Below are 57671 nucleotides of genomic sequence, written 5' to 3' on the forward strand. Positions count from 1 at the left end.
CCTTGCTCGCGCCGGCCATCGCGAGATCAATCGCCTCGCGGCGCAGTGCGTCCACGGCTTTGGTCTTTTCGGCTTCGATGTCGCGCTTGGCGCGCTCCATCATCTGTTCCTGCTGCACCCGCGTCTGTTCGAGCAAGTCAGCGCGCATCGACTCGGCGGTTTTGCGGCCGTCGGCAATGAGCTGCTGCGCTTCGCCGCGCGCCGATTCAATGGCGGCGCGATGCTCCGCGAGGAGTTTGGCGGCCTCTTCACGATCGGCCTTGGCCATCGCCGTCGCGTCTTCGAGCGCCTTCTCGCGCGCCGACACGGCGGCCACGATCGGGCCAAACGCGAACTTGGCGAGCACAAAGAAGACGACGAGGAAGATGACCAACGTCCAGAACATCAATCCGGTCGCTGGGCTAAGCAGATCCACCTTGGCGGCCTCGTGCTCCTGCGCGAGCAGGGGCGAGGCAATGGCGAGCAGCGCAGCAGCGCGGGAGAACATCGAACGCATGGGAAATCCTTTCGGAGAATAGAGTGTGGTGGGTGCGCACCCCGGGGCGCGCACCCACCGACGACTTAGAACTTGCCCTGAATGGCGAACGCGACGACGACGGCAAACAGCGCGGCGCCTTCGATGAACGCCGCAAAGATCAACGCGGCCGTCTGGATCTTGCCCGCGATTTCCGGCTGACGCGCCATGCCTTCGACGGCCTGGCCGCCCACGCGGCCGATGCCGAGACCGGCACCGATGATCGCCAGACCAGCGCCGATGCCGGCACCCATCATGGCCCACGCGCCCATGTAGCTCTTGTTGAACTCACCGGCGACCTGCAGAAGCGGATACATCGTCATGATCGAACTCCAATGGTGAAACGTAGAACTACCCTTGCCGCTACCGGCCATCGTACCGCGTGGCCGCGTTCCGTCAGCGAGCCCCCGGGGCTCAACGGAATTCGCCGAACACTCATTCGGCTACTGCGCGGTTCGGACAAGCGGATCCCGAGCCGCGACCTGCAATGTTTTCAGCCGTTGACGGTTGACCGTTAACCGAAAACCGAAAACCGTCAGCGACTGACAACGCCACACAACCCTAGTGGTGCGACTCCCGCACCAACCCAATGAACACACTCGACAGCAGCGTAAAAATGAACGCCTGCAAAAACGCCACCATCAACTCCAAAAACATGATCGCAACGGCCATCGCCAACGGCAGCGGCGCCACGACAAACGAATGGAACGTGAAGATCATCCCCACAAAGGCCAGCACCACGATGTGTCCCGCCGTCATGTTGGCGAACAAACGAATCGTGAGCGCGAACGGCTTGGTGAACTTCCCGAGCAGTTCCACGGGCGAGAGGATCATCGACATCGGCACGCGCATCATCAGTGGCATGTCGTGCGGCCAGAAGATGATGGTGTTGATGTAGCCCTTGCCCAACGCCTTCATGCCCGCAATCTCAATCACGAGGAAGGTGAGGATCGCGAGCGTCGCCGTCACGGCAATATTGCCCGTCGCCGTGCTCATATAGGGCACGAGCCCGAGCAGGTTGGCGAAGAGAATGAAAAAGAAGATCGTGAGCAAATACGGCACGAACCCTTCCCCGTGATGTCCCACGTTCGGAAGGATCACTTCGTTGCGGATGTACAGCACCATCGCTTCAATGGCGTTGGCATAGCCCTTCGGCGGCCGCCCCGTGCGCGCGCTGCGCGCCTGACTCCGCGCCGCGCCCACGAGAATCAGACAGGCCAACAACGCGGCCACGAGCAACATCACCACGTGCTTGGTCGGCGAGAGATCGACTTCCACCGAGCCGATATGCACCGGTGCCCACCGCGGCAGTTCGATTTCCTTGGTGAGGAACCCTTCTTCGAGGCTCGGCCACGGCACTTCAATGGCGTGCGCGTCGGTGATGTGCGGCGTGATGATGTCGACCTTGGCCGCAGCGGGCGCCTCGGCAGCCTTGGCCTGCGCCTCAGCGGCAACAGCCGGCGCGGCGGCACCCTGCGGCTCTTGCGCGCGCAGGACAGGCGCGGCGGCAACAAACGCAGAGGCGAGCAGCGCGAACAGAATGGAACGGGATTTCATGGCGTGAGCAGTATCGGTTCGACGAGCGTCGTGACGAAGAAGAATCCAGCCAGACTCAGTAACGCCGGGGCCAACGTGAGCCCCAGCACCCGCACTCCTACCAACGCGTACACGGCCAGCGATACGAACCGGAGCATCATCCCCATTCCCCAGCCCAGCATCACGTGCTCTTTGCGCAGCGACCAAGCAAACCCAAACCCGATCCCCTGCACCACGATCGCAATCCAAGCGCTCGTCCAGATCGCGCGCGCTGCCTCCGGGCCCGGCACGAGCCGCGTCAACAGCGCCGCTCCACCCACCGCCACCAAAAGCAGCGTCACCACGAAAATCAGAATCTTCTTCATTTGCGGCGCGCCGCCTCCTCATCCTGAATCCGGTTCTCCTCCACCATCGCCCGGTACAGGGAGTAGAAGCCCGCACCCGCCCCAACAAAGGTCCCCAACAGCATCATCCACGGAGCCGTCCCAAACTTCCGGTCCAGCCACGTTCCCAGGTACAGAAAGAGCAGAATCGCGACCACGAACTGGACTCCCAGCCCCATCAGTCGCTGCCCCCCGCCCCCCACACTCGGCGCCTCCCCTCGCGCCCGAGCCAGCAGCTCGTCGCGCCGCCGCGCCACGTCCTTTTCATCAAAGGATGCGCGATCGTCCTTCAGAGGCCCTTCGGTACCCGTCACAGCCACGAAAGTTAGAGGCTTGTGAAAAAAAGCGCAAGCAAACTCCCCCAATGAAAAACCGGTCCGCACGACGGTCTTCTGCACCCCAAATGGAGGCCAAAAAACGGCAGCGAAACACCCCCGAATCGCCAAACAACCCACAATTCGGCGGCTCTAAAGAAAGCCTCAATCCCCGCCATTCCGGCACCACCAAATCAGGCCAAAGGAAGCAAGCGACTACCCCCCTTACACTTAGCTGTTGCCTGGGGTTTGACGAATCGTCACTATGTTGATATGTTTCACTCGCTGACAAAGTTAGTGTGACATTTGTGATGTTTGGCTGACCCACCAGCCGTAGTAGTTCACCCTTCATCGTGCTCCCCACCTCGATGAACGGAAGATTGGTTTTTGCGTCGCTCTCATTCACTGCACTCGGTGTCGCATTCGCATGCGGCCCGCGGCCGCGCAACTCCGATGTACCGCGCGCATCGCACGCGCGCGCCAAGAGCGAAGCCAAACTCACGCCGACGCTCGACATCAACGTGAAAGACGGCGTGCAGTTCGCATTCCGCGTCACGAACACCGGCGACGCAAAAGTCGAGCTGAACTTCCCGAGCGGCCTCACGCACGATCTCGTCGTCGTCGACAGCGCGGGGCGCGAAGTGTGGCGCTGGAGTCAGGGGCGCTTCTTCACGCAGTCGCTCCAGAGTCGCGTGCTGCGCTCGAGCGATGCGCTGGATTACGACGCCCGCTGGGACTCCATCCCCCAAGGCCGCTATACCGCGATCGCGACGCTGGCGAGCGACAACTACCCCGTCGTCCAGCGCGCTGACTTCGTCGTCCGCTAGGCGCCGCACCTACACACGGCCCCACAAATCTCAGCGTTCTTCCCTGCGGCGCCGTTACCCAACGGCGCCGTTGTGCTATCTTTTCCTCCCGCGGCATTCCGCCGCGCGCACTCTGTGGAGATTCCTGCGTGGCCCAATCGCTAGCTGACGAACGCGACCTCGACCTCCTCGGCAAACTGGCCAAGGCCCGCACGGCGCTCAGTGACCAGATCGCCCGCCGTATTGTCGGTCAGGCCGATATCGTGGAGAACCTCACCGGCGCTATTCTCGCCGGCGGCCACGTCATCCTCATTGGCGTACCAGGTCTCGCCAAGACGCTCCTGATTCAAACACTCGCGCAGGCCCTCGATCTCAAGTTCTCGCGCGTGCAGTTTACCCCTGACTTGATGCCGAGCGACATCACCGGCACGGAACTGCTCGAAGAAGATCACGGCACGGGCAAGCGCAGCTTCAAGTTCCAGCCGGGCCCGATTTTCGGAAACATCGTCCTTGCTGACGAAATCAACCGAGCCCCACCGAAAACCCAGGCCGCGCTGCTCGAGGCGATGCAGGAACACCGCGTCACAGCGGCTGGCAAAACGTACCAGCTTCCGGAACCGTTCTTCGTGCTTGCCACGCAGAACCCCATTGAGCACGACGGCACCTATTCGCTGCCCGAAGCCCAGCTCGACCGTTTCATGTTCGAGTTGAAGGTGGGCTATCCGAGTCGCGAAGAAGAAGAGCGCATCGTCAACACGACGACCACCGACAAGAGCCTCACCGTCTCCCCGGTCCTCACGGGTCAGGAGATTCTCGACATGCAACAACTCGTACGCCGCATTCCCGCGCCGCCGAGTGTGGTGAGCTACGCGGTGAACCTCGCGCGCAGCACGCGCCCGAGCGAGCCGGGCGTCACGGCCGCCGTCAAGAAGTTCGTCGCATACGGCGCCGGACCGCGCGCGAGTCAGTACCTCACGCTCGGTGCGAAGGCGCGCGCCGCCATGAATGGACGGAGCGTGCCGGACATTGACGATGTGAAGGCCATCGCCAACATCGTGCTCGGCCATCGCGTGACGCTCAACTTTCAGGCCGAAGCCGAAAGCGTCACGGTCGCGGACTTGTTGCAGCTGTAGTCGCTATTGGTTGCGTGAGACGCCACCGAAACGCCGTGGAGCTATGCTCCGCGGCGTTTCGGTTTAATCAACGCGAGGGAATCCACCCAGTCGCGATAGCGCTGCGTCGCACCATCGAGGTCGAGCGCCACGTTCGCCTCGCGGCGACTCTCGCTCAGCCACGCATCGGCTGAGTCGGCATCGGGCGTGGCGGTCAGGCGATCGTATAGCAGACGACTCCGTTCGAACCGTACACTCGGTTCAATCGGATTGCGCACCAGCGCCTTCTCCATCGCGGCCGTCGCGCCGGCAATATCGCCGGCACCACGCTGCGCACGGCCGAGCGCGGCATGAAAGCGCCAGTCATCACCAACTAAAAGTGCCGCTTGTGCCGCTTCCGTGGCGGTCGCAAAGTCGCCGCGGGCCACCGCGTCGCGCGATTCCACCCAGGAGAGAAATCCACGCACCGCGCGGAGTCGCGGCTCCTCCGCCAGACGGGAGTCCGCTTGATCGGCGAGTTTGCCGAGCGCTTTCAGCGATCCGCCGGACTGCGGATCGAGCACCAGCGCATACAGGATGTAGCTCCGCAGACTGAGCGGTTGAATCATCAGCGCGCGCCGAAATGCCTCTGCGGCACCCACCGCATCACCACGCGCTTGCGCCATGGAGAGCAGGAGCCAGTAGCCGCCAATCGCCATCGGGTCGCTTCGCAGCGCCGACGCAATTTCGAGTTCGGCTCGGCGGAATTCACGCTTCATACCGTCGAGTTGCTGGCGCGTGGTGGTTTTGATCGGTTGATCGCCGCGCAACAACAGCCCAGACCGCACATACGCCGACGCACGCACTAGGTGCGCGAGGTGGCTCGCCGGACGCGCGGCAAGCCACGCGTCCATTTGCACTTCGGCGGCCGGCCCAGCATAGCCGAGTGCTTTGAGGGTGGTCCCCCACCGAATTTCGGAGCGCGGGTGCGTCAGCGCATCGCGTTCGAGGCGGCCCAGGACGAGTTCGAGGGAATCGAACTGCGATCGTTCGAGCGCGCCGCGCAACACCGCCAGCGTGTCCGCGTCTTGCGGCGCCACCGTCACGTCGCTTGCCGCGGCGGTGCGACCATTGTCGTCCTTGGGCAGCGGCAGACTCGTGATCAGATCCGCCATTGGACTGCTGACGACGCTGTTGAATAAGTGATTGAGGGTCTGATAGCCACCGATCGCCGTTCCACTGATCGCGACCACGGCCACAAGCCGTGCGATAGGTTGCTGCCAACCGCGCAGCAACAACAAGTTGATCACGCTCGCCATGATTCCCATGAGGACACCCGGAAGCGTCACCGTGAAGGCGAGCCCAACGGGCACGGCACCGAGCGCCCACTCCCACCATCGCATGGGCGGAACGAGTTCAATCGGCTGATCACGGAACTGTACGCGCGGCACGGGATCGAGGAAGATCTTCCGTACCAGAATTTTCTCCGTGGTACCGTCAGCCATCGGCACCACAAACGGCTCGCCGTCTTCGTAGGAGAGGCGCTCGAGATGCACGCCGCGCAATGCAATTGCGGTGCGACCGTCCCAGCCGCGCGAGAGCACGAGCACGGGTCCGCCGCTCAGAGGAACCTTGAAGGTCCAACTCGCCATCGTTGGTACTCGCTCACGGGGGGATAGGCGCCTTCCAACGGGATTATCCTGACAGTCGGATGTCCGCAGGCACCCCAAATGTGTGTCAGGAACCGCAAGAACGCGAATAGTGGTGCGTTCCTGGTCGACGGCCATCGTAGGGACTTGCCGAAACGGTTACGGTTTGGGATTCTAATGGCCGACCCTGCGCGAGTGACGCTGCGGTGACGGCACTCGCTTTCGTATGGAATGGCGGCATTCTGGTATTCACCATGGCGGAGGAGCCCGCTCATGCGCGTGCGTTTGTTACGGGCGATGACAATCCGCATCGGCCGTACCTCCATCAGGCCTTCGTCGCACGTGCAGTTCGCACTCGCCATGTATTTGGCGGCAACTGGCGGGCAATCCGTGAGCCGAGCACGGCTGCTGGAGCTGTTCTATCCAGATGCGTCGCTCACCGACGCACGTCATGCACTTCGACAAATGCTGTACCGCCTGCGACGTGCGGGGCTCGAGTTTGGCGAGTCGCACGAGTCGCTGCTGGTCGATCCGGCGATGATCGACGCGGATTTCCTGACCGCGCTCACGCCGGAATGGGCCCACAGCGCCAGTGTGGAGGAGCTCACGGCCGCCACGCGATTCTTGGCGGATGTCGCGATGCTCTCCACGCCCCATTTTGAGGAGTGGCTCGACGGCCTACGCGCGCAGGTTGCGGCGGCGGCACGCCGCGCGCTGCTGACGCGCTTGGCGGCCACGCGCCGCGAGGGACGTTGGGCGGAGTTGGATGCGCTGGCGCAGTTGTTGCTCACGATTGATCCGCTCAACGAGGAAGCGACACTCTCGCGCGCCGAGGCGTTGGCGATGGTGGGCGCGAAGGCGGAAGCGATTCGGATGCTCGACACGTTCGTGGAAGAGGTCGACGGGCGATCGCAGGATATTTCATTGCCCGCGAAAGTGTTACGGCGGCGCATCTCGGACGCCGTCGTGACGCATCCGCATGCGGGTATGGCCATTCGGCCGTTTATTGGTCGGCAGCAAGAGCTCGGGCAGCTGCAGGACGCGATGGATCGTGCGGCAGCGCGAGCCGGCACGCTGGTAGCGATGTCCGGAGCGTCGGGCATGGGGAAGTCGCGACTGGCCGCGCAGGCCAATGCGGTGGCCGGGCTCCGAGGCTTTCGTCGAGTGGAGGTTCGTCTGTCGCAGCAGGATGCGACGCGGAGCCTCGCACTGTTTTCTGAGTTGGTGCCGCTCATTGTGGCGTCGCCCGGTGGCGCCGCGTGCTCGCCGGATTCGATGAGTGTCCTGCTGGCCTTTACGCAGCCGGAGGACAGCGCGGCGGCCGCGCGGCGGGCCACCGAACGCGCGATGTCGCGGAGTTTGGTGCGGCGTTCGTTGATCGACGTGATTGAGGCCGTGACGGACGAGGCACCGCTCTTCGTGCTCGTGGACGATGCGCACCGCTTGGATCCGGCCAGCACGTCCCTGCTCGTGGATGTCGTGGGCGGCACGGCGCACTGTCGCGTCGTGTGGTTGCTGTGCGGCACCGACTGGGACGATGTGCGATGGCGCGACCTGCGAGCGCTGACCACGGTTCGGCTCCCACTGAGCGGCCTCTCGCGATGCGACTGCGATGCCTTTGCGACCAGTGTGCTCACCCACACGCTCGGCGCCGAGGAGAGCGCGCGATTGGACGAGTGTTATGTCGCCACGAACGGCAATCCATTGTTTGTCCGAGAGTGGATGCTGCACTACTCGGTTCCCGGGAATGCGGAGGCCGCACCCGGACGCATGCGTGATACGCTCTTGGCACGCGCCCGCACCCTATCGGATGCGGGATTGCATGTGCTGCGCGCCTGCGCGTTGCTGGGTGCACACGCGACGCCAGAATCGGTGCGCGCCGTCCTCGATCTTTCCACGCCGGTACTCCTGTCTGCGCTTGAGGAGATCGGGAAGGCCGATCTTCTGTCGGTGGACACGTCCACGGCGCTCACGATGCATGACGTGCCCGCGGGGATCGTCACCGAGGATTTGAGCCCGGCCGTCCGTGCGCTACTGCATTATCGGATTGCGGAGTATTTGGAGACTCGCGCGGCCGGCGTGTGGATTCCTCGACTGGCGTGGGACGCGGCCCGGCACTTTCAAGATGCGGGCGACCCGAAGCGGGCGCGAGTCCTCCTCATAAGCTACGGACGCCACCTCATGACGCTTGGCGCACCGGCCGAGGCGGCGGAGACGTTCGCGCTCGCGGTGCCGCTATCGGTGACGACGGAGGACCGGCTTCGCGTCACCGTGGACTATGCGCACGCGCTGTACTGTGCGGGGAGCAGTCGACAGGTGACGGTGGTGGTGTCCGAGGCGCTGGGGCAGTATCGGCGGGAGGAAGCGCTAGAGGAGGCGGCGTGTGAGTTGGAGTTGATCGGGATTGAGGCGGCGTGGGGGGTTGGGGAGGATGCGCATTCGAATCTCGACAGGACAGAACGCCTCCTTCGTCGCCCAGGAATTAGTGAGCGCGTCCTCGGCAAAGCTGCGACGCTCGCCTCGGGCCTTGCCGCCGAACTCTGGGACACAGAAACGCTCAATCGCATTGACAACCTCGTTTCCGCGCGCACCTCAGGGACTGACTCCACAGTCAGCTCCATTCACACCGCTCAAGGCATTTCCCTCTTTCAGCGCGGCGCGTTCGATGACGCAGCTTCTGCCTTCTTGCGCGCCATCGACATTGACAGCCAGTCAACTGACAGTATTTCGCTAATCACCGCACTACATGGGCACGCGAACGTGCTACGCCAGGTTGACCGAATCGATGAAGGCATGAGACAACTTCGGCGGGCCTTCGAAGTTTCCTCAAAGCTTGGACTAAGCGTCTTTGCGTCTAGGATAGCGGACCGAATGAGCGCCCTTCACTTCGATCGATATGAAGTAGAAGAAGCTCACAGCTGGCTTGGCGTCGCCGAACGGTGGGTTCGCCGGTCTGAGCACCTGACTGCACAGAACAGCATCGCTCATCAGCGGCAAATGCTTGCGGTGCACTTTGGCTCACTGCCCCTCAGCGGCGCAGAGGCATCCCAACCGTTACCGATTCTGATCGACGACAGAGTATCATCAAGACGCCTCGCCAATTTGGCACTGGCATGCCATACGGCGGCGCTCGAGGAGAACGGCGACATCCTCGCACTCACGGTCCCTCATTTACTAAAAGCAGTGGGACAAGCCAGCCCAACGACATTATGCGACTATGCTCTTTCGGCGTTGCTCTCAGCCGCTCGCTTCACATTGGACCGATCGACTTGCATGGAGGCCGTGGAGAACCGCAGAACGCACCGCCTTCCCACAAACCGCGACGAAAAGTGGTACTTGGTAGCAGCGATCAACAAAGATTGGTCCACACTTTACGGGCGCCAGTAACACGAGCCCTCGAGCAGCTACGACGCCCGGCTATTGACTGGCGTGACTATAGTGCGACTGGCTGAGGTCGTTGTGTCGACTGGAGCTCAGGCACGACCTCATGTAGATGCTCTTCGACTTGCTCTGCGCCAGCGGAAACGTCACGTGGCACGGCGTTGCGCGCGATGGCCGTCTCCAAGGCGGGCCAGTGAGACGCATTCAACAGCTTTACACAAATCGCTGGATCAAACTGCCGACCGCTTTCCTTCATTATTTCTGAGCGGATGACTTCGTACGAGAGGGCGTCTCGATACGGGCGCGTTGTAGCCATTGCATCGATCGTATCGGCTATAGCAATGAAGCGCGACCACTGCGGTATCTTGTCCCCGACCAGTCCATCTGGATAACCGCTGCCGTCCCATGCTTCGTGATGACCCCGAATCGCGGAAACCAAATCGTGAAATTGCGACGACTTCCCTACCAGAACTGCACCCTTCGCGGAGTGAGTTTTCATGACAGCAAACTCTGCTTCAGTGAGTCGGCCTGGTTTCCGGAGAATCGGCGCAAACTCCTCGTGAATCTTGCCCACGTCGTGGAGTAGAGCGGCGGTCGCAAGGCGCTCAATGGCTCGAGTTCCGAGCCCCGCCGCCCGAGCAACGATTCTCACATACTCAGCGACACGTTGAGAGTGGCCGGAAGTGTACGGATCACGAGCTTCAATCGCAGCGACCATGATCTGGAGCAACTCTTCATTGAGTCGCTCTAGCTGCCAGTTTGTTTTATAGAAATGCCGAAGACCGAAAAGCGGAATCGCAAACACGACCGACCACGCCGGCCCCAGCTTTGCGTACAGGAACGCAAATCCGTACACCGCAGGCACCGCGATCACATCATAGATCAACGCGCTATGCGTGTTCTGCCAAAGCACGCCAGCCAGCCTCTGGTGCGTACTGATCGCAATCACCGCACTAACGCAGACCGTATTAACCAAGAAGAACGACGTGAACGCCGCTGCAAACGCGAGCTTCGAGTGAAGAGAGGCCGCGTCAATGGGACGCCCTCCTAGAGCTCGGAACACCAGGATCGCAACGCTCACGGAAAGTGCGTACTGTCCGAGATTGAACAAGCCCTTGAGTCGATCACGTCGCTGAAGGATTTCTGCGAGCGCCACCGCAAGCGTTACGGATATGACGACCGAAAGTCCTGGTGCCACCGCTACAGCGCTCATGAACGGAACAAACGAAATGTTTCCCATCGCTCCGCGTGGAATGCGATAGGCCATCACGTGCGCAAGAATACCCAAGAGAGCGAAGACCCCCGCGGCCTGCAGCGAGTCTTCATCGAATCCAAGTTGAGCACGAGCCACGAGCGCCGCGGCTATTAGGGCTGCCGCGACGACTGCTCCTACGAAATACTTTGTTTGGCGTTCAACCATGACCATGTGAGGAAAGAGAACCCCCGACCTCGACTCAACCCCAGCTCAACGTGTCACCGAGCACGAACGCGAAGAGACTCGCGATGATACCAGCCAGAGCTTGCATGTTGCGTCACCTCCCTTGGGTACTAGAGTCACGCCCACCATCAGACGTGCATACCAGGTTGGCTCCGCTCCTGTTGCTAGTCGGCCCGCTCAGCTTCTCTCAAAGCCGAAGTCGGGGGTTGTAGTCTCCTCTGTAAAGTGATTGCGCCAACAGGCACACGCCGCACCGCGCGCATCCGCCGCTACCGCATGCCGTCCACCCAACGATTCGTCGCGTTCAGCACCGCAAGCGCGCCGGCCGTCTCGCTGTTGTCTTTGACCTCGCAGCACCCGGTCAGCAACGTGCTGCTCCGCCCAGTTTTGGCGCGTAAGCCCACCACAACGAGCTCGCGATCAAAGGCCGAGACGATCTTCACCCCCTCGAGCGTCAGCGAGCGAGCGCCGCCATCGGCCAGGACCACCGCCTGCATCGCCGCGCGTGCACTCAACTCCACACGATTCCGATCGCCGGTCTCTACCCCCTCGGCCTCGCCCACAAACAGCTCGCGCCCACGACGTACCGTCACCTTGCACGTCACACCCTTGGCGCGCGAGCCGCGAAGTTCCACATCCTCGAAGTACAGCGCACGACCGGCATCGTCGACGGGGGCATGCTCCACCGCGCTCCCTTCTGCCACCGGCGCCGGCAACGTCAACGCCGCTGCCTTTGCCGACGAAACCGCGGCGCCGGGCGCCGAGAGCAACGACACCGCATCCGCTCGCGCCGTCGTCGTGGCCACACTCACCTTGCGATGGTCCACCCGCATCCCGAGCTGCGCCATCAGCGCGCTCTCAATGTTCCGCACCATCTGCTTCGCCGGCGTGTCACCCGTCACCAGAACGTGAATCGCCTCCACGTTCCCCGTCTCCGTCGACACAATGCGAACACTCACCACCCCGGCCAACGTCGCGATCAACTCTTCCGCGCGCTGCAATGGCAATACACTGCCAGCGATCGGCGACGAAACTCCCGGGTGCGGTTGTGTCACTTCTGCCTCTTCAATGGGTGCAAAACGTGAACGGAGGCACCGCCGAGTAACCGACAGGAATATATGCCCCACCTAACGCTCAAATGACGATTGAGCGACCTAATTAGGGACAAAATGTTCGCGAACTAGCCAGCAGGGCAATAATCGGACTAATTGTCCGATTCGTAGTCGCCCGTGGGAAGCCCATACTCCTTCAGCTTCCGGTACAGGGTGCGCTCCCCGATATCCAGGACCTCGGCGGCCTTCCGACGGTTCCCGCGCGACTCCCGCAGCGCTGCCTCGATGGCCGACCGCTCTATCTGCGCCATCGTCATGCCAGGCGTGATGGTCACAACATTCGACGATGAGGGCGAACTCGGGGGCTCCAGCCCCTCCGACACTGAACCGAGCAGTCCGCCCGAGCCGACCCCGCTGCCCACGAACCCGTGAGCCGCAATCGCGCTCAAGTGTGACCGGTCATCGTCCACCTTTCGCCGCAAATCCTCAACCTGAAGCTTCAACTCCAGGAGGCTGCGCACAATAAACTCGAGCTCCCGTCCCGCGGCCTGCTCGCCCTCGCGCATCATAGGCCCCACATGCACGGGCAACAGCCGCTCCATCCCACTGCCACCACGAAGCTGCGGGGGAATGTCGTCCACGCCGATCTCGCGACCGTGCGACAACACCACCATGCTCTCCACCAAGTTTCGCAACTCACGCACGTTGCCGGGCCACGCGTAACTCACCAACGCCTGCATGGCCTCTGGGGAAATCCCTCGGAACTCGCGATCGTGCTGCTGCGAAAACTCCTGCACGAACCGCCGTACCAGCATCACGATATCGTCGCGACGCTCGCGCAGTGGCGGTAAATACATCCGCAACACATTCAAGCGATAATACAAATCGCTCCGGAACGTGCCGCGCTCCACCCCTTCACGGAGCGGACGATTCGTCGCCGCCACCACGCGCACATCCACCGGAATCGTGTGCGTGCCACCAACGCGCGTGACCTCTCGCGCCTCCAGCACCCGCAGCAGCTTCACCTGCGTGCTGGGCGAGATGTCGCCAATCTCATCGAGAAAAATCGTCCCGCCGTGCGCGAGCTCGAACCGTCCAATCCGTCGCTCCGCCGCTCCCGTGAACGCGCCCTTCTCGTGCCCAAAGAGCTCACTCTCCAGCAACGTCTCCGGCAGCGCGCCCACATTCACCGCAATGAACGCCTTACCGCGGCGCGGGCTCAACTGGTGCACGGCACGCGCCACCAACTCCTTGCCGGTGCCGCTCTCGCCCTCAATGAGCACGGTGCTACTCACCGGCGCGATCTGCTCGATCTTCACTAGCAGCTCACGCACGGCTTCACTGTCGCCGTACAGCCCAGTCTCCAGCGCCAACGCCCGTCGATCGACCAAGTTCTTCACGCGCGAGAACAACTCCTCGCTCGACACGGGCTTGGCCAACACCTCATTGAAACCAACGCTCCGCAACCGCGACTCCAGCTGCGGATCCCCAACGTCGGCCAAACCCAGCACCGCCGCACCACTCCACAACTGCTGGCGCACGAGGTGCAGTGTCTGCTGGTCCAGCAGATTGCCGGTAATCACAATCACGTCGGGCCGCTCGCGGGTGACCGTGCTGCCGAGGTCGTCCATCGGCGAGACCATGGCCGTCTTGATCCCTGCCGCCTCGAGGGCGGCATTGAGACGGACAGCGGGCTCGACGTCAGTGAGCGTGATAAGAACTTTCATGAACCACGAAAGCGAGAGAACGAAAGACCGTTAACGGAGAACGGTAAACGACGAACAACACGAGCGATCGCCAACGCCACTAGCGATGCGATGCGCTCTTATAAAACGGCAACTCTACAATCGTCGCCTCGAGGCGCTTGCCACGAATCTCCACCTCAAACGTGTTGCCCGTCTGCGCGTGCGCGAACGGCACATACGCTGTCCCAATCGCAATGCCGCAGCTGGGGCTCGCCGTGCCGCTGCACACCGTGCCACTCGCCGCGCCATTCACGAACACGGGATACCCATGACGCGGGAAGCTCTTCTCGGCGATCGTAAAACCGACCAGTCGCTTCGGCACGCCAGCGGCCTTCTGCGCTTCGAGCGCGGCGCGACCAGTGAAATCGCCCTTCTTCATTTTCACGAGCCAGCCGAGGTTGGCTTCCCACGGCGTGACCGTGTCGTCGATGTCATTGCCGTAGAGCGCCATCCCCATCTCCAGGCGCAACGAGTCGCGGCAGCCGAGTCCGGTGGGCGTCACTTTGCCGGTCGCCATCAGCGCATTCCAGATGTGGACCGCGTCTTTCACGTCGTGATACAGCTCGAAACCGTCTTCACCGGTGTAGCCTGTGCGACTCACGACCATTGGCCCCACGCCGGCGACGTTGCCTTCGGTGAAGTGGTAGTACTTGATGTCGTCGAGCTTGATGTCCGTGAGCGTCTGCAGAATGGCCTGCGCTTCGGGCCCCTGCAGCGCGAGCAAGGCGATGCGATCAGAAATATCCTCGAGCTGCACATCAAACTTCGAAAGCTGCTGGCTGATGTGCGCGAAGTCTTTGTCCTTATTCGACGCATTCACCACCATCATCAGGTGGTCCTCGCCACGATACACGAGGCAGTCGTCTTCGAAGGTGCCGCGCTCGTTGAGTAGCCCGGAGTAGTGCACCTGCCCGATCGCGAGCGACGCCACGTTATTGGACGTCACGTAGTTCACGAACTCCACGCGCTGCGGCCCCGTGACCTTGAACTCACCCATGTGGCTCACGTCGAACAGCCCGCAGTGCTGGCGCACGGCGTTATGCTCGGCGGTGATGCCGGCGGGGTACTGAACGGGCATCTCGTAGCCGGCAAAGGGCACCATTTTGGCGCCAAGCGCGACGTGGAGTGCGTGGAACGGGGTTTTGAGCAAGTCAGCCATTTTGAACTACCTATGGGCGGTCGATGTTGATCGATAGACCGTTCACACAGCAGGGATTGCCGCGTGTGCCGGGATAGTCAATATGCCGAAGTGGCAGGGGTGAGGGTAGGCTCAGAACAGCTGACAGCCACTACCGGAACCTTGGCGGGCGAGATTCGTTAGTCTCACTACACCGTGCATACCCTCCGAATCCTCCTGGCCCTCGGGCCGCTCGTCGCCTCGTTCTTCCGAGACCGCAAACGCTGGCTCTGGTGGGGCGAGCGGATGCCGCGCACCCCCGAGTTCCACGCCCGCCGGGCCAAGTTACTGGTCAGTTCGATCGCCGGGTTGGGCCCCACCTTTGTAAAGCTTGCGCAGGTCTTTGCCTCGCGCGCCGACCTCATTCCGGAACCGTACATCGGCGAGCTGGGGACGCTCGTGGATGCGGTGCCCCCCTTCCCTGTTTCCGTCGTCGAACGACTCGTCTGCGCCGCCTATGAGGTGCAGCGAGTAGAAGAGGTGTTTGAGACGTTCAACCGCACGCCGGTGGCCGCCGCATCGCTTGGGCAGGTGCATCGCGCCACCTACCGCGGACGCGACGTGGCCGTAAAGGTCCTCCGCCCGGGGATTGAACGCATCATCGAACGCGACCTCGCCTCGGCGCGGCGCATCCTCGGCTGGGTGAACACGCGCTGGCCGCATCCGCACGTTGCGGGCTTAGTTGCGGTCGTGGACGAGTTCTCCGCGCGCATTCACGAGGAGCTCGATTTCCGACTCGAAGCCGAGTTCGCAGAGGAGATCGGACGAAACTTTGCCACGAACAAGCGGGTGATCATCCCCGGCGTCGTGCACGCGCTCACGCGGCAGCGCGTACTCGTGCTCGACTATATGGATGGCACTCGCATCGACAAGCTGAACGCCGGCACCGTGGACGTGAAGGGACTCGTGGCGACGCTGGTTGAAGTGTATGTGCAGATGATGCTGGTGGACGGTCTCTTTCACGCCGACCCACACCCCGGCAACCTGATGGTGGCGCCTGACGGCCGGTTGATCCTGCTCGACTTCGGCATGGTGGTGCGCGTAGATCAACCCACGCGCGCTAAGCTGACGCGCACCGTCCTCGCGGCCATTCGGCGCGACCCCAATGGTGTGGCCGATGGCTTCCGCGCGATGGGGCTGGTACTCCCTGGCACCGATGAAGAGACGGTGCACCGCCTCGCCGTGTTGCTCATCGTCAATGCGTTCGCCAAGACCACGACGCAACAGCGCATCGACGCGCTGCTCGCCGATCGCGTGATGAAGACGATCTTTGATTTTCCGATCATTCTGCCGCGCGACATGGTGTACTTCGCCCGCACCGCCGCGCTCATTGAAGGGGTGGGCACCAAGTACGATCCGTATTTTCAGGCGATCCCCATTGCGAGTCCGGTCGTGCTGCGGATGCGCACCCGCATCCTGCGCTCGGTGGGCGAGGCGGCCCAGCCAAACGCAGCCGAAATCGCGACCGTCGCCGGCTATGCGCTAGGCACGGCGGCCCGATGGGTCGTAGATTCTTTTGCTTCCGTACAAACCACGTTTACCACGAGGTCCGCTTCGATGCGTCGTCGCCCAGGCTCCCCCGCTGCGTTGCTCGCCCTGCTCGCGCTTCCGCTCGCACTTGCTTCACGTTCCGCGCAGGCACAGGCGCTTCCCACGGTCGATCAACAAGTGGCGGCGGCGTTGCTCCCGCTCCCAAAGGATTTGCAGGCGGGCGCCCTCGTGATGGGCTACAAGACCAAAGGGAAACTCGAGACGATTCGCGACGGCAAGAACGGTATGATCTGCCTGGCGCTCTATGTGGTGCGCGATAATTTTCACGTCGCCTGCTACCACAAGGGACTGGAGCCGTTCATGGCCCGCGGCCGCGACCTGCGCGCGAGTGGCGTGAAGGACCCTGAGGTGGACTCGGTGCGGTTCCGCGAAGTGCGCGCCGGCACGCTCAAGATGCCGACGGCAGGCTCGCTGTATTCGCTCACGACGACGAAAGAAAACTTCGACCAGGCCACCAACAAAGTGAAAGATGCGCGCCCGCTTGCCGTGGTGTACGTGCCCGGCGCGACGCCCGAAAGCCTCGGCCTCTCAGCGGCTCCGCTGCCGAATCAACCGTGGATCATGTTTCCGGGCACGCCCAAGGCGCACATCATGATCATTGGCTCGATGCAGCCGTAAGCAGCTTGAGCGCGGCCTGAACCTCGGCAGCATGGCCGTCGGGGTTCACCTTCTCAAAGAGTTGCTTCACTTTGCCGTCGGGGCCGATGATAACCGTGGTGCGCTGCACGCCCCAGTACTTGCGGCCGTAAAACAGCTTCTCGACCCAAATTCCAAACTGCTCGGCGAGCGCGTGGCCCTCATCGACGAGCAGCGTGAACGGAAGCTCGTACTTCTTCCGGAACTTGGCGTGTGACTTCGCCGAGTCCGGTGAGATGCCGAGGATCACGGCCTTCGCGCGTTTGAACCGAGGAAAGAGATCGCGAAACTCGCACGACTCCATGGTGCAGCCCGAGGTGTCGTCCTTGGGGTAGAAGTACAGCACGACCCACTGACCTCGCAGGCTTTTGAGCGCGACCCGCTCGCCGGTGTCGGTTTCGAGATCAAACGCGGGTGCCAACTTCCCAACTTTCACGCTCGTGGTCACATCATCCTCAGGGGTGTATGGCGAACTAGAACGCGAGCGACTTCACGTGCGCCCAGTTCTGTTTTGCGGCGGCGAGTTCGTCGGCGGGCCCTTCTTGCTCTACGAAACACGGCTTGTTGGCGATGTCCGTGACCTCGTGCAAAAACTTGCGCAGATCGAACACGCCGGCGCCGAGTTCGGTGTCGTGCGTCCGATCGGCCACCACATCCTTCAGGTGGAAGGTGGCGTAGCGCGTGCGATATTTGGCGAGATACGCAAAGGGATCAGCACCACCGACCGTCATATTGCCGGTGTCGAGCTGTAGCCGCACCGCAGCGGGATCGGTGCGCTGCACAAACAGATCGTACGGCACTTGGCCGTCGATCGGTTTGAAGTGGTCCGGCTCGTTATGAAAGGCGAGCCAGATGCCGGCTTTGCGCGCGGCGGCGCCCGCCGTATTGAAGTGATCGGCCCATTTTCGCCACGCTTCGAGTGAATGCTGCGTTTCGGCAGGAAGGCTGGGCACAATCAGATATTGCTGGCCGATCAGTTTGGCGTCGTCGAGCGCGCGATTCCAGTCGCCGAGCAACAGTTCGGGGGCGATGTGTGCGGACGGTGCGCGAAGCCCTTCGGCGCGCAGCGTGTCGCGCACCTGCTTGGGGCTACGGCCGAAGTTGTCGAAACTCCAGAGGAGTTCGACATCCGTGTAGCCAATGGCGCGTACGGCGGCGAGGGTGCGTTCCGGGTTTTGGCGCATCGCCGCGCGCACGGAATACAGTTCGAGGCCAATACGATCGAGCTGTGCCGTTGCCCGCGGACGGAGCGGCGCGAGGTGCGCTCCCACGACTGACGTTCCCACGGCATGGAGAAAAGTGCGGCGCTTCATGGCATTCCCAGGGGAAGGATGTCGCTGATGGACGGTCCCACGGACACGGTACGACGAATCCACGCACTCCCGCTATCAGCGACGCCGAGCTTTCTTGGCCGGCGTCTTGGCCGGCGTCTTGGCGGACTTCGCCGTCGGTTTCTTGGTCTGTTTCTTGGGCAACGCCTTTTTCTTTTTCGCGGGTGTCAGCGATTCCCCACCCATCAACACCGCCATCACGGCCTTTTGCGCATGCACACGATTTTCCGCCTCGTCCCACACGCGGCTCTGCGCGCCGTCCAACACGTCGGCAGTCACTTCCTCGCCCCGATGCGCCGGCAAGCAGTGCAAGAAGATCGCCGACTTGTGCGCACGATTCATCATGGCGGCATCCACGGTGTATCCCGCAAAGGCGCGCAGACGCGCCTCTTGCTCCTCCTCATGCCCCATCGAGGCCCAGACGTCGGTGTTCACCACATGCGCCCCGTCGATCGCCTCGGCGGGATCACGTGTGAGCGTCACTTTGGTGGCACGCGTGGCGCGCTCAAAGCACGCGGCGTCCGGCTCAAAGCCCTCGGGGCATGCGAGTGCGAGTTCAAAACCCAGCACCGCGGCCGCGTCAAGCCAGGTGTTGGCCATGTTATTGCCGTCGCCGATCCATGCGATCTTTTTTCCCTTATAACTCCCGAGAAACTGATTGACCGTGAGCAAGTCAGCGAGAATCTGACACGGATGCTGGAGATCGGTGAGCCCGTTGATCACGGGCACATCTGCGTGAAGCGCAAGCTCTTCGACTTCCGCGTGCGCATAGGTGCGCACCATGATGCCGTCCACCATGCGCGCGAGCACACGCGCGGTGTCGGCAATCGGTTCGCCGCGGCCGAGCTGAATGTCGCGCGGCGAGAGAAAGAGTGGATTGGCGCCCAACTGCCAGGCGCCCACTTCAAACGACACGCGCGTGCGCGTGGACGATTTGAAAAAGATCATCGCCAGCGACTTGCCCTCAAGCGGGCGGCGGCGGTACTGGCCCGTCCGCATACGCTCGGCGAGCGCAAAGAGCGCGTCGAGTTCCGGCTTCGAAAAGTCGGGAATCGCGAGGAAGTCGCGATGCGGGCAGTGCGGGCGGTCGGTCATGGCTCACGTGGTCCAGAGGTGAGCGACGAAATCTAGCAGGGTTCGGGCCAAAGTCCTACAGAATGTACTTCCGTAGATCCTCATCCTCGGCGATGGCCTTGAGGCGGTCGCGCACGACCCGCGCGTCGATCTTTACCGGCTCCGTCCCACGGTCTGGGAGGTCGTACAGCACATCCTCGAGGAGCGTCGTCATCACGGTGTGCAACCGTCGGGCCCCGATGTTCTCCATCCGCGAGTTCACCTGCGCCGCCGTCCGCGCGATTTCCGCGACGGCGTCGGTGGTGATCTCTAGCACCGTGTTCTCTGCCGCAATGAGCGCCGCATACTGCTTGGTGAGCGCGTTCTCCGGCTCCGTCATGATGCGCACGAAGTCGGCCTCGGTCAGCGGCAACAACTCAACGCGAATAGGAAAGCGGCCCTGCAACTCGGGAATCAAATCGCTCGGCTTGCTCACGTGAAAGGCGCCCGCGGCAATGAACAAGACGTGATCGGTCTTCACCATGCCGTGCTTCGTCTGCACGTTGCTGCCCTCAACAATCGGCAGGAGGTCGCGCTGCACCCCCTCGCGCGACACGTCGGGCCCGCCCATCTCACCGCGCTGGCCGGCGATCTTGTCGATTTCGTCGAGGAAGATGATGCCGAGGGTTTCTACGCGCTCCAGTGCGTCCGTGACCACATCGTCAAAGTTGATGAGCTTGTCGAACTCTTCGTCGAGGAGAAAACGGCGCGCGTCGGCCACCGCGACCAGTCGTTTCTTCTTCTTGTGCGGCAACAACTCCGCGAGCATTTCGCCGATGTTCCCGAGCCCTTCACCCATGCCGCCCGGCCCTTCGCCGCGCGCAACCTCGGGCATGGACGGCCCCGACGGCGTCACTTCAATTTCGACTTCGCGCTGCTCCAATTGCCCGTCGAGCAGCAGTTGCTTGAGCTTGTCGCGCGTGCGCTTGTGCCGCTCGCGCGAGGCTTCGAGTTCTTGGCTCACCGCGCCTTCCGCACTCGCCACAAACACCCGCTCAGCGTCGGTTCCCTTGGGAGCGGTCGGTTCAATGAATGGGGGCAACAAGAGATCGAGCAACCGGTCGTCTACTTTGTCGTTGGCGAGATCTTCCACTTCCGTCTCGCGTTCATTCCGCACCATGTCGACCGCGCTCTCGACGAGATCGCGCACCATCCCCTCAACGTCGCGCCCCACGTAGCCGACTTCCGTGAACTTTGACGCCTCGACTTTCACAAATGGCGCGCCAGCCAGCTTCGCGAGACGGCGTGCGATTTCCGTTTTCCCCACGCCCGTGGGGCCAATGAGGATGATGTTGTTGGGCGCGATCTCGTGACGAATCGGTTCCGGCGCGCGCTGCCGGCGCCAGCGATTTCGCAGGGCAATGGCCACCGCCTTCTTGGCGTTGTCCTGCCCCACGATGTAACGGTCGAGCTCGGCGACGATCTTGCGCGGCGTGAGATCGGCAAGTCGGGCGAGCGTCTGTTCGGTGCGCTTCGAAGTCATGGGCCGGTTAGCAGAGAGCGGACACAACCGTATCGAACATCATGATGCCGGTTCAATGACCGTGACGTGTTCGTTTGTATAGATGCAGATTTGCCCGGCAATAGACAGCGACTTCTGCACGATCTCGCGCGGGGTAAGCGACGTTTCCTGCAACAACGCGCGCGCCGCCGCCTGCGCGTAGGGACCGCCACTCCCGATAGCAAAGACGCCATCGTCAGGTTCGATAATTTCGCCCGTGCCACTCAGCACAAAACCCGTGTGCCGATCCACCACCACGAGTAACGCTTCGAGACGGCGCAACACGCGGTCGGAGCGCCACTCTTTGGCGAGCTCAACTGCCGCGCGCTGCAAGTTGTCGGGATGACGATCGAGCTTTTCTTCGAACTTTTCAAACAAGGTGAAGGCATCGGCGGCAGCACCGGCAAAACCCGCGAGCACCTTGCCGCCCTTGAGGGCGCGGACCTTGATAGCGTTGGCCTTCATGACCGTGTCACCGACGGTGACTTGGCCGTCGCCGCCGATAGCGACCTGATCGCCGCGGCGGACGGCGAGGATGGTCGTGGCGTGGATGGTTGGGAGGGGCATCTGACAAATCTATCCTAGGCCGTGATCGGTCGTTAACGGTTCACGGTTAACGGTTAACCGTTAACTGTTGTCACCAAACAACTTACGGCTCCGCCGGCATCCTTGTAAGCCTGCCATGTGACCAAAAGAGCATGACTGGGGTTTTAATCCACGTGACCCTCTCGGACTCCGACGCGATCAAGGCCGTACAGGCCGGCGACATTGAGGCATTTGCGGTACTGGTCAACCGGTACCAAGACCGCCTGATGCGCTATGCCGCGCATTTACTCGGCAATCGGCACGACGCCGAGGAGGCCGTGCAGGAAACGTTCGTGCGTGCGTACCGTGCGTTGCCGCGCTACGAACACCGCGAGCAGTGCAGCGCCTGGTTGCTACGCATTCTCATCAATCGGTGCCGCACCGCTGCGTCGCGCCGACGCGAGCACGAACCGCTCGAAGCGGCCGATTTCGAATTCACCACCGACGAAGATCCCGTGGAACGCCTCGCGGTGCGCGACGAACTGGCCCGCGCGATGGCGCAACTCACCGACGAACAGCGCGAGGCGATTGCATTGCGCTTTGGCGAAGACCTGAGTTTTGACGAGATGGCGGTGGTGACTGGCGCCGGCGTCTCCGCACTCAAAATGCGCGTTCAGCGGGCCTGTGCCCGTCTACGCGTCCTGATGGAGGGACACCGTGCAGCCGTTTGACGATTCACTTTCCGAGTCCCTGGCGCGCGAAATGCGCCGCGTCCCGCAGTTGGGTGATGTGGCTCGCGCCCGCACCATGGCCGCCGTGCGGCGTGAAGCACAGCGCCCACTTCGTCTGGGATGGCTCTCGCCGGTACTCGGCGCGGCATTGGCCGCCTCGCTCACCGTTGTTGTGGCGGGTGGCGCGTTGCTTGGTAGCAATCCCCTTCGTAACGCGTCGGTTCAAGCGGCTGCGCCAACCGTTAGCCTTGGCTCGTCGCTCCGCGATTCGCTCTTGCTCGTGCGCTTTGCCTTCTCGGCGCCCGCGGCCGCTCGCGTGGCGCTCGTGGGCGACTTCAACGACTGGGGCTCGCGGCGCACGGCGCTCGCTCGCTCCGCCAACGGCGTCTGGGTGGGCGAGGTCGCGATGGCGCGGGGCCGTCACCGCTACGCCTATGTGGTGGACGACACCGGCTGGGTCACGGACGCCGTGGCACTCGACACGCTCCCCAATGGTCGCCGCGCGGCGCGACTCGAGTTGGTGAATCAGGAGTAACGGTCCTCCCCTTCGTGCGGAGGGAGCGTAACTTTCGGAGATGACCACTCCGATCACGTTCGACGACGTTCTGCAGGCACAGCAACGCCTCTCCGCGCACCTCACGCCGACGCCGCTACGCCGTTACCCCCTGCTCGATGCCCTGGTAGGCCACGGCATTGAAGTGTGGGTCAAGCACGAGAACCACCAGCCCACGCAGAGCTTCAAGATCCGCAACGGGCTCAACAGCATTCTCGCACTCACGCCGGAGCAAACGGCCAAGGGCGTGATTGGCGCCAGCACCGGCAACCACGGCCAAGGCGTGGCGTATGCCGCGCAATTGCTCGGCGTGCCCGCGGCCATCTGCGTGCCGGTCGGCAACAATCCGGAGAAGAACGCGGCCATCCGCGCGATGGGCGCCGAATTAATCGAAGTGGGCGACCGCTACGACGAAACCATTCTCGCCTGTCAGCGCATCTGCGCCGAACGCGGCATGACCTTGGTGCACTCCACCAACAATCGTGACGTCATGGCCGGCGCTGGGACGATGACACTGGAAATGCTCGAGCAGCAGCCCGCGCTCGACGCCGTGCTCATTGCGCTTGGCGGTGGGTCACAGGCCGTGGGCGCCCTCACCGTGGCGGCGGAGAAGAAGCCGTCACTGCGTGTGTACGCTATTGGCTCTGAGGGCGCGCCAGCGCAGTACGAATCGTGGCGCCGCGGCGAACGGCTGACTGGAATGCCCGTGAACACGATGGCCGAGGGGATCGCCACCGGCGCAGCGTACGAAGCCACGTTCGACACACTCAAGGCTGGACTGGCCGGGTTCTTTCAGGTAAGCGAAGCGTCGCTCTACGAGGGGATTCGCGATCTCATTCGCATTACGCACAATCTCCCCGAAGGGGCAGGCGCGGCTGGTCTCGCCGCGCTACGCCAGCACGCCGCGGAGTTTGCGGGTCAGCGTGTGGCGATTGTCATGTGCGGTGGCAATCTCAGCGACGCCGCGCTGCGAAAAGCGATTGTCGGGTAACGACGCGGCGCTGCGAAAAGCGATTGTCGGGGAACGACGCGGCACCTCGGCAGGTAATCGCCCAGTCGCACCAAAGGCTCTATCGCGCACCCGCCCTGCATTACGCGCGAGGGTGCGCGTTCTTGTACACCTGTCGCAGCCGCTCCACACTCGTATGCGTGTAAATCTGCGTCGTGGAAATGGACGCATGCCCGAGTAGCTCCTGCACCGCGCGCAAATCCGCACCCGCGTCGAGCAAGTGTGTGGCGAACGTGTGCCGCAGCGAGTGCGTCGAGAGCCCCGCTCCCTCGTCCACCTCGCCCAGCCAGCGCGTGACGGAGTTCTGCACCGTCTTGGCGGACATGCGCGTGCCGCGCTGGCTCAAAAAGAATGCGGTGCGATCGGCGGCCAGCCCCATCTGCTTGCACAGGAGATCGCGCACCCGCTCATAGTTGCGCAACGCACGCTGCGCGTGATCGCCCACGGGTACAATCCGTTCCTTGCGCCCTTTGCCGCGCACCTTCACGAGCCCGGCAAGTAAATCGAGATCGGCGCGATTGATGCCGCGGAGCTCCGACAGACGAAGCCCCGCCGAATAAAACAGTTCGAGAATCGCGAGATCCCGCACGTCCGTGTACTTGCCTTCGCCCGCGCGCGTGGCGGCAGCGGCAAAAAGCGTCTCCACTTGCCGACGGTCGAGATGCCCCGGCAGATGCCGATCGAGCTTGGGCGACCCAACGCTCTTCGCGGGGTTCGACGCCACGAGATCGTTGCGGTGCAAAAAGGCGTAAAAGGTGCGCACGGCCGACAGCGCACGCGCCATAGACCGCTTGGCGAGCCCACGCTTAGTGAGCCGCGCCAAAAAACCGCGCATCGCGAGGCGATCCACCTTCTCCCACTCCCACTCGGCGGCGCCATAATACTCGCCGAGAAAGTCGCAGAACTCACCGAGGTCGCGGCGGTACGCCTTGACCGTGTTCGGCGACACATCACGCTCCTTTTGCAGGTGCGTGAGAAAGGCGGCAATGAGATCAGCGGGCGGCGGCGTCACCTGTGGAAGATACCGCGTCCGCGCCCGACTACCAGAAGATGCGCTTGATCCCCTGCTGATTGGGCCGGCGCATACGCCAGTACACAATGATGCCGCTGAGCGAGATGAGCGCGAGCGCGAACCCCCAGAACATCGCCACCACGAGACCGCCGTCGCCAAAGGCTTCGCCGCTGTGCAGGCGGACGAGGAACGGCTTGTCGGTGTAGTCTTCGTTGCTCAGCAGCGCGCCGGTGGTGGCGTCGAATACGAGTTTGCGATCTTCCCCGCCCTTTGGGTTGCCGGTAAAGATCGTGACGGTGGGCTGCTTTCCCTTGAACTGCACGTCGATTTTGTCGATCGGCCGTCCCGGTGCTGCGGTCGCGGCGGCAGCGACGGCGCGCGCCACGGGGTCTGTGGCGGCGGCTGGCGTGCCCGTTGTTTGGACTGGACTCACGAGGTCGCGCGTGGCTTCCCGAAGGGCCTCGTCCTCCCCCCAGAACTCATTGGCGGCCACCAGGACCCCCGTGGAGCCGCTCCAGAGGAGAAAGAGCGCAGCCCCCCACCCAATCCACCGGTGCCACTGGCGCCAAAACCGCGTATTGAATTCCATGAAAATCCGCTCGAAGTTGTCAGTCCGCCCAGACGGGGGAAAATGCGTCGCGGACCCTCCCGCCGCCATTCACCCACCCTCAGTACGCGCTAGATTTGTCATATGTTGCTCGGCGTCGCTGGCATGATCGGATCAGGGAAAACGACCCTCTCGAAGGCGCTCGCTGAGCGCTTCGGGATGCAGCTCGCGCTCGAGAGTGTGGACGGCGATAACCCGTACCTCGAACAGTTCTACTCCGGCCCCGAAGGGATGCGCGCCTACGGCATGCATCTGCAGCTGCACTTTCTGGCCACGCGCTTTGGCTCGATGCGGAAGATGCGCGGCATGGGCGGGAGCTGGGTGCTCGACCGTACCTGGTACGAAGACGCCGAAATTTTTGCGCGCGGATTATTCGAACAAGGCTACATGAGCGAGGACGACTGGACGCTCTACTCGCGCCTCTACGGCGAGTTGCTGCACGCGCCGGCCGCTCGCCCACCGCGGTTGCTCGTGTATCTCCACGGCCCGCTCGACACGATTCTCGAGCGCATCGCCACGCGCGGCCGCCCCAAAGAGCGCGATGCCGATCCCGAATACTTCGGCTCGCTCCACGCGCGCTATGAACGATGGATTGAGTCGTTCAAGAAATGCCCGGTGCTGCGGCTCGACGTGCGCGAATACGATATTGTGGCGGATCCCGAAGCGGGCGATCGCATTGCCGCGATCGTGCGGCGCGAACTCGAAGGGGAAATCCCGCAGACGGAACTCTGGCCAGCGGTGACGCGTCGCGCGCCGGGAACCCGCGGCACACGCTAGGCACGCGCTAGGCACACCCTCCGCAGCTGCCAGCAACCGCTAGGCGGCCGTGAGTCCGTTCGCCAGCATCCACGCGTTGAGATCTGCGAGCGCACGCGCTGCATACAGCTCGCGCTTTTTCATTTTGTCGCGCGGCGGATCGGCCAGCTCTTCGAGCAAACCGAAGTTCGCATTCATGGGCTGGAAGTGCTTGGGGTCGGCCTCGCGCAAATACCGATAGAGCGCGCCGAGCATCGTCGTGGGCGGCGGCACCACCGGCTCGAGGCCTCGCAGCAGGCGATCGAGATTCACGGCCGCGAGCAGTCCCGTCGCTGTGGATTCCGTATAGCCTTCCACGCCCGTGAGCTGGCCGGCGAAGAGCGTGGTTGGCGCATCCTTGAGTGCCAGGTGCGGCAGCAGCGACGCGGGCGCATTCACATACGAGTTGCGGTGAATGCTGCCAAAGCGAAGGAACTCCGCCTGCTCGAGCCCCGGAATCATTCGGAACACGCGCTGCTGTTCCGGAATGCGAAGCCGAGTCTGGAAGCCGACGAGATTCCACATCCGTCCCGCACGATCTTCGCGGCGAAGTTGCACCACGGCCCACGCACGTCGTCCTGTTTTCGGATCGGTAATTCCCACCGGCTTGAGCGGCCCAAAGCGGAGCGACTCGCGGCCACGGCGCACCATCTCCTCCACCGGCATACACCCTTCGAAGTACGGCACTTTGTCGAACTCGTGCGACGTATGCACATCTGCCGCGATCAAGGCATCGATAAATACTTCGTATTGTTCCTTGTTCATCGCGCAATTCAAGTACGCGCCTTCGTCGCCTTCGCCGGCCATCGTCTCTTTGCCGTAGCGAGACGCCTTGAATACCACGTCGTGATCGAGCGATTCCACTGAGAGAATCGGGGCAATGGCATCGTAGAAAGCGAGCGATGCAATGCCCAGCCGCGCGCTGATCTGTTGCGCCAGCGCATCGCTCGTGAGTGGACCGGTGGCAACAATCCCAGGGGCCGGGAGTGCTGCGACCTCACCGCGTTCCACGCGAATGTTCGAGTGCGCCAGAATGCGATCGTGGACGCCGGCAGAGAACACGTCGCGGTCCACCGCGAGCGCGCTGCCCGCCGGCACGCGTGCCTCGTCGGCAGCGCGCAAAATCATGGAACCGAGCACGCGCATCTCGGCCTTCAGCAATCCGTGCGCGTTGGTGACCTCGGTGCTCTTGAACGTGTTCGAACACACCAGTTCAGCGAGCTTGTCGGTTTTGTGCGCAGGGGTGCCGAGTACCGGCCGCATCTCGTGCAACACCACCTGATGCCCGCGCTCGGCCAGCTGAAACGCGGCTTCGCTGCCGGCGAGCCCGCCGCCTACAATGTGTAGTTCAGCCACTAAAAATAGACCTGCCACCGCGCTTGCACGTAGCGCTCAGCTCGGCGGTCACCAGTTTTGGCGCCGCCGGTGAAGGTGGTCTGCTCGTATGCAAGTTGCACTTTGGTGGAGCGCGTGTTGTACCAATTCGCGCCGACACCGATTTCCGTGGCGCGGCGTGCGGCGGTCGCTGGATCAGCGAACACTGGAAAAGCCTCGTCGCCGATACTCACGGCAGCGATGCGCATTCCCACCTGCAGCGCACCCCAGTGTTGCAACGAAGGATCGAATGCGGGCGACGGCGGAATCCCGTCGGCGCCCGAAGGTTCTCCCGTGACCGTGTACTGCGTGGAAATCAGCCAGCTCGTCAGCGGCACGGTCGCGACCGTCGTACCCTTGGCCACGACTTGTGTGTTGTGATTGAACTCGGCCGTGGTGCCCCATGGGCCTTCGTGCACATAGGCGAACGCGCCTGCACGAGTGCGTCGCCCAGCCGCGCGCACGCCCGCAGCGTCCTGATAGGAAAACCAGCCAAGTTGCGCCGGCGTCTTGAATAGCGCGAGTTGCGAACCCGCCGCGGTAGATCCCGTTTCGATACCGGTGGCGCCATAGGCGGCGATGCCGATGCCTTGGTCCACACCGCCTACCTTTTTGTGCACGGGCCGCCACCAGAGGCGATACGTATAGTCCTTGGCGTCATTGACGTCAGCGTCCTGTGTCGTACCACCGTCGGGCGCGCCATTGAACACACCAAACGACCACTCAAGCGTCCCCTGCCCGACGCCTCCGGTGAGCAATAACCCTTCATCGCGACTGGCGAGCAGATTCGACGACACGCTCCGCTCTGGCAGCAACTGCGCAGAAATGGAGGTATATCGCTCAAGGCCACCCGGCGTCTTCTGCTTGCCGGCACGTAGCCACCACTCGCCACCAAGCCCCACGTCAATGAACGCATCCTGCAACGGCGATGGCCCCGACGGAATGCCCACGTCGTACATCAACCGAAAAGCGAGCCACGGATTCAAGTTTGCATCAAAGAACACGCGCGACCGGCGAATCACAAAGCCGCTCGGCGCCGCGTCGTTCGTATCGCTCAACACAAAGCGCGTGTCGGCGGTGACGTAGCCGCGAATCTTGAGTTGTCGCTTGTGATCGGCCGAATGTAGACGCAAGCCGTCGTCGTCGTAGGCAACGAGCGAGCTGTCGGCGGTCATCGGCCCAAGTCGCGCCTGCGCGGAGATCGTGCGCGGTGTAGCGAGCAACAGTGCGAAGAACAAACCCAGGGCGCCAGTCATCGCGACGGACGTCACGAGGCAGGCGCCACGCGTGCCAACTACGAAAAACGCCCGCCAACCCGCGCGGGCGCTTCGTGAACACACCAATACCGCGTCAGGCACTCGCGGTCTCCGCCTCCGTCTCCGACACCTCGGCAATGCTCCACTCATTCGCGCACTTGAGGCATTTCCGATACGTGCCACGGGTTTTGCTCGACTTGGCCTCAGCGCCCACGTTGCCGCATTCGGCACAGGTCTCCGACACCGGTTTATCCCAGCACACAAAGTCGCAGGTCGGATAGTTCTCGCAGCCATAGAACGCCTTGCCGCGCTTCTTCGAGCGGCGTGCGGCAATATCCCCGCCGTCCTTGGGACACTTCACGCCCGTGGGCATAGAACGTGTTCCACGGCACTTTGGGAAGGTGCTGCATCCAAGGAACTCACCGCTCCGTCCACGCCGCACGACCATCATCTTGGCGCAGAGCGGGCACGGGTGTTCGGTTAACACGGGAGGCTGCTTTTCACCCTTGAGCGGCCGCGTGTACTTGCAGGTCTTGGGATGATTTTCGCAGGCCACGAACGGCCCGAAGAAGCCACCCTTGGCCACGAGTTTGCCGCCGCAGGTCGGGCATTTTTCGTCCGCGAGTCCGGCCAGATCGTGCGCCTCGTGAATCAACCCTTCGTAATCCACCGCCGAGAGCGCCTTTTCAAAGGGCGCGTAGAACTCCTTGAGCACGCGCTGCCACGGCATCTCCCCTTCTTCCACCTTGTCGAGTTCGCGCTCCATCGAACGCGTGAAGTCGACATTGAACTCGTTGGGGAACTGCTTCACCATCACCTTCTCCACGCTCTCACCGAGTGGCGTGGGGAAGAAGCGGCGCTGTTCGAGTTCGGCGTAATGCCGCTCGGTGAGCGTCGAGATGATGCTCGCGTAAGTTGACGGGCGCCCAATGCCGAGGCGTTCGAGTTCTTTGACGAGCGACGCTTCGGAAAAACGCGGCGGCGGCTCGGTAAAGTGCTGTGTCGGCTTGACCTCGCGCACGGGCACATGCTCGCCCGGCTCGATGGCCGGCAATGCTTGTTCGTCTTCGAGCGCCTTGGACTCCCCTTCTTCGCGCGATTCCTTATACAGCGAGAGAAAGCCCTGGAACTTGATCACCGAGCCCGTGGCGCGGAACAGATAGCGGAACACCTTGCCGGCAAAATCAAAATCCACCGTGGTCGTATCGAACACGGCCGGCGCCATCTGGCTGGCCATAAAGCGCTGCCAAATGAGTTGATAGAGCTTGAACTGTTCCGGCGACAGATATTTCTGCACCGAGTCCGGCGTGCGCGCCGGATCGGTCGGACGAATGCCTTCGTGCGCGTCCTGCGCATTGGTATCGCCGGCGGCGCCGTACAGCATGGGCACCTTGGCTAGGAAAGCCTCGGCGTAGTTGAGTCGCAGGAAATCACGCGCCTGCGCCACTGCGCTCTCCGCGACGCGCGTGGAGTCGGTACGCATGTATGTAATGAGACCGACCGAACCCTCAACCTTCCCGAGTTCGATGCCTTCGTACAGGTTCTGCGCCAACCGCATAGTGCGCTTGGAGCCAAAGCCAAGTTTCTTGGCGGCTTCCTGCTGCAGCGTGCTGGTCTTGAACGGCTCTGCCGGATTCTTGCGACGTTCGCGACGCTTGATATCCGTGACGTCAAAGAAGGTGCGCCCCGCGAGGTCGTCGAGAATCGCCTGTGCATGCGCACCGTCGGGAATCGTCGCCTTGAGACCGTCGAGATGGTGTAGCTTGGCCGTAAAGGGCTGGCCATCGTGCTCGAGCGCTGCGGCAATGGTCCAATACTCCGTCGGACGAAATGCGCGAATGTCGCGCTCACGCTCCACGAGCAAGCGGAGCGCCACGGTCTGCACGCGACCCGCCGAAAGGCCCTTCTTAACCGTCTTCCAGAGCACCGGACTCGCCTTGTAGCCCACGAGACGGTCGAGCACGCGGCGCGCCTGCTGCGCATCTACTTTGCGCTGGTCAATGTCGCCCGCGCGTTCGATCGCGCGGTTGACGGCTTCCTTAGTGATTTCGTGAAAGAGCACGCGCTTGATCGGGGGCGCGGAACGTCCCTTAATTTGGCTCTGCACATGCCACGCAATCGCCTCACCCTCGCGATCAGGGTCAGTGGCGATGAAGACAGCACGCGCGCTCTTAGCGGCAGACTTGAGTTCCGCGACCGTCTTTTCTTTTCCGGGGATGGTGACGTAGTCGGGCTCGAACCCCTGCTCCACGTCGATGCCGAGCGTCTTGGTGGGGAGGTCGCGAATGTGGCCGACCGTCGCCTTCACCGAGTAGCTGGATCCCAGATACTTCCCGATCGTCTTCGCCTTGGCCGGCGACTCGACGATCACGAGCGCCTTGCCAGAGAGATTGACGTGTTCGGTTTCGTCCACCTCTTCGGCAGCAATGGCCGCGCTCGTCTTGCGACGGACGGTGGCCTTCTTCTTGGCGACCGTCTTGGCGACGGCCGTTTTTTTGGCGGCCGTTTTCTTTGTGGCCGTTTTGGCGGCGGCTTTCTTCTTTGTTGCCATTATCCCTCTGACACTCGCGGCCGGAAACGCCTGAATGGTCGCCCCGGCCTGCAAGATAGGCTCTCTATAGTTGTGAATCCGTCCAACAACGGGCAATCCTAGTCCCTGTTCCCCGCCCCCGCAAGTTCAATTATCCTTACCGCCACGTCAGGTGGCACAAGCAAATCAGTGCTAAGTGTATGATTTGCTTGCAGATACAGTTGTTCCCGATCGGCCAATAACCACTGTAAGGCGGCCAAAGGTGCGGGGCCTGTCAATAACGGACGTGCAGCCGCCGCATCACCCATGCGGGACAGCGCCACCTCCGGCGAAACGCGCAGGTAGATGGTCGTGGCTGGCGGCCAAAGCAGCTCCAGATTGCCCGAGGACGTGATCCAACCACCCCCTGGGGCCAACACCATCGGCGGAGCGGCTTTCAGCTCCAGGGTGAGCACGCGCTCAAGCGCCCGAAAGTGCGCCTCTCCCTTCGCGGCGAAAATTTCCTGCACCGAGCTCCCTTCGCGGCGCTCGATCTCGGCGTCGAAGTCGAGAAAGGCGCAGCCAAGCGCGGCGGCCACCAACGGACCCACGGTGCTTTTGCCCGACCCAGGGAGCCCGACAAGAATCAGGTGCCCCTGCACCGCTCAGTTCCCGAGCCGCTTGGCGATGTGCGCGAGGTATGCGTCGAGATTGCGTCGCAGTTCGGCGAGCGAGTCACCGCCGAACTTCTCGAGCATCGCGTCGGCGAGCACGATGGCCGTCATGGCTTCGGCAATCACACCCATCGCGGGCACCGCGGTCACATCGCTGCGCTCCGCGGCGGCTTCCGCGGCGGCGCCAGTTTTTGTGTCGATGGTGCCAAGCGGACGCATCAATGTGCTTATGGGCTTCATGGCCACGCGCAGCACGAGCGGCTCCCCGGTTGTCATGCCGCCTTCGAGTCCGCCGGCGCGATTGGTGCGCCGACGCACATTGCCAGTGCGCGTCTGCCCGGGCGCCATCTCGATTTCGTCATGCACTTCAGCGCCGGTACGACGCGCGGCCTCAAAGCCCATCCCCATCTCCACCCCCTTCACGGCGGGGATAGACAGGATGGCAGCCCCTAGGCGCCCATCAAGCTTGCGATCCCAGCTCACGTGGCTCCCCAGCCCCACGGGGAGGCCATCCACAACCACCTCGCAGATGCCGCCGAGCGTGTTTCCTTCGCTCTTGGCAGCATCAATGCGGGCAATCATCTCGGCTTCGGCTTTTGGGTCGAGCGTCCGCAGCGGCGAGGCATCGGCCGCGGCGTTGATATCGGCGGGCATTTGAGCAGGGCGCACCGCGTCTACCCCACCGAGGTGTACAAGGTGCGACCCGATGCGCACGCCGAGTTCGGCGAGCAGGCCGCGCGCCACAGCACCAGCGGCGACGCGCGCCGTGGTCTCACGCGCTGAGGCGCGTTCGAGAATGTCGCGCGCGTCTTCGCGATCGTACTTGAGGACACCCGTGAGGTCGGCATGCCCCGGCCGCACACGGGTGACCTGTCGCTTGCGCCCCTCGGCGTGATCTTCTTCGCGCGGCGCGGGATCCATAATGGCTTCCCAGTTCTTCCAGTCGCGATTCCGAATGAGCATCGCAATGGGCGCGCCAATGGTTTCGCCGGCGCGCACGCCGGAGAGAAACTCAATCTGATCTTGTTCGATTTGCATGCGTCGACCGCGGCCATAGCCCTGCTGGCGGCGGGCGAGCTGGTGATTCACCTGCTCAGCGAGTAGCGGCAATCCAGCGGGTGCGCCCTCGACAATGGCGACGAGAGCGGGGCCGTGCGATTCACCGGCGGTCACAAAGCGGAACACGGCAGTTCGAGCGAGAGGGTGGGACAAACGCCAAGGGCTCGGCGGTTCGCCGAGCCCTTGGAAGCTAATCAATCATGCGCCGACTTAGTTCTGCGGCTTGCCCGGGCGCACCACTTCGCCGTCGTCGACGATGTGGGGCGTGATCAGAATGAGCAGATCCTGTTTGCGCTCCAGCTTATCGGTGGACGAGAACAGACGGCCGATGAGCGGCAGATCCATGAGAATCGGAATGCCGGTCTTGTTGAGCGTGACCTGCGTCTGCGTGAGTCCGCCGATGACGGCCGTTTCGCCGTCGCCGACCAACACCTGGTTGGTGCTGTTGCGCTTATTGGTGGACGGACCCGCCGATGTAATGGCGGAGATCGTTTCGTGGTTGGCGTACACGTCCAGTAGCACCTGCCGATTGGCGGTGACGTGCGGCGTGACCTTGAGTTCGATACCGATTTCGCGCGTCTGAATCTGCGGTGCCACCGAGGTGATCTGCCCAGCAGGCACGGGCGGCGTGAGGAGGAACGACAGGGTAGAACCCGCGAACAACCGCGCTTCCTTGTTGTCGACCGTCGTGGTGCTCGGCTCGGCCTGCACATCGCTCAGCTGCACAGAGCTCAGTGCGTCGAGGAACGAGGTGAGGTTGAATCCGCCGAGCGCCATGTTGTAAATGAGCGATGTCGAGGCCGTTCCCTTGTAGGGACGGCTCGCGTTCGCGACCGCCGCAAAAGCATCGCCGGCGAGGTTCACGCGATAGTCGCCGGCAACCGGCGCACCACTCGCGTCAAAGTGCTGCACCACGGAGTTGCTGAAGCCGTTGGCGCTGCCGAGGTCGTACGAGATGCCGAGCTGTTCGGTGCCCGTGCGATCGACGGCGATGATTTTTGCTTTGATAGAAACCTGTGGCGTGCGAACGTCGAGATCCTTGATGTAGCTCTCGATGTCCGCAAGGCGCTGCGCGGTTTCGGTGATGATAATGGTGTTGGTTTTTTCTTCGGAGGTCACGGCGCCACGCGTGGAGCAAGACGCCGAGGACCCACCGCCCGCGGCTGCACCCGCAGCAGCCTGCGCCGCCGCTGCCGCACCACCGGATCCGCCACCGCCGCATCCTGCGGTGAGCAGGCTACGAACTGTGGTGGCCATCGCGTCGGCCTTGGCGTAGTTCACCTGGATCACCTTGGTGAGCAACGGCTCCACTTTCTCGCGGTCAGCGAGATTGGTGTAGCTGTCCACGGTGATAATGCCCGTGGCGTCTTCGAGCGCGGCGAGCCCCTGCGACTGCAGGATCTGTCGCAGCGCGACATCCCACGGCTTGTCGATGATGTCGCCCGTAAAGATGCCGTCGACCTGCTTGCCGATGATGATCGTGCGATTACTGAACTTCGCGAACGCGGTGATCACGTCGCGAATGTTGGTTTCCTGATAGGAGACGGTGATGTGGGCTTCATCGCCCACTGCCGGCTCGGCTTTGTTTTGCGAGCGCGCTCCGACCTTCGTGGGGGCGGGACGCGGCTCTGCTTTGACGCGGACCGGTTCTGGATCCGGGTCCTGCACGACCGGCGCGGGAGCGAGTTCGACCCGCTTCGCCACGGGCGCAGGAGCGTCTGTTTTCTTGGCGACGGGCGCAGGAGCGTCTGCTTTCCTGGTGACCGGCGCGGGAGCAACCTTTGTTGCGGCCGGAGCGGCCACGACCGGCGCCGGCTCGGTCACAACGGCTGGTGCCGCTACCACCGGAGCTACGACCGCGGGTGCCGCGGCAATCCCCGTAACGGAGGCCAGCGGCGCCTTGGGCTGCACTTTCCCACCGACGTGCCAGGCCGCGAAGCTCGCCGGTCCTACCACATTGACGGTCACATCCTTTTCGCCGCGCACCACGGTGTACTCACGCGTGGCGTCGAGATCGAGCACCACGCGCACCACGTCGGGCGAGCGCTGTGCATACCGAATGTTCATGATGCCACCGCGCGCGACCTTGTCGTAGGTGCGCGCCGAAATACCGAGCGTCGCCCCCTTGAGGTCCAGCACAATCCGGCGCGGATTCTCGAGCGTGAAGTCATTGACCTCCACGCTGCCGGCTACCGAGATCACCACCTGCGCCGCACCCGTGCCGGGCACGATACTGAGCGAGGTGACTTGGTTTGGTGCCGGTCGAACGCGCGCCGCGGCGTACGCAGGGCGCGCACCGGGCACGAGCGAAAGCAAAGTAGCCGCGGCGACGGCGGCCCGACTCCAGCGTCGCATCATGGAATTCTCCTTCCCGGCGCTCCGCCGGCTTTCCGCGACGTTCGGTTGAGCAGGAGGGTCTCCTGCCGACTAAAACCGAACTCGTCGATGTTCAACGTGATGCTTTCCTGACCGATCTTCGCCACTTTCATTCGGCCCAGGATATTTCCGGCTTTTACGCGATACGTCTCTCCGGACGTCGCGTCGAGCAACGACGCCACCGAGTTGCGCCCGGCGAGATCGTAAATGACTCCAATCAGTACCAGATCCGCCAGCAGTGGCCGGATTTCACTCGTCGCCAACAATGACATGAACGGATCACGCCGTCCGTCGTCGCTGTACGCGTACTCTTCGCGATAAAACGTCATCGGTGCTTTGCCAGTCTTGGGAGCCTCAGCACCTTTTGCTGCTGCGGCTTGCCCTGACCCAGGCGCGACATCAACACGCGGCTTGGCCGCACTCGGCGCACCAGCGGCGGCAGGAGCGGCCTTTGATTGTGGCGCAGACTGCGCGGCCGCGGCCGGCTGTTGCCTCTGCTCCGCCTTATCCGCGTTTTCAACGGCGCGCGACTGCGCGTTGGTTGCCGCTGCCGCTTTTTTTGCGGCGTCAATCGGTTTCTTAATAATCGGCGGCAGCTGAGCGGCCGCGTTCGCGCCGTACGCCACCACGAGCAAAAGGAGCAGAAGCAGGCGACGCATCACTTGCCCTCCTCCTTCGCCACCGGACCCGCGGCATCGGGCTTGGGAGCTGGCTTCTTCTTCGGCGGCGCTGTGCGGACCACGTACGTTTGAATTTCAAATGCGGCGGTCAGCGGCTGTGTGCCAGCTGCGGCGCGCGGATTCGCCGCCGCCGAGAGATTGAGCGACAGGTTGATCGGCGCCACAATACGACTGAGCGATCCGACGTTGGTCAACACGTTGCCAATGTCGTGGAAGGTGCCGGTGATTCTCAGTTTGTAGCGGTACGTGTCGAACATCTCGCCTTCGATCAGCGGTTCCGGTTCGACCGCGGCAATATCGAGTTTCGCGCGACGCGCCGCCGTCGATACCTGCTCGAGAAGCGACGGCACTTCGTTCTGCACCGGCACGAGCGTGCGGATGAGATCGAGATTCTCTCGGTAGGCGGCCGCTTCGGCCTTGATCTGCGCGAGCGTACCCTTGGCGAGCTGGCTCTTGGCTTTCTGATTATTGAGGTCGAGCGTATCCACATGCGCGGCGAGCGTGTCGAGCTCGACCGATTTGGGATCGTACACGTAGTACCAGAACGCACCCGCTCCGGCAAACGCGATAATCGCCACGAGGACCATCAACTGGTCACGCTGGTTGGTCGGGAGCAAGGCCATGGTTACCTCACCGCCACAGACAACGGCACGCGACGAATGGCCGCGGAGTCCGGTCGCTGCAACTGCATATCGAGCGTGAACTCCGTCGCTTCTTTATTGAACGGCTGCGCCATCACGGCCTCCGTCTTGGCCAGCGTGACACGCTCAATCCACGGCGACGCTTCGAGCTGCTTCATGAAGCGGGTGAGGGCCTGAATATCTACCGTCTGCCCCACAATACGGAACGACAGACGCGAGTTGGCCACGGCAGCGGAATCCGCTTCCTTGGCCATCTTGGATTTCTTTGCACCACCCGACAGCTGCGCCTCGGCTTCGACTTCGGCGCTGACGTTCGACACGGCGCTGGTTTGCGAGAGCGACTTGAGCCACGTGTAGGGCGGCAATGCGCGGCTCACTTCGTCCATGATGTGCGGCCACACATAGCGGGCGCCGTCAATCGCCTTGATGACCGCAATCTGCCGGACGATGGAATCGCGTGAGGCCTCGGCGGATGCCCGCTGAGAAATGACCGCAGAATAGCGCGCCGAGTCCTGGGTCGCCACGGCTTCGCGTTCCGTCAGCAAACCGGAGCGTCGCCCTTGGTACGTCCACATCCCACCGACCGCGAGCACCGCGAGGACGACGCTGGCCACCGCCGAAATCAGGAATGGATCCCTGATGCGCGACGCGAGATCGCCAACAATCGCACGCATGTCCACGGAGGACGTGCGACTGCGCTTCGTCTTCCGCGCGCCGGGGAGAAGGTTGATTTCAATCATAGGCCGCGAGGGACCGGAGTTCCCACGAGTATATGCACGTTCATTGGGGCTGGCGCAGTGCCAGTCCGATCGAGAGCATCAGCAGGGGCGCCACTTCGTCGGTGACGAGCGACTCGAGCGCCCCTTCGCGCACGGCGAGATTCGCCAACGGATTGGCGTGCTCCACCGGTAGCCGGAGACGCACGCCCAACGCCTCGCCAAGCCCCGGAATGCGGGAACCGCCACCACAGATGTACACGCTGCGCAGGTTCCCGGCGGAACGCGAACTCGATGCCAAGAACGCCGCGGCGCGCTCGACGCCCACCGCGATTTCCTCGCCACGTCCGTCCAGCACCGCATCCAAATGCGGGGACCTGTCATAGCCTTGAATCAGCTGGGACGCTTCGTCGGGTGAGAGTCCGCGGTCGCGCTGCAGATCTTCGCGAAAGCGCCGCGTCCCCACCGTGATGTCTCGGGTGAGAATCGGAATGCCATCGTCGAGGATGTTGATGTTCGTGACTTCGTGTCCAATGTTCACGAGCGCGACCACACCCTGCATCGCTTCGGGGTAGTTCAGCTCAAAGGCGTTGTGCAGCGCAAAGGCGTCCACATCCACCGCGACGGGGGTGAGACCCGCCTCGCCGAGGACGCGGAGCTTGGACTCGATCAGTTCACGCTTGGCCGCCACGAGCAGGACGTTCATTTCCATGCCGCCGGCATCGGGGTCGAGAATCTGGAAATCCAGTTCCACCGACTCCATATCGAACGGCACGTGCTGCTCGGCTTCCCAACGCATAAGTTCGCGCGCCTGCTGTTCCTTGACGCGCTCAATTTGGATTTTTTTGATAATCACGTCGCGACCGCCCACGGCTGTCACAACGTCGCGCGTGGTGACGCCCGCCGACTGCAGCGCCGCCATGATGGCCTCCGACACGATGGCCGGATCCATGATTTCCCCTTCGACAATCGCGTCGGCGAGGAGCGGCGCGATGGCCACTCGCACAAGCTCGGGCGCTGGCCCCGAATGATCGATCACAGCCACTTTGATGAGGCCGGAACCGATATCGAGACCTACTGTGTTCTTCTTCCGACCGAAAAGCGCCATTAAAGAAGCCACCGCCGAGGGGGGCCAGCCCTGGTCGCGCGAGCGCGCCACCAGCACTAACCGACTGAAACAGACTGCGCCTACCGAGCCGACACGCCCCCCAAGGCCTAGAGCTAGGCGGTGGGAGAATCGGGCCGTCACACAAACACGAGCGGAGTCACTCGGAAGTAACAGTGGGCACCGGTAGTGATTTATGGTAGCGGGGACCACCACCAACCTGAAATGGGCCTGAGACGTCCCTGGCCAGAAGCCGCGGCGACGGTATCCGCCTCTAGGCGAAAGAAGGTCACAGCTCCCCCCCGGGCCCGAGCCTGCCCCTCGCGTGATCGGGCCTGTGCGCTCACGCGAAAGAGCGAGGTGACCTCCGACCCGCCAAGCGGGACGGGATGCTGAACCCAGCCGCTGTCCACCGTCGCGCCCAGCATTGCGGCCAAAACCGTCTCGACTGCCGCCTGAGCACGCATCGCGGCGGTGCGGCCGGCCGCCGTGCGTACTTCCTGGAGCGTGGCATCGAGCAGCAAAGCGGCGAACATCGAGACCGTTACGAGGACGATGAGCACGAGGGGGAGCGCGATCCCGCCACGGGGCGTACGCCGAATGTTAGGGCGCACGGTCGCCAGTTCTCAGCGCAACTACCGCCTCACGTGATGCTCCGGCGCCGTCGCGCCTGGGTGTCGCGATCCAGGCGCGCACCGTGCGCTTTGCAGCATCAATCGTAAAAACCAACCCGCGCTCGCCAGGCGAAGCCAGCGGCCCCGCGACGGGCTGGGCGCTGCCGCAGACCACCAATGCAGAACAGGCGCGCCAACTCAACCCCCATGACCCATCCGTACTTCGCGTCAGCGCGTACCGACCGCGCCGGAACAACCGGATCGGCGCCCCGGTGCGCGCGGAGAGTGTGTCGCGCAGTCGAAGTACGAGGACACGCCGACGCGCGAGACTGTCGGCCAGCGACCGAAACCCGCCCGATGTGGAGCAACCGGCTCCGTCCGTGCGCCACTGTGTGCTGTCTACCAGGGTGGTGTGCCACCCCGCGGCGCGATCAAAGATCGCCGCGACATCGCCTGCAGAGGGCGTACTCCGGAGAACCGTGAGCGGCGTGGTGGCGCTGGGGTCATCGGTGGGCAGTACCCACACGCCTGGCGCTCCCACGCAGAGCACCGACACGCCAACGCCAGCGAGCAGGTCCGCTGCGGTGTCGCCGCGCACGACGATGGAGTCTGGCATGGCCGCCCGCAGTTCTCCTTCGAGAACGGCGGCCGCTTCGCGCAGCACTCGTTGGTCGGTATCGCTCGCGTTGGTGCTCCGGACATAGCGTTCTATCGCCACAAGCGCCGCACCGCCGAGCGCTGCGAGCAGCGCCGAGAGCGCGAGCGCCACCACGAGTTCTGCTACGGTGGCGCCGCGCCGGTGCACCGCAGCGGCTATTCGCGGCATGCGATGTCCGCGGTAGCTCCCGTCACGCTCCGGCCGGAAGCATTGCGCACGGTGTCGGATAGGCTCCATCGCGATACACCGCGTACAGCGCGCCACTCCTCGCTCCCCCAGGCGCCTCGCTCAATCGCCGAGCTGTCGGCAGTCCCACACTGTGAGGACAGCTGCTCAAGACGATGCCATACACGGTCAGCGGCGGCATCGCGTTGTGCAGCAACCACCCGCAGCCGACGATCGGCTGCGATCCCGGCAGCGAGTGCGCCAACGGAAACCGCCAGCAGCAGAAACGCGACCAGAACCTCGACCAACGTAAAACCGGCACGGCGCATGGAGTTCATGCGCGCAGCTTAGGCGCTGCCGCCGACCCGTCCATCACCCATTAAATGCACAGCGGGCCGAGCGATTGCGCTCGGCCCGCTGTGAAGTTGTGCGACCGTCTTGAAACAGCCTACTGGCAGACCGGCTCGCCTTCGTTCGTGGCGCCACTGCCGAGCGTGATGGTGCAGACCTTGGCGGTCGAACCGTGCGTCGCCTGGGCAGCCCAGCCAGTCGCCGTCGGGGTGCCGGTGATCGCGACCGTCACGCCGGAGCTAGCGCGGTACGCGGTGCCGAGCGCCGTCGTGCTGGCGCCATAGGAGCTGTTGTTATCGGAGAAGTAGGCTTCCTGCGCGGTGACGAGATTGCGAAGGTCGGACTTCATCGAGGCGATGTAGGCCTTTTCCTTGGTGTTCGCGAACTTCGGAATCGCAATCGCGGCCAAAATGCCGATGATGACGACGACGATGAGCAGTTCGATCAGCGTGAAGCCCTTGCGGTTGGACGACATGTGGTTCTGCTCCTGATGAAATGAAATGGGGGGCAACTTTTCTACCGAAGTTCCAACGAATGCTCGATCCTGAGAGACGGCCCCCAGCCCGCAAACGTTAGGTATCGGCCGTCAAACGATCGTTATAAAGCTCAAGCAGTGGTCCCCAATGTCCGGCCACATCGGAGAACGATGTGACCGGATCTCGAGGTCAGCTTACTGACAGACCGGCTCGCCTTCGTTCGTGGCGCCGCTGCCGAGCGTGATGGTGCAGACCTTGGCGGTCGAACCGTGCGTCGCCTTGGCAGCCCAGCCAGTCGCCGTCGGGGTGCCGGTGATCGCGACCGTCACGCCGGAACTAGCGCGGTACGCGGTGCCGAGCGCCGTCGTGCTGGCGCCATAGGAGCTGTTGTTATCGGAGAAGTAGGCTTCCTGCGCGGTGACGAGATTGCGAAGGTCGGACTTCATCGAGGCGATGTAGGCCTTTTCTTTAGTATTCGCGAACTTCGGAATCGCAATCGCGGCCAAGATGCCGATGATGACGACAACGATCAGCAGTTCGATGAGGGTAAAGCCCTTCTTGTTGCTCAGCATGGAAAGACTCCGTCGCGGTGAGGGTATAGCAGGGTCGGGAATACCGGCGCCTACGCGCCCATTCCGAGCACTATTGTTGCAAGGCGCTTGCCACGAGGAATGTGACGACGGAAGACATTGAGCAGTAACAACTTGCGTCAATTCGGACATTTCGCCCGACCATCATTCCCCACGGTGCTTCGCTTGAGGCATTGCAGATTGCGCGGACTGGTGTCGGTTATCTGACCGGTACTAGACAGAAGGACCGAGCCCCGGTAACTGCACCGCAAGTCCTTACACAGCAACGATTAACGATTCTTGGCGCGCGCGCCGCCCTTCCATTTGTTGGTGGCGTCCATTGAATCACTCGCCGCCAACGCACTGTCTGCACGGACAATCATGAACTCGAACGCTTTGCGATAGTAGCCGTTGGCAATCCCCGTTCTGGCCGCTGCGCGGGCGTTGCGCCACTGCGCGAGTTCCAGATAGCAGGCCGCCAACCCCACACTCGCGAGCGGGATGTCGGGATCGTGCCCGAGCGCGACCTTGTACGCGGGGATGGCCGCCTGGCAGACGTGCGCCTCGCGGTACTTGTGCGCGAGGTCCACCCACACGCCGTCGTACGACGGATTCAGTGCGAGCGCCATTCGCCACTCACGCTCCGCTTCAAGTGGACGCTTCTCGTCGAACAGCTGCCCGCCCTGGGCGTAATGTGCCTTAAAGTTGAGGGGCGCTTCGCGGAGGAGCGTGATGAACACCGTCTCGCTGTCCTTCCAGGTGTACTGCCGTTCGGCACTGCGCGAGAACCCGAGCGTCAGCAGCACGGCAAACCCCGCCGTGATGGCGAGTCGCACGTCACGACGCCGCCAGAACGACTGCGCCTCAATCCACGGCACCATCGTCGCAATGGCAATCACCACCCCAACGCTCGGCAACAAGAACGTGCGTTCGGCAATCAGAATGCCGGTGGCAATGAGAATGTTCGCCACCGGCGCCATGCCGAGGGTGACCCACCAGAGTCCGAAGGCCGCGATGCGGGCGCGCTGGTGCGCCACGAAAAAGAGAATCGCTACGCATCCGATGAACAACAGCCCCGGCAGATGCTCGATGTGCCACGTGTCGTGGATATGCACCGCTTGCGGCGAGTAATCGGCGTAGAGATTGGCGGGCCAGAGAAAGAGCCGTCCGAACTCCGGCGCGAGGCCGATCATCACCTTGGTGCGACCCGCCATGTCGAGCGCGGCAATCGACGGATGCGGTGTGTCGCCACCAAAGGCGCCAAGGAGGGACACGCGCACGGCAAGAAAAATGGCCGCGAAGAGCCCCATCCACACGAGGAGCGTGAAGAGTCGATCGGCGCGTTCGCGCCACGGGGCATTGTCTCGTACCACCAAGCCTTCTGCGGCTATGAGCAACGCGGGCAGAATGATCGCGTTTTCCTTGACCATCATGCCCACGAAGTACAGGCCGACAATAACGAACGCCGACTCTCGATTGAGCGGCACGCCGTCGCGTCGTCCTCGGAGGTAGACGATGACCGCGCTGAGCACGATGAGCGAGGTCCAGAGCTCCGCCTGCCCGACCACATTGCCCACTGCCTCGACATGCACCGGGTGCACCGCAAAGAGCGCGGCCGCTACCCATGCGGCGCGGCGCGGCAGCATTTCGAGGGCGAGCAGCAGCACGAGCACCGACACCGCGGCATAGAGCACAATGCTCACCGCGTGATAGATCAGCGGTGAGCCGTGGCCCACCACCCATTGCGTGGCGTAGACGAGGAGGGTGAGCGGGCGATACAGCGCCGCACCGCGCACGTTGGGCCAGTACGTCTCGCCAAAGAATCGCCACGCCTCAACGAGGGTGTGGACGCGCTTGTTCTCAACGAGAATCCAGCGATCGTCGTACGCGAATCCGTTGCGGAGCGAGGTGACGGACGCGAGCAGGGCGAGCGCGACGATGGACCACGCGAGCCACGGCACGTCATGTGGGGCCTCGCTCGGAATGGCCGCGACGGTCGGTGCAGGTGCGCGAACGGGCTCGGCCGCCGCTGGCGGCACAACTTCGCTCACGAGAACAAGTTGAAGCGCGTAATGTGCCAGACGGCGGCGACGCCGTCCTTCCACCCGATTTTTTTGCCCTCGGCGTAGGTGCGGCCGGAGTACGAGATGGGCACTTCAAAAATCCGGACGCGCGCTTTGGCGAGGCGCGCCGTGATTTCGGGTTCAAAGCCAAAACGGTCGGTGGTGAGGTGCAGCGAGCGGGCGAGGTCGCCGCGCACGGCTTTGTAGCACGTCTCCATGTCCGTGAGATTGAGGTCGCTCAGCATGTTACTGAACAGCGTGAGCAACGCGTTGCCCACCGAATGCCAAAAGTAGAGCACGCGGTGCGGACCACCAAGAAAGCGCGAGCCAAAGACCGCGTCGGCACGCCCTTCGATAATCGGCTCCAGCAGCCCCGGCCAGTCGGCGGGATCGTATTCGAGGTCCGCGTCTTGCACGATGACCACGTTGCCGGTGCTCGCGGCGAGCGCCGTACGAATGGCCGCGCCTTTTCCGCGATTGATCTCGTGGAAAATCAGTTGCTGAATGAGCCCTTCAGCCTTGAGGCGCGTGAGAATATCACGCGTGCCGTCGGTGGAGCAATCGTCCACACAGATGATCTCCATGCGCACGGGCACGTGCCGCACCTGTTCCAGGATGACCTCAATGGTGTTGCGCTCGTTGTAGACCGGAATGAGCACGGAGAGCACCAGCGACTCCGGCGCCATGGGCGTGCGGCCGCGCATGCGCGGCAGGGCATCGATGGCGTTTGCGGAAAGCGATCGCGATGGCTGAGTCATGGACGGTGGGGCTAGAGCGAAAGGGCGCCGTGCGGCGCTCCGTGGAATAATCGCGCAATCATCAAGGAATCACCACGGGAACTGACACGGCAATGCGAGAGACAGGCCGAAAAGCGAAATCGGCGGCCGACGGCGCTCCGGCAACGGCTCACGCGTCGACGCCGAACCGCGACAGCTTTCGGTGCAGCGTAGACGGGTCGATCCCGAGCACTTCGGCGGCCCGCGTTTTGTTGCCGGCCTCGCTTTGGAGCACCCACATAATGTAGGCCCGCTCAATGGTATCGAGCGTGGGGTTGGGCGCCGCGCGGTCGGATACCAGCGGCTCGCTCTTGCGTTCCGTAATGCCCTCGGGCAACGCCGCTTGATCAATGCGATCACCGCTCGTCAGGATCACGGCACGTTCGAGCGCATTTTCGAGCTCGCGCACATTGCCCGGCCATGCGTATGCCTGCATGGCGTCCATTGCGGCGTCGGAGCAGCGCTTGGGTGTTTCGCCGCGCTGCAGCGCTGAGCGGTCGAGAAACGCTTCGGCCAGTAGCGGAATGTCGTCGGGGCGCTGACGCAGCGGCGGAAGATGCAGCGCGATGACGTTCAAACGATAGAAGAGATCGCGACGGAAGTTGCCGCGGCGGATTTCTTCTTCGAGGTCGCGATTGGTGGCGGCCAAGATGCGCGTATCGATCGGTTGCGCATCGGTGGCACCCACGGGGATCACTTCGCGATGCTGCAGCACGCGGAGCAACTTGACCTGCGTGGCCGCCGTGGTCTCGCCGATTTCGTCGAGAAAAAAGGTACCGCCGGCTGCGGCAGTGAAGAGGCCAGACTTATCGCGATGCGCTCCCGTGAACGAACCCTTCACGTGACCGAACAATTCGCTTTCGAGCAACCCTTCGGGGAGCGCGCCGCAGTTGATCGACAGAAACGGACCCTGGGTGCGCTGCGACAGTTCGTGGATGTATCGTGCCACCACTTCTTTGCCGGTGCCGCTCTCGCCGAGAATGAGCACCGTGCTCTCGGTGGGTGCCACCGCTTCGGCGAGGCGGAGCACTTCGAGCCACTTGCGATTGTTGCCGATGGGCGCGCCGCTCGCGGCTTTGTCGCGGCGACGGATTTCACGCTTGAGCGTCGTATTCTCAATACGCAGCGTGCGATGCTCGGCGGCGCGACGGAGGATGGCGACCAGTTCGTCGTTACGAAACGGTTTTTGGATGTAGTAGAACGCGCCCTCGTTCACCGCTTGCATGGCCGACTGGAGCGTGGCTTGCGCGGTCATGAGGATGACTGGCGTATCGGGATCGTGTGCGCGCGCGGCCGCGAGGATGTCCACGCCGCTGACCTGCGGCATGCGGATATCGGTGAGCACGATGTCCGGCGCGAGCGCGGCAATCTGCTCGAGCCCCGCGCGCCCGCCGTGGGCGAGATGCGGCACGAACCCTTCGTTCCGTAGCAAAATGCCGAGCGTTTCGAGAATGCCCGATTCATCGTCAACGACGAGAACGCTCGGGCCTGGTCCGGTAGTCACTGCGAAACTCCAGGGTCGGTGGCGACCGGCAAGTAGACGGTAAAGCGGGTGCCCTGCGGCGTGCTGTCCACCAACACGAGCCCGGCGTGCGCCTCGACCGAGCGGTGCGTAATGGCGAGCCCGAGCCCGGTGCCACCGGGCTTGGTCGTCGTGAACGGTTCAAACAGGCGCGCCTGCACCTCGGCGGGAATCCCACTGCCCTGATCCTGAATGACAACGCCGAGCGCACCCGCGGGGAAGGCGACGCCGCTGGGCAGCTGCGAGGCGGAGGCGACCATCCCTTTCACCTGGACGACAGTGCCAGGAGCGGTCGCTTGTAGCGCGTTGAGGATGAGGTTGAAGAACGCCTGATGGAGTAGGTCTTCATCGCCCTGCATCGGAGGCAGGTGCGAGGGAATATCGAGCTCAACGGACGCACCTTCTGCGCAGTCTGGATGCTGACTGGCAACCGCCGCCGCCATGCGCACGACCGCATTGAGGTCCACCGCGTCGCGACGCGTCACGCGCACCCGCGCAAAGTCGAGAAACTCCGAGAGCAGCCGCGAGAGTCGGTCGCTCTCGCGGACGATTAATCCACCAAGGGTTCGTTCGTCGTCATTGGCCGCCGGCCGACGCGACATCTGTTCGACCGCGCTACGAATGGAGGCGAGTGGATTCTTGATTTCGTGCGCGAGCGACGCCGAAAGCTCGGCCACCGCTTCGAGGCGCTGCGCGCGCAAATGCAGTAACTCGAGGCGCTTCTGGTCGGAGATATCGTTGAAAATGGCGGTGGTGGTGCGCCACGCATTGTCGCCATCGCCTTCGGACGACGTGGTGGTGATCCCCACCGGGAAGGTTTCCTCGGCACGCACGACGAGGCCTTCGGTGCGCGAGGTGACGGTGCGCGAGACGATGGCCGCGCTGAGGGCGTCGGCCAGCACCGGCATGGCCGTGCGGAGCACGTCGAGAATCGGTTCCCCGATGCGCGTGCTGAGCGGAACGCCGATCAGTTCCTCGGCGAACGGATTCGCGAACAAGAGCCCGCCGGCATCGTCTACGGTGAGAATGCCGCTCCGGATATTGTCGAGAATGTCCTTTTCACGCAGCCGCACGCTCTTGAGTTCGGCGGCGAGTCGCTGGGTACCCTGCCCCGCCTCGCGCAGTCGCGCGCTGATGTACGCGGTAATGATGGCGACGGCGGAGAAGACGACGAGCTGCAACCAGAAGTCGAAGGCCAGCTGGCCGTCGGTAAACGAAATGGCATCGGCGAGGTAGATGACGATGCCCAACAGTGCGATGAGCAGAGCGCCGCCAATCGGAAAGAGCAGCGCGGCGCCAGCATTGACGAGGATGTAGAGCGCGGCAAAGCCCGAGCGCTCGCCGCCCGTGAGGTGCACCACGGCGGTCACGACGAGCAAGTCGACGATGCACTGCGAGTAGAGGAACGCCTCGCTGATCGGACGGCGCTGAATGTCGCTCCAGAAGAACGACGCGCTCGTGAAGCCGAAGGCGCCGACGAAACTCAAGGTGGCGACGAGCGTCTTCTGCGCGAGCGTGGTTTCGAAGCCGGCCAACGGCCACCACCAGATGGCGGCGATGAAAATGGCGGCGGCCACCGATAGGCGAGCGACATAAATCCAGCGCAGGAAGCGTCTGGGCTCCAGCACCGCCTGCCATCTGGTGTCAGAGAGCGAAAAGAATGTCGTCATGAACGCCCGGGGTGTATTGCAGAATGCCTCGGTAGCATTGTGGCCTCCGGTGTTGCATTTTGCAAGAGCAGCGACCTAATCAATACTATTTTATGAGCACACGCGACGAGACCTCCCCACACGCCGAAACCCCTGACCGGGGACTGGAAGTGCGCCCCGGCCTTTGGATTCCGTGGCGGGAGTTGGAGGTTCGCGCGACGAAGAGTGGTGGGCCGGGCGGCCAGCATGTGAACACGTCGTCCACCCGAATCGAGCTGGTGTGGAACGTGCGCACTACCAGCGTACTCGATGAGGCGGCACGCGGGCTCCTGCTGACCGCGATTGCGTCCCGGTTGGACAGTGCCGGATGCTTACGCATTGTGGCGAGCGACACGCGGAGCCAGAAGCAAAATCGCGAGCTCGCCGAAGCGCGATTGGCGGCGCTCGTGGCACGCGGCCTCGTGGTGCCGCGGCGGCGCAAGAAGACAAAGCCCACGCGTGGATCCGTCGAACGGCGTCTCTCGACGAAGCGCCGCCATGCCGACAAGAAGAGCAACCGACGCCGGGAGAATGACGACTGATGTTGGTCCCTAAACTTTGGTCCACCCTGCGTGGCTACAATCGCCAGCTGTTCGCGGCCGACGCCACGGCGGGGGTGATCGTAGGAATTGTCGCGCTGCCGCTGTCGATTGCCTTTGCGATTGCGAGCGGACTGGGGCCGCAGGCCGGGCTCTACACCGCCATCATCGCCGGCTTCCTGATTTCGGCGCTCGGCGGCTCGCGCGTGCAGATCGGCGGGCCGACGGGCGCGTTCGTCGTCATCGTGTATGGCATCGTCCAGAAATACGGCGTGGACGGCTTGACGGTTGCCACCATCATGGCTGGCGTCATTCTCATTATTCTTGGCCTCGCCAAACTCGGTGGGGCGATCAAGTTCATTCCGCATCCGGTGGTCACCGGTTTCACGAGCGGCATTGCGGTGATCATTTTCAGCGGGCAGATGCGCGATTTCTTTGGCCTCGCCATGAAGTCGGTTCCGGCCGAGTTCATTGGCAAGGTGGAGGCGCTCGCCGAGCATGCGAACACCGGCAGCCCGTGGGCGATCGCTATTGCACTCGCGACCGTACTGATCGTGACATTTGGACCGCGCGTCACCACGAAAGTCCCATCGCCCTTTGTGGCGTTGATTGCGACAACGGCACTCGTGCAACTGGCCGGATTGCCACTGGAAACAATTGGCAGTCGCTTTGGCGGTATTGATGCGTCGTTTCCGCATCCGCACTGGCCGTCGATTTCGCTGCACGATCTCACGCAGTTGGTGGCGCCCGCGTTCACGATCGCGATGCTCGGCGGCATAGAATCGTTGTTGTCGGCGGTGGTGGCCGACGGCATGATTGGCACGCGCCACCGCTCGAATATGGAACTCGTGGCGCAAGGCGTGGCGAATGTGGTCACGCCGCTCTTCGGTGGAATTCCGGCGACCGGTGCGATTGCGCGCACCGCGACCAACATCAAAGCCGGCGGCCGCACGCCGATTGCCGGCATTGTGCATGCGCTGACGCTGCTCGTGATCACCCTGTTCTTTGGCCGGTGGGCCGCGCTCATTCCGATGGCGACGCTCGCCGGGATTCTCGTGGTGGTCGCCTACCACATGAGCGAGTGGAGGACCTTTCGCGCCACGCTGCGCGCGCCGCGCAGTGACGTCGCCGTCCTACTCACCACCTTCGGCCTGACGGTACTGGTGGATCTCACCGTGGCACTGGGCGTGGGGATGGTGCTGGCGTCGTTCCTCTTTATGCGGAAGATGGCCGAGGTGACGCAGGTCGCCGCAGTGACCGACATGTTCACCGATCGCGAGGGCGAAGACGCGCAGGGCGTGGCGCTGCGCTCGGTGCCGAAGGGTGTGGAGATTTATGAAATCGACGGACCGTTCTTCTTTGGCGCCGCCGAAAAATTCAAGGAAACGATCGCCTCGATGGCGCGCCCACCGCGCGTCCTGATTTTGCGTATGCGCAAAGTGGGGCTGCTCGACGCCACGGGGATCGCGCTGATTCGCGATCTCTCGCAGAAGGGGCGCCACGACGGCACCACCCTCGTGCTCTCGGGCCTGCATTCACAGCCGATGGTCGCGCTCACGAACTCCGACCTGCTCGACGTGATTGGCGAAGACAACTGCGTCGGCGACATCGACGACGCCATTGCTCGCGCGGCCGTACTGATGGCCGCGCCCGTGCCCCCGCGCCGCTAGTGCTTCGCGGCGCGGGGCCACACGGCTACGGTGTGGGTTCGCCGAACGGATCGCCCGGCGGCGGACGCAGCGCCGGCGTGAGTACGGGGAGTTCTCCCTTCTCGGCGTAGCGTGCGATCGCGGTGGCAATCGCACGCCAGTGCGCACGGCCGTCGTCGGTGGTGGCCGAGGCACTTTTGGCCGTCGCCGCCGCCCGCAACTGCACGAGTTCAAACTCCGCGATGGCGCGTACTTCGGGCGACGCTTCTTTGTCGGCCGCGAGCAGAATCATCCGATCGGCTACGGCGCGCTGCGTTACGCGCTGAATGGCGGCGAGCTTACCGCTCGCATTGACCGGCGCATCCCAGGTGCCTTTGACGAGCGTGCGCATGGCTTCTTGCAGACTAAAGCCATTGGGCGTGCGAGCGGCGTATTGCACCATGCGGGCGGCGCGCTCGCGCTGCAGAATACCATCCACAATCATTTGGGCGAGCGAACGCGCGGCACCCAGTTCGTCGAAGGCTGGCTCGGTGCGTTCGCCAATGAGTTCCACATTGCCGCCCGCATCGAGGCGCGGCGCAAAGAGGGTGAGGAGCGTGTCGGGAATGGCGAGTTCGCGCGGGTCGAGTGCCGAGAGCAACTGCTTGATGGCGTCGCGCTGACGTGCCGGACTGATGATGCGCGTGGCCTGTTGGCCGTCGCCCTTGAGGGCGTTGGCGTACTCGAGGCCGCCGAGCGTTTTGGTGACCGCGTTAATGGCAAAGCGGTGAAAGAAGTAGACGAGCGGAAAGCGGTCCTGCAGAATGGCGAGCGGCTCTCCCGCGCGAATATTGAGCAGGCCAAACCGACTGATGGCCACGCGGCGTGTGTCGCTTTGATTGCGCAGGAAATCGCTGGCGGTCGCGGCATCGTCCCACAGGTTGGTGCGCGGATCCGCGGCGCTCTCGGGGCGCGCGTCGCCGTCGCTCAAGTACAGATAATTCTTTTTGAGGCCGTCCGCGACAATGGCGGCGAGGGTGTCGCGCTCCGAGGCCGGAGGAAAGACACCGTAGCCCCAGTGGATGGCCCACACATCGTACGCGCCAGGGCCGGAGGCGTAGGCGGTGCTGATGTCGATCTCCCCGTTCTTCAGCAGCACACGCGGTGCGGGATAATCCATAACCGAGCCGCGTTCGTAGGTGCTCGCGATGTAGTTGTGCTGTAAGCCGAGGGTGTGCCCCACTTCGTGCGCACTCACCTGGCGAATGCGTGAGAGCACAAAGGCGGTGTCGGCTGCGGCTGCATCGGCGCCCATGAAGGCGGCGTAGATGCTGTAGTCGGTGCGATTGCGATGTGAGTCCATACGCGCCATCCCCTTGATCATCTCGCCCGTGCGCGGGTCGGTGAGCGCGCCACCGACGCTCCAGCCGCGTTCGTTGCGATTGATCCACTGCACCACGTTGTACCGCGCGTCCATGGGATCCACGCCCTCGGGGAGCAGCTCGACCTTGAAGCCGCCCTTCAATCCGGCGCGGTCAAACGCTTCGCTCCAGAACGCGACGCCCTGCAGCGTGGCGGTGCGGAGGGGTTCGGGAATGCCGCGGTCCACGTAGTAGACAATGGGATTCTTGATGGGACTCGAGGCGTCGTTGGGATTGACGCGCTCCAGCCGATGGCGTGCGGCCCACGTTTGTTCGAGCTGTGCCTGAATGGGCTGCGCATAATCTTTGAAGGTGACGCCAAAGAATCCGACACGCGGGTCGGCCACGCGGGGACGAAATGCGGTATCGGGCAGACGCAGGAGTGTGATGTGCTGGCGGAAGTTGAGCGCACGCGCGTCTGGGGCGAGTCGGCCGAGCCCGCCACCGGCGTCGCCCGTGGCAGCGAGGGTCAGCGCCACGTCGATCTCGGTGTTGTCGGGAAATGCTTTGGTATAGGGCTTGTAGAAGCGCGAGCGGTCACGCGCAACGACATATGTGCCTTGGCGATTCCGCGCGAAGGTGCCGGCAATCTCATTCCAGTCGCGCAGCACGAGATCGGTGGCGTCCACCAGCAGTCGTCCGCCTTCCTCGGCGATAATCGGTAGCGCCGCGACCGTGCTGTTCGAAAACGCTTCGGCGACGGCGCGTTGTTGATCGGCGTTGCCGCTCGAGCGGAACTGAGTGTTCTCGAACACGACAAAGACGCGCTCCCCCGTTTTTTCAAATCGCGCGACGCGCACGCCGCCGCCCGAACCACGGTCGAGGCCGAGCGCGTTTGAGCCAAAGCCTGTGGCGAGCGTGGTCATGAAGAGCACGCGCGTGGAGTCGCGCGGAATCTCGAGGTAGAGCGCGCCGGTGCGATCGTTGAGATAGAGCGGCACGAAGCCGTCGCGCTTTTCGAACCCGGCGGTGCGCGCCGCGATCGTCGTGGCGACCGGTGCGGCCGGGACGGCTGCCGCTGGTGCCGGCGGTGCGGACGACTGTTGCGCGACGAGTGAGGAGGTCAACGCGAAAGCCGCGAGGGCCAACACGGTGGAGACACGACGGAACATGAGCAACTCCCTGAAGTCCAAAGTGAAGGCCAACGCGCGCGGGCCCGCGAAGACATCAGTCGGCGCGGGCCCGCGTGGTTCCTGCATACGAGTGCGGCTTACGGCTTGACGAGCGCCTTGATGGCGTCGGGGAGCGCGAAGTTCGCGACATCCACCTTGTCGAACTCAACCGCGGTGAAGCTGAGCGTCATGTCGAACTGACCGCCCTTGGTGGCGATCTTTGTTGGCATTTTGACGCCGCCGAAATCTTTGTAGTCGCTGATCACCTGCGTGGTGGTCATCTTGCCGCCGTTCATAGGATCCGGCGTTTCGCGTACGACGCCGGCGGTGAGGCCGGTTTCCACGTCGAAGTACTCAAAGCCTTCGCCTCCCGCTTTGCGGACGAGCTTCACTTTGTAGCACTTCCGCCCCTCGAAGTCGGCGATCTCCACCGTTTCGGCGCTCGTAAACTTGCTCGCGTCGTGAAAGCCGCCGTAAAAGTCGCCTTGCGCGATCAGTTCTTTGGCCTGATCGCCGTCGAGCAACACGGGGCCCATGCCAGGCTGCACGGCCCACGCGGTCTTGCCGTCATAGCCCTGCTGTACTTCACCCATCGGACCGAGGACGATCTTCTGGAGGAACTTGCCGCTCTTTTCCTGCAGCATTTCGAGCGAGGCTTCAAGGCCCATCGCCGGAATGGCCATGGCGCCCACACGGCGCATGGTGGAGTACTTGTCGAGCGCGGCGCGGCCACCGATGGCCGCGTCGTGCTTGGCCATCAGATCTTTAGCTGCAGGAATCGCCTGCGCGCGCAGGGGAGCCACCGCAGCGCTCAGCGCGAAGAGGGTGACCGCCGTGGTGGCGGCTAGGGAAAGTCCTGCACGACGCATCGGATCCTCGGGAGGCGAAAGGAAGAGAGCCGCGGGTCGCGGCCGATGGTGCAATATCGCGGGGTCGGAGGCGCAACGCCACGCGTCCGCCCCCTATTCAACACCGGCACCGCCTCAGCGGTCCGGCGTCGCAACCGGTAGGCCGGCGCCGATGGCCAGCGAGACGCGCTCCTGCTGCCGGTCGCTGCCGCCAACGAGCACCGCGGCCAAGTTGTTCTGCACAATGAGCATCCGCGGAATCCCAAATGGGCTCGCGTTGCCTTTGGGGGCGAGGGTGGTGGTGTCGAGCGTGGCCGTGGCCTTTTGGCGCGCCAGCGAATCCGGATAGATGAACGCAAACAGGGTGGCCTGCCCCACCTGATAGCGCACCGCGATCGGGGCGGCCCAGTACCGCTCCGGCTTGTATTCCGGCAACGCCTGCGGAGCCAGCCCGCTACGCACCAGTCGGTCGACGAGGCGCGCGTCGTCCCACCGCCCAGTGCTTGGGGAACGCGCCGCGACGGACGCTTTGGTGGATTCGGCAGAGACGGCGGCGCGCGCCACGGCTTGTTGCTTGGCTTGCCGCTTGGCGTGCTGCGTGGCGGGGGAGTCGCACGCGGCGAGGAGCGCGGTCGCGCAGGTGCAGAGAGCCAAAACCGTCCGCATATTAGAGCACATGAGCCGCGAGCAACGAGGAGACGGAGCGCAGCCGGCGGAGCCGGTGCGGATAGACAAATGGCTGTTTGCCGCGCGGTTTTTCAAGAGCCGATCGCTGGCAGCCGAGGCGATTGGCGGCGGCAAGTTGCAGGTGAACGGGGACCGCGCCAAGCCGTCGCGCGAGGTAAAGCCGGGCGACACGGTGTGGCTGCGGCTGGGACCCTATGAACATACGGTGGTCGTGCTAATTGCGACGGAGCACCGAGGGCCCGCGAAAGTCGCTGCCACCTTGTACGAAGAAACCGCGGACTCCAAGACCGCCCGCGCCAAGCATGCGTGGACGCTCAAGCATGCCGGGCCGGTTATCGAAAGCGGTGCCGGTCGCCCGACCAAGAAAGACCGTCGCATTATCGACAAGCTCCGCGGCTGAGCAGGCGCCGCGCGCGCTTTTGCGCGCGTGTTCGCGCGCGGCGGCCGTGCCGGCCGTGCCGGCCGCTCCGGCCGCTCCGGCCGCTCCGGCGTGCAGAGTTAAGCCGGTGTGGACACGATGGTGCGCAGCGTGTCGTCGTCGAGCCTGTGTCCACCTTCGAAATTCACCAAACGATAGCGCAGTTCGGCCGCGTCGAGTCGAGCGCGTTCGCCCGCGACGATCTTGGGGGTCGCGTACTGGTCGCGCGTGCCAATCACGAGCCAGGTGTCCGGGCTGTGGAGCGGCGCGGGCGCCGTGAGGGTGACCTCTGGCGGAAAGGTGGAGCCCCAGACGATGTGTCGGTGTACCCGAGCGGTACCTGCGGCCACCCACCGTGCGGCGGTGGCCGATCCCTGCGAGAAACCCAGGACAGTGAGGCGCGCGTCGTCGGCGAGGCGCGGGGCGCACGAGGCGTAGACGGCATCCAAATACGCGAGGTTGTCGGCGATGTCATCAAGCCGCGCTTCCATGGTCATCCAACTCCCGCCGACGACCGCCGCGCTCCGATTGCGGGCGCGCTCCTCAACGCTCCCTTCGTAGTAGCGATTGAGCGCCTCTGGGGCCACGATCAGCCGCGTACCGTCGTCAATGGCCGCAAAGGACTCGAGGAACGGGGCGGCTAACTGGCTATACCCGTGCAAGACGATCCAGAGGTCGGATATGAGGCCGGTTTCGGGACCGCGGATCGCAAGACGGGCGGTTCGTCGAACGGTCAGGGAAGCCAGGCGAGCGGAAGAGGTCATGGGGAGTCGGATTCGGGTGATTACAAGTAACAAATGCTCCAGCCGCTCAGCCAGTAGGCGATTGCCACGATGGCTCCGTCCCGTTACAATCCCACTCATATTCACGGAGTGTTTCTATGAGCAATGACAGCGTCAATCCGTCGTCGAAAGGCTGGGGCGTCGCCGCCTTTATTATTGTGCTCGCCATCGTCGCAAACGTGACGGCGTACACGATTCACAAGGCGACGTACCTCAAGCCCGACAAAGCCCCCGCCGCCGAAGCGACGCGATAGGCGCCGTCGCAGTCGCCGTTGGTGTTGGGCAGTGACCACCGCGCGCGCAACCGGAACCATACCGGACGCCGCGCACTACAAGGCATGGCATACGGTGCAGACGATTCCCCCCAGCCCACAGGTAGGGACGATGACCTCTTGGATCTTGCGGATCTCGGAATCGAAATCGAACTACTGGGCCACGTACGTCACGGATCTTGTGCTGATGACGTTTTTCCTCGCCTGGGACGCCTCGCGTCTTAACGTGGGCGGCGTCACGATGTTCGCGCTGTTCGTGGTTGGCGCCATCGCGTGGACGCCGACGGAGTACGCCTTCCATCGCTGGTTTTACCACGATGGGATGGAACTCACGCGCAACGGGCACGAGAAGCACCATCAGGATCCAACGTCGACCGTGGCGATGCCCTTCTTCGTAACGCCCCTCCTCTTTCTGCCGCCGCAGCAACTCGTGGCCAACTACTATGGCGCGGGCGGGTTCTCGTCGTTTCTTGCCGGCTGGTTCTTTGGCTTCATTGCCTACAGCTTCATGCATCATAGCCTGCACCACTACAAGCTCCCGTTCGCGTGGTACCGCCATCTGCAGTCGCAGCACCGGATTCACCACGCGGTGCCGGACAAGAACTTTGGCGTGACGATGCGCTACTGGGACCGGGTGTTCGGCACCGAGTTCAAGAAGTAAGCGCGTTTCCAGCCACACAGCGAAAAAAAGCGGGGAGCGCCAGTTGGCGCTCCCCGCAGTGCGTTGGGCCGCGAATCAGTTCTTGTGGCGGAACGTGATGCGACCGCGCGAGAGATCATATGGCGAAACTTCGACCGTAACTCGATCCCCCTGCAGCACGCGGATGCGAAACCGCCGCATCTTGCCAGCCATCGTCGCGAGGACGTCGTGTCCGTTCGTGAGGTGGACGCGGAACGTGGCGCTGGGGAGCACTTCGGTAACCGTGCCTTCGAGTTCAATCGCTTCTTCTTTCGCCATAGCAACCTGGTAAGGGGAGTGGGCCAGAAAGCGGCCACAACCCCATAAATCTAGTCGACCCAGGGTCAGACAACCAGCGTTAGCGCCATGGTAATGTTGGTGTTGAACAGCTTGGATACGGGGCATCCGGCCTTGGCGGTAGCGGCCAGTTCCTCGACTTGGGCTCGGTCGGCACCAGGCACCGACGCGTCGACGGCGAGGTGGACGCGGGTGATGGCAAAGCCGCCTTCCAGCCGTTCCACCGTGACGGTCGCGGTGGTCTCGATCTTGTCGGGGACGAGCTTGGCGGCCGTCAGCTGCCCGGAGAACGCCATGGAGAAGCATCCCGCGTGGGCGGCACCGAGGAGTTCCTCGGGATTAGTGCCGGCCCCGTGCTCGAAGCGGCTGGTGAAGTTGTACTGGGCATTGGCCAGCGTCCCCGTTTCGGTGGAGATGGTGCCCTGCCCTTCACGAATGGTCCCGCGCCATACGGCGCTCCCTTTGCGATCCATGTGCTGCCTCGAGTTCTGGGGTTCCGGCCTCGCGCCCTGACGCGGCGGCCGTTAGCGTCAACGCACACCTCTTTGAGGATATAACGCCGATGTCCCGAAAATATATCCAAGTCGCCGCCTGTGCCCTGCTCCTCCTGCCGCCGTACGCCCTGCTGTCGCAGCAGACCGGGGCTGACGATCTCGACCGTCGCGTCGGCTTGGTAATGCCCAAGGTGATTGAATGGCGGCGCGACCTCCACGCCCATCCCGAGCTGTCGACCGAGGAAGTGCGCACCGCCAAAATGGTGGCCGCACAGCTGCGTTCGCTTGGCATGGAGGTGAAGGAAGGGGTCGCCAGGACCGGCGTGGTTGGCGTGTTGCGCGGCGGTAAGCCGGGACCGGTGGTCGCGCTCCGCGCCGATATGGACGCGCTCCCCGTGACCGAAGAAGTGGACCTCCCTTTCAAGTCCACCGTGCGCACCATGTATAACGGACAAGAAGTGGGGGTGATGCACGCCTGCGGTCACGACGCCCACACCTCCATGCTCCTTGGCGCGGCGACGGTGCTCGCTGGCATGAAGGCGCAGATTGCAGGGACGGTTGTGTTCTTGTTCCAGCCGGCCGAAGAAGGGGGCGGCGTCCTCGGAGTCGGCGGTACACGCAACGGTGCCGGCGGCATGATTGACGCCGGCGCGATGGATAATCCGAAGGTGGATGCCGTGTTCGGCATTCACGTGTGGCCGGACGAAGCGGGCTCGCTCTCCTACAAGCCGGGCGGCGCGATGGCGGCGTCGGACGCCCTGACGATCACGGT

The 57671-nt window shown here is 63.3% G+C and carries 54 protein-coding genes and 2 pseudogenes (2 of these 56 running past the window's edge); 15 read left to right on the top strand and 41 right to left on the bottom strand.

What is annotated here, in order from left to right; genetic code table 11:
• The 5 genes from atpF to NTZ43_03275 all read right to left on the bottom strand — a co-directional run.
• Positions 1–496, bottom strand: partial view of a F0F1 ATP synthase subunit B gene (atpF, locus tag NTZ43_03255; GenBank protein MCX5766229.1) — the 5' portion only. It extends 77 nt beyond the left edge of the window; only the first 496 of its 573 coding nucleotides appear in the window; the start codon lies at positions 494–496; its stop codon lies beyond the left edge, outside the window.
• 65 nt (positions 497–561) lie between these two features.
• Positions 562–831 carry an ATP synthase F0 subunit C gene (gene atpE / locus NTZ43_03260; GenBank protein ID MCX5766230.1) on the bottom strand — a complete coding sequence of 90 codons (270 nt, stop codon included), beginning with the start codon at positions 829–831 and terminating at the stop codon, positions 562–564.
• Positions 832–1075: 244 nt separating this feature from the next.
• Positions 1076–2071 carry a F0F1 ATP synthase subunit A gene (gene atpB, locus NTZ43_03265; protein ID MCX5766231.1) on the bottom strand — a complete coding sequence of 332 codons (996 nt, stop codon included), beginning with the start codon at positions 2069–2071 and terminating at the stop codon, positions 1076–1078.
• Positions 2068–2415 carry a hypothetical protein gene (locus NTZ43_03270; protein MCX5766232.1) on the bottom strand — a complete coding sequence of 116 codons (348 nt, stop codon included), beginning with the start codon at positions 2413–2415 and terminating at the stop codon, positions 2068–2070. Before NTZ43_03270 ends, atpB begins: the two co-directional genes overlap by 4 nt.
• Complete coding sequence (locus tag NTZ43_03275; protein MCX5766233.1) at positions 2412–2747, bottom strand: AtpZ/AtpI family protein; 336 nt, start codon at positions 2745–2747, stop codon at positions 2412–2414. Before NTZ43_03275 ends, NTZ43_03270 begins: the two co-directional genes overlap by 4 nt.
• 368 nt (positions 2748–3115) lie before the next feature.
• On the opposite strand from NTZ43_03275, the gene NTZ43_03280 reads away from it, so the two are divergent.
• Both NTZ43_03280 and NTZ43_03285 read left to right on the top strand, forming a co-directional pair.
• A complete protein-coding gene (locus tag NTZ43_03280; protein MCX5766234.1) occupies positions 3116–3574 on the top strand; it encodes a BsuPI-related putative proteinase inhibitor in 459 nt (152 codons plus the stop codon).
• 128 nt (positions 3575–3702) lie between these two features.
• Entirely contained in the window at positions 3703–4686 is a 984-nt protein-coding gene (locus tag NTZ43_03285) for an AAA family ATPase (GenBank protein MCX5766235.1), read from the top strand.
• 41 nt (positions 4687–4727) lie between these two features.
• Here the strand turns inward: NTZ43_03285 and NTZ43_03290 are convergent, their stop codons facing one another.
• Entirely contained in the window at positions 4728–6296 is a 1569-nt protein-coding gene (locus NTZ43_03290) for a DUF4034 domain-containing protein (GenBank protein MCX5766236.1), read from the bottom strand.
• A gap of 270 nt (positions 6297–6566) precedes the next feature.
• Between NTZ43_03290 and NTZ43_03295 the strand changes: the two genes are divergently transcribed.
• Positions 6567–9680, top strand: coding sequence for an AAA family ATPase (locus NTZ43_03295; GenBank protein ID MCX5766237.1), 3114 nt, complete (start codon positions 6567–6569; stop codon positions 9678–9680).
• Between the two features lie 46 nt (positions 9681–9726).
• Here NTZ43_03295 and NTZ43_03300 read toward each other — a convergent pair whose 3' ends face one another.
• From NTZ43_03300 to gcvT, 4 genes are all read right to left on the bottom strand, one after another.
• Complete coding sequence (locus tag NTZ43_03300) at positions 9727–11094, bottom strand: HD-GYP domain-containing protein (protein ID MCX5766238.1); 1368 nt, start codon at positions 11092–11094, stop codon at positions 9727–9729.
• 287 nt (positions 11095–11381) lie between these two features.
• On the bottom strand, positions 11382–12167 hold the full coding sequence (locus tag NTZ43_03305; GenBank protein MCX5766239.1) for a hypothetical protein: 786 nt from the start codon (positions 12165–12167) through the stop codon (positions 11382–11384).
• Between the two features lie 149 nt (positions 12168–12316).
• On the bottom strand, positions 12317–13891 hold the full coding sequence (locus tag NTZ43_03310; GenBank protein ID MCX5766240.1) for a sigma-54 dependent transcriptional regulator: 1575 nt from the start codon (positions 13889–13891) through the stop codon (positions 12317–12319).
• Positions 13892–13970: 79 nt separating this feature from the next.
• The gene (gene gcvT, locus NTZ43_03315; protein MCX5766241.1) at positions 13971–15068 is read right to left on the bottom strand and encodes a glycine cleavage system aminomethyltransferase GcvT; all 1098 of its coding nucleotides are present in this window, start codon (positions 15066–15068) and stop codon (positions 13971–13973) included.
• A 174-nt stretch (positions 15069–15242) separates the two neighbouring features.
• On the opposite strand from gcvT, the gene NTZ43_03320 reads away from it, so the two are divergent.
• On the top strand, positions 15243–17255 hold the full coding sequence (locus NTZ43_03320) for an AarF/UbiB family protein (protein MCX5766242.1): 2013 nt from the start codon (positions 15243–15245) through the stop codon (positions 17253–17255).
• Here NTZ43_03320 and bcp read toward each other — a convergent pair.
• The 5 genes and pseudogenes from bcp to hslV all read right to left on the bottom strand — a co-directional run bounded on the left by bcp (position 17233) and on the right by hslV (position 21785).
• Positions 17233–17721, bottom strand: a complete 489-nt coding sequence (gene bcp / locus NTZ43_03325) for a thioredoxin-dependent thiol peroxidase (GenBank protein ID MCX5766243.1) — start codon at positions 17719–17721, stop codon at positions 17233–17235. The genes NTZ43_03320 and bcp overlap by 23 nt on opposite strands.
• Before the next feature lie 25 nt (positions 17722–17746).
• Complete coding sequence (locus NTZ43_03330; GenBank protein MCX5766244.1) at positions 17747–18586, bottom strand: sugar phosphate isomerase/epimerase; 840 nt, start codon at positions 18584–18586, stop codon at positions 17747–17749.
• A 201-nt stretch (positions 18587–18787) separates the two neighbouring features.
• Positions 18788–19699 (bottom strand): annotated as a pseudogene (gene argF / locus NTZ43_03335) (ornithine carbamoyltransferase).
• Between the two features lie 55 nt (positions 19700–19754).
• Entirely contained in the window at positions 19755–21200 is a 1446-nt protein-coding gene (hslU, locus tag NTZ43_03340; GenBank protein ID MCX5766245.1) for an ATP-dependent protease ATPase subunit HslU, read from the bottom strand.
• A gap of 39 nt (positions 21201–21239) precedes the next feature.
• The gene (hslV, locus tag NTZ43_03345) at positions 21240–21785 is read right to left on the bottom strand and encodes an ATP-dependent protease subunit HslV (GenBank protein ID MCX5766246.1); all 546 of its coding nucleotides are present in this window, start codon (positions 21783–21785) and stop codon (positions 21240–21242) included.
• Positions 21786–21937: 152 nt separating this feature from the next.
• On the opposite strand from hslV, the gene NTZ43_03350 reads away from it, so the two are divergent.
• From NTZ43_03350 to NTZ43_03360, 3 genes are read left to right on the top strand one after another with little or no spacing between them, the layout of a single operon-like run.
• The gene (locus tag NTZ43_03350; GenBank protein ID MCX5766247.1) at positions 21938–22474 is read left to right on the top strand and encodes a sigma-70 family RNA polymerase sigma factor; all 537 of its coding nucleotides are present in this window, start codon (positions 21938–21940) and stop codon (positions 22472–22474) included.
• A complete protein-coding gene (locus tag NTZ43_03355; protein ID MCX5766248.1) occupies positions 22461–23009 on the top strand; it encodes an isoamylase early set domain-containing protein in 549 nt (182 codons plus the stop codon). The genes NTZ43_03350 and NTZ43_03355 overlap by 14 nt, the downstream gene beginning before the upstream one ends.
• 40 nt (positions 23010–23049) lie before the next feature.
• A complete protein-coding gene (locus NTZ43_03360) occupies positions 23050–24018 on the top strand; it encodes a threonine/serine dehydratase (protein ID MCX5766249.1) in 969 nt (322 codons plus the stop codon).
• Between the two features lie 100 nt (positions 24019–24118).
• Here NTZ43_03360 and xerC read toward each other — a convergent pair whose 3' ends face one another.
• Positions 24119–25048 (bottom strand): tyrosine recombinase XerC, encoded by a 930-nt coding sequence (gene xerC / locus NTZ43_03365; protein ID MCX5766250.1) that lies wholly within the window; start codon positions 25046–25048, stop codon positions 24119–24121.
• Between the two features lie 28 nt (positions 25049–25076).
• On the bottom strand, positions 25077–25637 hold the full coding sequence (locus tag NTZ43_03370) for a PepSY-associated TM helix domain-containing protein (GenBank protein MCX5766251.1): 561 nt from the start codon (positions 25635–25637) through the stop codon (positions 25077–25079).
• A gap of 102 nt (positions 25638–25739) precedes the next feature.
• On the opposite strand from NTZ43_03370, the gene NTZ43_03375 reads away from it, so the two are divergent.
• Positions 25740–26432 (top strand): deoxynucleoside kinase, encoded by a 693-nt coding sequence (locus NTZ43_03375; GenBank protein ID MCX5766252.1) that lies wholly within the window; start codon positions 25740–25742, stop codon positions 26430–26432.
• A 39-nt stretch (positions 26433–26471) separates the two neighbouring features.
• Here NTZ43_03375 and trmFO read toward each other — a convergent pair whose 3' ends face one another.
• The 12 genes from trmFO to NTZ43_03435 all read right to left on the bottom strand — a co-directional run bounded on the left by trmFO (position 26472) and on the right by NTZ43_03435 (position 40280).
• Positions 26472–27824: a methylenetetrahydrofolate--tRNA-(uracil(54)-C(5))-methyltransferase (FADH(2)-oxidizing) TrmFO gene (trmFO, locus tag NTZ43_03380; GenBank protein ID MCX5766253.1), complete on the bottom strand. Its 1353-nt coding sequence runs from the start codon at positions 27822–27824 to the stop codon at positions 26472–26474.
• Complete coding sequence (locus NTZ43_03385) at positions 27806–29080, bottom strand: porin (GenBank protein ID MCX5766254.1); 1275 nt, start codon at positions 29078–29080, stop codon at positions 27806–27808. Before NTZ43_03385 ends, trmFO begins: the two co-directional genes overlap by 19 nt.
• A gap of 94 nt (positions 29081–29174) precedes the next feature.
• The gene (gene topA / locus NTZ43_03390; protein ID MCX5766255.1) at positions 29175–31631 is read right to left on the bottom strand and encodes a type I DNA topoisomerase; all 2457 of its coding nucleotides are present in this window, start codon (positions 31629–31631) and stop codon (positions 29175–29177) included.
• Between the two features lie 98 nt (positions 31632–31729).
• Positions 31730–32251, bottom strand: coding sequence for a shikimate kinase (locus tag NTZ43_03395; protein MCX5766256.1), 522 nt, complete (start codon positions 32249–32251; stop codon positions 31730–31732).
• Positions 32252–32254: 3 nt separating this feature from the next.
• Entirely contained in the window at positions 32255–33448 is a 1194-nt protein-coding gene (gene aroC / locus NTZ43_03400) for a chorismate synthase (protein MCX5766257.1), read from the bottom strand.
• A gap of 84 nt (positions 33449–33532) precedes the next feature.
• Complete coding sequence (locus NTZ43_03405) at positions 33533–35680, bottom strand: AMIN domain-containing protein (protein MCX5766258.1); 2148 nt, start codon at positions 35678–35680, stop codon at positions 33533–33535.
• Complete coding sequence (locus NTZ43_03410) at positions 35677–36357, bottom strand: hypothetical protein (protein MCX5766259.1); 681 nt, start codon at positions 36355–36357, stop codon at positions 35677–35679. The genes NTZ43_03405 and NTZ43_03410 overlap by 4 nt, the downstream gene beginning before the upstream one ends.
• Complete coding sequence (gene pilO, locus NTZ43_03415; GenBank protein ID MCX5766260.1) at positions 36357–37001, bottom strand: type 4a pilus biogenesis protein PilO; 645 nt, start codon at positions 36999–37001, stop codon at positions 36357–36359. Before pilO ends, NTZ43_03410 begins: the two co-directional genes overlap by 1 nt.
• Before the next feature lie 2 nt (positions 37002–37003).
• Complete coding sequence (locus NTZ43_03420; GenBank protein MCX5766261.1) at positions 37004–37759, bottom strand: PilN domain-containing protein; 756 nt, start codon at positions 37757–37759, stop codon at positions 37004–37006.
• 40 nt (positions 37760–37799) lie between these two features.
• Positions 37800–38843: a type IV pilus assembly protein PilM gene (gene pilM / locus NTZ43_03425; GenBank protein ID MCX5766262.1), complete on the bottom strand. Its 1044-nt coding sequence runs from the start codon at positions 38841–38843 to the stop codon at positions 37800–37802.
• A 191-nt stretch (positions 38844–39034) separates the two neighbouring features.
• Complete coding sequence (locus NTZ43_03430) at positions 39035–39454, bottom strand: hypothetical protein (GenBank protein MCX5766263.1); 420 nt, start codon at positions 39452–39454, stop codon at positions 39035–39037.
• A complete protein-coding gene (locus NTZ43_03435) occupies positions 39444–40280 on the bottom strand; it encodes a hypothetical protein (GenBank protein MCX5766264.1) in 837 nt (278 codons plus the stop codon). Before NTZ43_03435 ends, NTZ43_03430 begins: the two co-directional genes overlap by 11 nt.
• A gap of 173 nt (positions 40281–40453) precedes the next feature.
• Here NTZ43_03435 and NTZ43_03440 point away from each other — a divergent pair, with 173 nt between their 5' ends.
• The gene (locus NTZ43_03440; GenBank protein MCX5766265.1) at positions 40454–40660 is read left to right on the top strand and encodes a hypothetical protein; all 207 of its coding nucleotides are present in this window, start codon (positions 40454–40456) and stop codon (positions 40658–40660) included.
• A gap of 65 nt (positions 40661–40725) precedes the next feature.
• On the opposite strand, the gene NTZ43_03445 is transcribed toward NTZ43_03440, so the two are convergent.
• The 6 genes and pseudogenes from NTZ43_03445 to NTZ43_03470 all read right to left on the bottom strand — a co-directional run bounded on the left by NTZ43_03445 (position 40726) and on the right by NTZ43_03470 (position 47704).
• Positions 40726–41103 carry a prepilin-type N-terminal cleavage/methylation domain-containing protein gene (locus NTZ43_03445; GenBank protein MCX5766266.1) on the bottom strand — a complete coding sequence of 126 codons (378 nt, stop codon included), beginning with the start codon at positions 41101–41103 and terminating at the stop codon, positions 40726–40728.
• 474 nt (positions 41104–41577) lie between these two features.
• Positions 41578–41673 (bottom strand): annotated as a pseudogene (locus tag NTZ43_03450) (prepilin-type N-terminal cleavage/methylation domain-containing protein).
• A 290-nt stretch (positions 41674–41963) separates the two neighbouring features.
• Complete coding sequence (locus NTZ43_03455; protein ID MCX5766267.1) at positions 41964–43724, bottom strand: tetratricopeptide repeat protein; 1761 nt, start codon at positions 43722–43724, stop codon at positions 41964–41966.
• Positions 43721–44407 carry a glycosyltransferase family 2 protein gene (locus tag NTZ43_03460; GenBank protein MCX5766268.1) on the bottom strand — a complete coding sequence of 229 codons (687 nt, stop codon included), beginning with the start codon at positions 44405–44407 and terminating at the stop codon, positions 43721–43723. The genes NTZ43_03455 and NTZ43_03460 overlap by 4 nt, the downstream gene beginning before the upstream one ends.
• A 235-nt stretch (positions 44408–44642) precedes the next feature.
• The gene (locus tag NTZ43_03465) at positions 44643–46016 is read right to left on the bottom strand and encodes a sigma-54 dependent transcriptional regulator (GenBank protein MCX5766269.1); all 1374 of its coding nucleotides are present in this window, start codon (positions 46014–46016) and stop codon (positions 44643–44645) included.
• Positions 46013–47704: an ATP-binding protein gene (locus tag NTZ43_03470; protein ID MCX5766270.1), complete on the bottom strand. Its 1692-nt coding sequence runs from the start codon at positions 47702–47704 to the stop codon at positions 46013–46015. Before NTZ43_03470 ends, NTZ43_03465 begins: the two co-directional genes overlap by 4 nt.
• A gap of 92 nt (positions 47705–47796) precedes the next feature.
• Here NTZ43_03470 and arfB point away from each other — a divergent pair, with 92 nt between their 5' ends.
• Together arfB and NTZ43_03480 are read left to right on the top strand one after the other, a co-directional pair.
• Positions 47797–48264 carry an alternative ribosome rescue aminoacyl-tRNA hydrolase ArfB gene (gene arfB, locus NTZ43_03475; GenBank protein ID MCX5766271.1) on the top strand — a complete coding sequence of 156 codons (468 nt, stop codon included), beginning with the start codon at positions 47797–47799 and terminating at the stop codon, positions 48262–48264.
• Positions 48264–49931: a SulP family inorganic anion transporter gene (locus NTZ43_03480; GenBank protein MCX5766272.1), complete on the top strand. Its 1668-nt coding sequence runs from the start codon at positions 48264–48266 to the stop codon at positions 49929–49931. The genes arfB and NTZ43_03480 overlap by 1 nt, the downstream gene beginning before the upstream one ends.
• A gap of 25 nt (positions 49932–49956) precedes the next feature.
• Here NTZ43_03480 and NTZ43_03485 read toward each other — a convergent pair whose 3' ends face one another.
• From NTZ43_03485 to NTZ43_03495, 3 genes are all read right to left on the bottom strand, one after another.
• Entirely contained in the window at positions 49957–52422 is a 2466-nt protein-coding gene (locus tag NTZ43_03485) for a zinc-dependent metalloprotease (GenBank protein MCX5766273.1), read from the bottom strand.
• Positions 52423–52520: 98 nt separating this feature from the next.
• Positions 52521–53291: a hypothetical protein gene (locus NTZ43_03490; GenBank protein ID MCX5766274.1), complete on the bottom strand. Its 771-nt coding sequence runs from the start codon at positions 53289–53291 to the stop codon at positions 52521–52523.
• Between the two features lie 114 nt (positions 53292–53405).
• A complete protein-coding gene (locus NTZ43_03495) occupies positions 53406–53936 on the bottom strand; it encodes a hypothetical protein (GenBank protein MCX5766275.1) in 531 nt (176 codons plus the stop codon).
• 10 nt (positions 53937–53946) lie between these two features.
• Here NTZ43_03495 and NTZ43_03500 point away from each other — a divergent pair, with 10 nt between their 5' ends.
• Positions 53947–54357: an RNA-binding S4 domain-containing protein gene (locus NTZ43_03500; protein MCX5766276.1), complete on the top strand. Its 411-nt coding sequence runs from the start codon at positions 53947–53949 to the stop codon at positions 54355–54357.
• A 98-nt stretch (positions 54358–54455) separates the two neighbouring features.
• On the opposite strand, the gene NTZ43_03505 is transcribed toward NTZ43_03500, so the two are convergent.
• Complete coding sequence (locus NTZ43_03505) at positions 54456–55139, bottom strand: hypothetical protein (GenBank protein MCX5766277.1); 684 nt, start codon at positions 55137–55139, stop codon at positions 54456–54458.
• 116 nt (positions 55140–55255) lie between these two features.
• On the opposite strand from NTZ43_03505, the gene NTZ43_03510 reads away from it, so the two are divergent.
• Positions 55256–55411 (top strand): hypothetical protein, encoded by a 156-nt coding sequence (locus tag NTZ43_03510; GenBank protein MCX5766278.1) that lies wholly within the window; start codon positions 55256–55258, stop codon positions 55409–55411.
• A gap of 130 nt (positions 55412–55541) precedes the next feature.
• A complete protein-coding gene (locus NTZ43_03515) occupies positions 55542–56090 on the top strand; it encodes a sterol desaturase family protein (protein MCX5766279.1) in 549 nt (182 codons plus the stop codon).
• 75 nt (positions 56091–56165) lie between these two features.
• Here NTZ43_03515 and infA read toward each other — a convergent pair whose 3' ends face one another.
• Complete coding sequence (infA, locus tag NTZ43_03520) at positions 56166–56387, bottom strand: translation initiation factor IF-1 (protein MCX5766280.1); 222 nt, start codon at positions 56385–56387, stop codon at positions 56166–56168.
• Positions 56388–56452: 65 nt separating this feature from the next.
• Entirely contained in the window at positions 56453–56878 is a 426-nt protein-coding gene (locus NTZ43_03525; protein ID MCX5766281.1) for an OsmC family protein, read from the bottom strand.
• An 89-nt stretch (positions 56879–56967) separates the two neighbouring features.
• On the opposite strand from NTZ43_03525, the gene NTZ43_03530 reads away from it, so the two are divergent.
• A protein-coding gene (locus tag NTZ43_03530) for an amidohydrolase (GenBank protein MCX5766282.1) crosses the window boundary here: on the top strand, positions 56968–57671 show its 5' portion. 613 nt of this gene lie beyond the right edge of the window; 704 of the gene's 1317 nt are visible here — the first part of the coding sequence; its start codon is at positions 56968–56970; its stop codon lies off the right edge, out of view.

It is taken from the genome of Gemmatimonadota bacterium, from assembly GCA_026387915.1.
Taxonomy (GTDB): domain Bacteria; phylum Gemmatimonadota; class Gemmatimonadetes; order Gemmatimonadales; family Gemmatimonadaceae; genus Fen-1231.

What these genes read in the sequence shown, in the direction of transcription:
- NTZ43_03480 (MCX5766272.1), top strand. Translation starts at nt 48,264, where the DNA reads ATGTTGGTCCCTAAACTTTGGTCCACCCTGCGTGGCTACAATCGCCAG.
- infA (MCX5766280.1), bottom strand. Translation starts at nt 56,387, where the DNA reads ATGGCGAAAGAAGAAGCGATTGAACTCGAAGGCACGGTTACCGAAGTG.
- NTZ43_03290 (MCX5766236.1), bottom strand. Translation starts at nt 6,296, where the DNA reads ATGGCGAGTTGGACCTTCAAGGTTCCTCTGAGCGGCGGACCCGTGCTC.
- NTZ43_03330 (MCX5766244.1), bottom strand. Translation starts at nt 18,586, where the DNA reads ATGAAGCGCCGCACTTTTCTCCATGCCGTGGGAACGTCAGTCGTGGGA.
- NTZ43_03270 (MCX5766232.1), bottom strand. Translation starts at nt 2,415, where the DNA reads ATGAAGAAGATTCTGATTTTCGTGGTGACGCTGCTTTTGGTGGCGGTG.
- NTZ43_03510 (MCX5766278.1), top strand. Translation starts at nt 55,256, where the DNA reads ATGAGCAATGACAGCGTCAATCCGTCGTCGAAAGGCTGGGGCGTCGCC.
- NTZ43_03495 (MCX5766275.1), bottom strand. Translation starts at nt 53,936, where the DNA reads ATGCGGACGGTTTTGGCTCTCTGCACCTGCGCGACCGCGCTCCTCGCC.
- NTZ43_03440 (MCX5766265.1), top strand. Translation starts at nt 40,454, where the DNA reads ATGCCATACACGGTCAGCGGCGGCATCGCGTTGTGCAGCAACCACCCG.
- NTZ43_03370 (MCX5766251.1), bottom strand. Translation starts at nt 25,637, where the DNA reads ATGGAATTCAATACGCGGTTTTGGCGCCAGTGGCACCGGTGGATTGGG.
- pilM (MCX5766262.1), bottom strand. Translation starts at nt 38,843, where the DNA reads ATGGCGCTTTTCGGTCGGAAGAAGAACACAGTAGGTCTCGATATCGGT.
- NTZ43_03405 (MCX5766258.1), bottom strand. Translation starts at nt 35,680, where the DNA reads ATGATGCGACGCTGGAGTCGGGCCGCCGTCGCCGCGGCTACTTTGCTT.
- topA (MCX5766255.1), bottom strand. Translation starts at nt 31,631, where the DNA reads ATGGCAACAAAGAAGAAAGCCGCCGCCAAAACGGCCACAAAGAAAACG.
- NTZ43_03505 (MCX5766277.1), bottom strand. Translation starts at nt 55,139, where the DNA reads ATGACCTCTTCCGCTCGCCTGGCTTCCCTGACCGTTCGACGAACCGCC.
- NTZ43_03310 (MCX5766240.1), bottom strand. Translation starts at nt 13,891, where the DNA reads ATGAAAGTTCTTATCACGCTCACTGACGTCGAGCCCGCTGTCCGTCTC.
- atpE (MCX5766230.1), bottom strand. Translation starts at nt 831, where the DNA reads ATGTATCCGCTTCTGCAGGTCGCCGGTGAGTTCAACAAGAGCTACATG.
- NTZ43_03295 (MCX5766237.1), top strand. Translation starts at nt 6,567, where the DNA reads ATGCGCGTGCGTTTGTTACGGGCGATGACAATCCGCATCGGCCGTACC.
- NTZ43_03470 (MCX5766270.1), bottom strand. Translation starts at nt 47,704, where the DNA reads ATGACGACATTCTTTTCGCTCTCTGACACCAGATGGCAGGCGGTGCTG.
- hslU (MCX5766245.1), bottom strand. Translation starts at nt 21,200, where the DNA reads ATGACTTCGAAGCGCACCGAACAGACGCTCGCCCGACTTGCCGATCTC.
- NTZ43_03435 (MCX5766264.1), bottom strand. Translation starts at nt 40,280, where the DNA reads ATGCCGCGAATAGCCGCTGCGGTGCACCGGCGCGGCGCCACCGTAGCA.
- NTZ43_03420 (MCX5766261.1), bottom strand. Translation starts at nt 37,759, where the DNA reads ATGATTGAAATCAACCTTCTCCCCGGCGCGCGGAAGACGAAGCGCAGT.
- NTZ43_03525 (MCX5766281.1), bottom strand. Translation starts at nt 56,878, where the DNA reads ATGGATCGCAAAGGGAGCGCCGTATGGCGCGGGACCATTCGTGAAGGG.
- NTZ43_03360 (MCX5766249.1), top strand. Translation starts at nt 23,050, where the DNA reads ATGACCACTCCGATCACGTTCGACGACGTTCTGCAGGCACAGCAACGC.
- NTZ43_03385 (MCX5766254.1), bottom strand. Translation starts at nt 29,080, where the DNA reads ATGACTGGCGCCCTGGGTTTGTTCTTCGCACTGTTGCTCGCTACACCG.
- NTZ43_03280 (MCX5766234.1), top strand. Translation starts at nt 3,116, where the DNA reads ATGAACGGAAGATTGGTTTTTGCGTCGCTCTCATTCACTGCACTCGGT.
- gcvT (MCX5766241.1), bottom strand. Translation starts at nt 15,068, where the DNA reads ATGGCTGACTTGCTCAAAACCCCGTTCCACGCACTCCACGTCGCGCTT.
- NTZ43_03515 (MCX5766279.1), top strand. Translation starts at nt 55,542, where the DNA reads ATGACCTCTTGGATCTTGCGGATCTCGGAATCGAAATCGAACTACTGG.
- hslV (MCX5766246.1), bottom strand. Translation starts at nt 21,785, where the DNA reads ATGCCCCTCCCAACCATCCACGCCACGACCATCCTCGCCGTCCGCCGC.
- pilO (MCX5766260.1), bottom strand. Translation starts at nt 37,001, where the DNA reads ATGGCCTTGCTCCCGACCAACCAGCGTGACCAGTTGATGGTCCTCGTG.
- atpB (MCX5766231.1), bottom strand. Translation starts at nt 2,071, where the DNA reads ATGAAATCCCGTTCCATTCTGTTCGCGCTGCTCGCCTCTGCGTTTGTT.
- NTZ43_03485 (MCX5766273.1), bottom strand. Translation starts at nt 52,422, where the DNA reads ATGTTCCGTCGTGTCTCCACCGTGTTGGCCCTCGCGGCTTTCGCGTTG.
- NTZ43_03300 (MCX5766238.1), bottom strand. Translation starts at nt 11,094, where the DNA reads ATGGTTGAACGCCAAACAAAGTATTTCGTAGGAGCAGTCGTCGCGGCA.
- arfB (MCX5766271.1), top strand. Translation starts at nt 47,797, where the DNA reads ATGAGCACACGCGACGAGACCTCCCCACACGCCGAAACCCCTGACCGG.
- NTZ43_03500 (MCX5766276.1), top strand. Translation starts at nt 53,947, where the DNA reads ATGAGCCGCGAGCAACGAGGAGACGGAGCGCAGCCGGCGGAGCCGGTG.
- NTZ43_03410 (MCX5766259.1), bottom strand. Translation starts at nt 36,357, where the DNA reads ATGCGTCGCCTGCTTCTGCTCCTTTTGCTCGTGGTGGCGTACGGCGCG.
- NTZ43_03445 (MCX5766266.1), bottom strand. Translation starts at nt 41,103, where the DNA reads ATGTCGTCCAACCGCAAGGGCTTCACGCTGATCGAACTGCTCATCGTC.
- NTZ43_03490 (MCX5766274.1), bottom strand. Translation starts at nt 53,291, where the DNA reads ATGCGTCGTGCAGGACTTTCCCTAGCCGCCACCACGGCGGTCACCCTC.
- NTZ43_03375 (MCX5766252.1), top strand. Translation starts at nt 25,740, where the DNA reads ATGTTGCTCGGCGTCGCTGGCATGATCGGATCAGGGAAAACGACCCTC.